Origin of the sequence: Paraburkholderia terricola, from assembly GCF_900142195.1 — a bacterium.
In the GTDB taxonomy this organism is placed as follows: domain Bacteria; phylum Pseudomonadota; class Gammaproteobacteria; order Burkholderiales; family Burkholderiaceae; genus Paraburkholderia; species Paraburkholderia terricola.
Genome location: NZ_FRAB01000035.1, coordinates 1 through 57,411, shown reverse-complemented (window position 1 = coordinate 57,411; position 57,411 = coordinate 1). Strand labels below are relative to the sequence as shown.

At 64.2% G+C, this 57,411-nt stretch carries 50 protein-coding genes and 1 pseudogene (1 of these 51 only partly in view); 18 read left to right on the top strand and 33 right to left on the bottom strand.

Annotated features, from left to right (window positions below; all coding sequences use genetic code 11):
- On the bottom strand, positions 1–3,643 hold the 5' portion of the coding sequence (locus BUE39_RS24680) for a DUF748 domain-containing protein (protein ID WP_073431338.1). Its footprint begins 170 nt before the window's first position; 3,643 of the gene's 3,813 nt are visible here — the first part of the coding sequence; it begins with the start codon at positions 3,641–3,643; the stop codon falls past the left edge of the window.
- A 250-nt stretch (positions 3,644–3,893) separates the two neighbouring features.
- Complete coding sequence (locus BUE39_RS24675; protein ID WP_073431337.1) at positions 3,894–5,312, bottom strand: DUF1254 domain-containing protein; 1,419 nt, start codon at positions 5,310–5,312, stop codon at positions 3,894–3,896.
- A gap of 361 nt (positions 5,313–5,673) precedes the next feature.
- Here BUE39_RS24675 and BUE39_RS24670 point away from each other — a divergent pair, with 361 nt between their 5' ends.
- Both BUE39_RS24670 and BUE39_RS24665 read left to right on the top strand, forming a co-directional pair.
- Entirely contained in the window at positions 5,674–8,271 is a 2,598-nt protein-coding gene (locus BUE39_RS24670; protein WP_073431336.1) for a heavy metal translocating P-type ATPase, read from the top strand.
- A gap of 163 nt (positions 8,272–8,434) precedes the next feature.
- Complete coding sequence (locus BUE39_RS24665) at positions 8,435–10,408, top strand: methyl-accepting chemotaxis protein (RefSeq protein ID WP_073431335.1); 1,974 nt, start codon at positions 8,435–8,437, stop codon at positions 10,406–10,408.
- A gap of 71 nt (positions 10,409–10,479) precedes the next feature.
- On the opposite strand, the gene BUE39_RS24660 is transcribed toward BUE39_RS24665, so the two are convergent.
- Complete coding sequence (locus BUE39_RS24660) at positions 10,480–11,133, bottom strand: glutathione S-transferase family protein (protein WP_073431334.1); 654 nt, start codon at positions 11,131–11,133, stop codon at positions 10,480–10,482.
- A 215-nt stretch (positions 11,134–11,348) separates the two neighbouring features.
- On the opposite strand from BUE39_RS24660, the gene BUE39_RS24655 reads away from it, so the two are divergent.
- Positions 11,349–12,815, top strand: a complete 1,467-nt coding sequence (locus BUE39_RS24655) for a polyhydroxyalkanoate depolymerase (protein WP_073431333.1) — start codon at positions 11,349–11,351, stop codon at positions 12,813–12,815.
- 89 nt (positions 12,816–12,904) lie between these two features.
- Here the strand turns inward: BUE39_RS24655 and BUE39_RS24650 are convergent, their stop codons facing one another.
- The 4 genes from BUE39_RS24650 to BUE39_RS24635 form a co-directional block, all read right to left on the bottom strand.
- Positions 12,905–13,339, bottom strand: coding sequence for a cupin domain-containing protein (locus tag BUE39_RS24650; RefSeq protein WP_073431332.1), 435 nt, complete (start codon positions 13,337–13,339; stop codon positions 12,905–12,907).
- A gap of 161 nt (positions 13,340–13,500) precedes the next feature.
- A complete protein-coding gene (locus BUE39_RS24645) occupies positions 13,501–14,112 on the bottom strand; it encodes a flavin reductase family protein (RefSeq protein ID WP_073431331.1) in 612 nt (203 codons plus the stop codon).
- 112 nt (positions 14,113–14,224) lie between these two features.
- Positions 14,225–15,964, bottom strand: a complete 1,740-nt coding sequence (locus BUE39_RS24640) for an ATP-binding protein (protein WP_073431330.1) — start codon at positions 15,962–15,964, stop codon at positions 14,225–14,227.
- A gap of 30 nt (positions 15,965–15,994) precedes the next feature.
- Entirely contained in the window at positions 15,995–17,113 is a 1,119-nt protein-coding gene (locus tag BUE39_RS24635; RefSeq protein WP_083081800.1) for a substrate-binding domain-containing protein, read from the bottom strand.
- Between the two features lie 332 nt (positions 17,114–17,445).
- On the opposite strand from BUE39_RS24635, the gene BUE39_RS24630 reads away from it, so the two are divergent.
- From BUE39_RS24630 to BUE39_RS24615, 4 genes are read left to right on the top strand one after another with little or no spacing between them, the layout of a single operon-like run.
- On the top strand, positions 17,446–18,870 hold the full coding sequence (locus BUE39_RS24630) for an ATP-binding protein (RefSeq protein WP_073431329.1): 1,425 nt from the start codon (positions 17,446–17,448) through the stop codon (positions 18,868–18,870).
- Between the two features lie 8 nt (positions 18,871–18,878).
- A complete protein-coding gene (locus BUE39_RS24625; RefSeq protein ID WP_073431328.1) occupies positions 18,879–19,247 on the top strand; it encodes a response regulator in 369 nt (122 codons plus the stop codon).
- Positions 19,240–19,842 carry a chemotaxis protein CheC gene (locus BUE39_RS24620; protein WP_073431327.1) on the top strand — a complete coding sequence of 201 codons (603 nt, stop codon included), beginning with the start codon at positions 19,240–19,242 and terminating at the stop codon, positions 19,840–19,842. Before BUE39_RS24625 ends, BUE39_RS24620 begins: the two co-directional genes overlap by 8 nt.
- A gap of 33 nt (positions 19,843–19,875) precedes the next feature.
- A complete protein-coding gene (locus BUE39_RS24615; protein WP_073431326.1) occupies positions 19,876–21,270 on the top strand; it encodes an HD domain-containing phosphohydrolase in 1,395 nt (464 codons plus the stop codon).
- A gap of 52 nt (positions 21,271–21,322) precedes the next feature.
- Here the strand turns inward: BUE39_RS24615 and BUE39_RS24610 are convergent, their stop codons facing one another.
- The gene (locus tag BUE39_RS24610) at positions 21,323–22,333 is read right to left on the bottom strand and encodes a substrate-binding domain-containing protein (RefSeq protein ID WP_073431325.1); all 1,011 of its coding nucleotides are present in this window, start codon (positions 22,331–22,333) and stop codon (positions 21,323–21,325) included.
- 455 nt (positions 22,334–22,788) lie between these two features.
- On the opposite strand from BUE39_RS24610, the gene BUE39_RS24605 reads away from it, so the two are divergent.
- From BUE39_RS24605 to BUE39_RS24595, 3 genes are all read left to right on the top strand, one after another.
- Positions 22,789–24,378 (top strand): glycoside hydrolase family 68 protein, encoded by a 1,590-nt coding sequence (locus BUE39_RS24605; protein WP_084561474.1) that lies wholly within the window; start codon positions 22,789–22,791, stop codon positions 24,376–24,378.
- 85 nt (positions 24,379–24,463) lie between these two features.
- Positions 24,464–24,715, top strand: a complete 252-nt coding sequence (locus BUE39_RS24600) for a GntR family transcriptional regulator (protein ID WP_073431324.1) — start codon at positions 24,464–24,466, stop codon at positions 24,713–24,715.
- Between the two features lie 95 nt (positions 24,716–24,810).
- Positions 24,811–26,442: a glycoside hydrolase family 32 protein gene (locus tag BUE39_RS24595; protein WP_073431323.1), complete on the top strand. Its 1,632-nt coding sequence runs from the start codon at positions 24,811–24,813 to the stop codon at positions 26,440–26,442.
- Positions 26,443–26,464: 22 nt separating this feature from the next.
- On the opposite strand, the gene BUE39_RS24590 is transcribed toward BUE39_RS24595, so the two are convergent.
- Positions 26,465–26,911 (bottom strand): hypothetical protein, encoded by a 447-nt coding sequence (locus BUE39_RS24590; RefSeq protein ID WP_073431322.1) that lies wholly within the window; start codon positions 26,909–26,911, stop codon positions 26,465–26,467.
- 121 nt (positions 26,912–27,032) lie between these two features.
- Between BUE39_RS24590 and BUE39_RS24585 the strand changes: the two genes are divergently transcribed.
- A complete protein-coding gene (locus BUE39_RS24585; RefSeq protein WP_073431321.1) occupies positions 27,033–27,905 on the top strand; it encodes an endonuclease/exonuclease/phosphatase family protein in 873 nt (290 codons plus the stop codon).
- Positions 27,906–27,915: 10 nt separating this feature from the next.
- On the opposite strand, the gene BUE39_RS24580 is transcribed toward BUE39_RS24585, so the two are convergent.
- A complete protein-coding gene (locus tag BUE39_RS24580; RefSeq protein ID WP_073431320.1) occupies positions 27,916–29,157 on the bottom strand; it encodes an NAD(P)/FAD-dependent oxidoreductase in 1,242 nt (413 codons plus the stop codon).
- A 30-nt stretch (positions 29,158–29,187) separates the two neighbouring features.
- Complete coding sequence (locus tag BUE39_RS24575) at positions 29,188–29,967, bottom strand: ABC transporter substrate-binding protein (protein WP_073431319.1); 780 nt, start codon at positions 29,965–29,967, stop codon at positions 29,188–29,190.
- A gap of 230 nt (positions 29,968–30,197) precedes the next feature.
- Here BUE39_RS24575 and BUE39_RS24570 point away from each other — a divergent pair, with 230 nt between their 5' ends.
- Positions 30,198–31,166, top strand: a complete 969-nt coding sequence (locus BUE39_RS24570; protein WP_073431318.1) for an ornithine cyclodeaminase family protein — start codon at positions 30,198–30,200, stop codon at positions 31,164–31,166.
- A 174-nt stretch (positions 31,167–31,340) separates the two neighbouring features.
- On the top strand, positions 31,341–31,985 hold the full coding sequence (locus BUE39_RS24565) for a helix-turn-helix transcriptional regulator (protein WP_073431317.1): 645 nt from the start codon (positions 31,341–31,343) through the stop codon (positions 31,983–31,985).
- 116 nt (positions 31,986–32,101) lie between these two features.
- Here BUE39_RS24565 and BUE39_RS24560 read toward each other — a convergent pair whose 3' ends face one another.
- From BUE39_RS24560 to BUE39_RS24545, 5 genes are all read right to left on the bottom strand, one after another.
- The gene (locus BUE39_RS24560) at positions 32,102–32,416 is read right to left on the bottom strand and encodes a hypothetical protein (protein WP_073431316.1); all 315 of its coding nucleotides are present in this window, start codon (positions 32,414–32,416) and stop codon (positions 32,102–32,104) included.
- 429 nt (positions 32,417–32,845) lie between these two features.
- Positions 32,846–33,004 carry a hypothetical protein gene (locus BUE39_RS35235; protein WP_167363282.1) on the bottom strand — a complete coding sequence of 53 codons (159 nt, stop codon included), beginning with the start codon at positions 33,002–33,004 and terminating at the stop codon, positions 32,846–32,848.
- A 145-nt stretch (positions 33,005–33,149) separates the two neighbouring features.
- Positions 33,150–33,503, bottom strand: coding sequence for a hypothetical protein (locus BUE39_RS24555; protein ID WP_176035775.1), 354 nt, complete (start codon positions 33,501–33,503; stop codon positions 33,150–33,152).
- A gap of 219 nt (positions 33,504–33,722) precedes the next feature.
- A complete protein-coding gene (locus tag BUE39_RS24550) occupies positions 33,723–35,060 on the bottom strand; it encodes a hypothetical protein (RefSeq protein WP_073431352.1) in 1,338 nt (445 codons plus the stop codon).
- A 131-nt stretch (positions 35,061–35,191) separates the two neighbouring features.
- Entirely contained in the window at positions 35,192–35,878 is a 687-nt protein-coding gene (locus BUE39_RS24545; RefSeq protein WP_073431315.1) for an MgtC/SapB family protein, read from the bottom strand.
- A 158-nt stretch (positions 35,879–36,036) separates the two neighbouring features.
- Between BUE39_RS24545 and BUE39_RS24540 the strand changes: the two genes are divergently transcribed.
- The gene (locus BUE39_RS24540) at positions 36,037–37,152 is read left to right on the top strand and encodes an AGE family epimerase/isomerase (protein WP_073431314.1); all 1,116 of its coding nucleotides are present in this window, start codon (positions 36,037–36,039) and stop codon (positions 37,150–37,152) included.
- A 53-nt stretch (positions 37,153–37,205) separates the two neighbouring features.
- Here BUE39_RS24540 and BUE39_RS24535 read toward each other — a convergent pair whose 3' ends face one another.
- Positions 37,206–37,481, bottom strand: coding sequence for a hypothetical protein (locus BUE39_RS24535; RefSeq protein WP_073431313.1), 276 nt, complete (start codon positions 37,479–37,481; stop codon positions 37,206–37,208).
- A 218-nt stretch (positions 37,482–37,699) separates the two neighbouring features.
- On the opposite strand from BUE39_RS24535, the gene BUE39_RS24530 reads away from it, so the two are divergent.
- A complete protein-coding gene (locus tag BUE39_RS24530; protein ID WP_007178724.1) occupies positions 37,700–37,903 on the top strand; it encodes a cold-shock protein in 204 nt (67 codons plus the stop codon).
- A gap of 112 nt (positions 37,904–38,015) precedes the next feature.
- Here BUE39_RS24530 and BUE39_RS24525 read toward each other — a convergent pair whose 3' ends face one another.
- Entirely contained in the window at positions 38,016–39,638 is a 1,623-nt protein-coding gene (locus tag BUE39_RS24525; RefSeq protein WP_073431351.1) for a methyl-accepting chemotaxis protein, read from the bottom strand.
- 274 nt (positions 39,639–39,912) lie between these two features.
- Here BUE39_RS24525 and BUE39_RS24520 point away from each other — a divergent pair, with 274 nt between their 5' ends.
- Positions 39,913–40,347 (top strand): PaaI family thioesterase, encoded by a 435-nt coding sequence (locus BUE39_RS24520; RefSeq protein WP_073431312.1) that lies wholly within the window; start codon positions 39,913–39,915, stop codon positions 40,345–40,347.
- Positions 40,348–40,372: 25 nt separating this feature from the next.
- Here the strand turns inward: BUE39_RS24520 and BUE39_RS24515 are convergent, their stop codons facing one another.
- The 9 genes from BUE39_RS24515 to BUE39_RS24475 all read right to left on the bottom strand — a co-directional run bounded on the left by BUE39_RS24515 (position 40,373) and on the right by BUE39_RS24475 (position 49,358).
- Complete coding sequence (locus BUE39_RS24515; protein ID WP_073431311.1) at positions 40,373–41,221, bottom strand: ureidoglycolate lyase; 849 nt, start codon at positions 41,219–41,221, stop codon at positions 40,373–40,375.
- Positions 41,222–41,280: 59 nt separating this feature from the next.
- Positions 41,281–42,024, bottom strand: a complete 744-nt coding sequence (locus BUE39_RS24510) for an SDR family oxidoreductase (RefSeq protein ID WP_073431310.1) — start codon at positions 42,022–42,024, stop codon at positions 41,281–41,283.
- Between the two features lie 41 nt (positions 42,025–42,065).
- Positions 42,066–42,896 (bottom strand): amidohydrolase family protein, encoded by an 831-nt coding sequence (locus BUE39_RS24505; RefSeq protein WP_073431309.1) that lies wholly within the window; start codon positions 42,894–42,896, stop codon positions 42,066–42,068.
- Between the two features lie 7 nt (positions 42,897–42,903).
- Complete coding sequence (locus tag BUE39_RS24500) at positions 42,904–43,944, bottom strand: aldo/keto reductase (protein WP_073431308.1); 1,041 nt, start codon at positions 43,942–43,944, stop codon at positions 42,904–42,906.
- 97 nt (positions 43,945–44,041) lie between these two features.
- Complete coding sequence (locus BUE39_RS24495; protein WP_073431307.1) at positions 44,042–45,355, bottom strand: UxaA family hydrolase; 1,314 nt, start codon at positions 45,353–45,355, stop codon at positions 44,042–44,044.
- A 42-nt stretch (positions 45,356–45,397) separates the two neighbouring features.
- Complete coding sequence (locus BUE39_RS24490; RefSeq protein WP_073431306.1) at positions 45,398–45,724, bottom strand: UxaA family hydrolase; 327 nt, start codon at positions 45,722–45,724, stop codon at positions 45,398–45,400.
- Between the two features lie 31 nt (positions 45,725–45,755).
- Positions 45,756–46,805: an ABC transporter permease gene (locus BUE39_RS24485; RefSeq protein WP_073431305.1), complete on the bottom strand. Its 1,050-nt coding sequence runs from the start codon at positions 46,803–46,805 to the stop codon at positions 45,756–45,758.
- Positions 46,795–48,315 (bottom strand): sugar ABC transporter ATP-binding protein, encoded by a 1,521-nt coding sequence (locus BUE39_RS24480; protein ID WP_073431304.1) that lies wholly within the window; start codon positions 48,313–48,315, stop codon positions 46,795–46,797. Before BUE39_RS24480 ends, BUE39_RS24485 begins: the two co-directional genes overlap by 11 nt.
- A complete protein-coding gene (locus BUE39_RS24475; RefSeq protein WP_073431303.1) occupies positions 48,312–49,358 on the bottom strand; it encodes a sugar ABC transporter substrate-binding protein in 1,047 nt (348 codons plus the stop codon). Before BUE39_RS24475 ends, BUE39_RS24480 begins: the two co-directional genes overlap by 4 nt.
- Before the next feature lie 266 nt (positions 49,359–49,624).
- Here BUE39_RS24475 and BUE39_RS24470 point away from each other — a divergent pair, with 266 nt between their 5' ends.
- Together BUE39_RS24470 and BUE39_RS24465 are read left to right on the top strand one after the other, a co-directional pair.
- Positions 49,625–50,419: an IclR family transcriptional regulator gene (locus tag BUE39_RS24470; protein ID WP_073431302.1), complete on the top strand. Its 795-nt coding sequence runs from the start codon at positions 49,625–49,627 to the stop codon at positions 50,417–50,419.
- Between the two features lie 126 nt (positions 50,420–50,545).
- Complete coding sequence (locus BUE39_RS24465) at positions 50,546–51,091, top strand: hypothetical protein (protein ID WP_073431301.1); 546 nt, start codon at positions 50,546–50,548, stop codon at positions 51,089–51,091.
- A 119-nt stretch (positions 51,092–51,210) separates the two neighbouring features.
- Here BUE39_RS24465 and BUE39_RS24460 read toward each other — a convergent pair whose 3' ends face one another.
- The 6 genes and pseudogenes from BUE39_RS24460 to BUE39_RS24440 form a co-directional block, all read right to left on the bottom strand.
- Complete coding sequence (locus BUE39_RS24460; RefSeq protein WP_073431300.1) at positions 51,211–53,589, bottom strand: GNAT family N-acetyltransferase; 2,379 nt, start codon at positions 53,587–53,589, stop codon at positions 51,211–51,213.
- Between the two features lie 232 nt (positions 53,590–53,821).
- Positions 53,822–55,423, bottom strand: coding sequence for a peptide chain release factor 3 (locus BUE39_RS24455; RefSeq protein ID WP_073431299.1), 1,602 nt, complete (start codon positions 55,421–55,423; stop codon positions 53,822–53,824).
- 112 nt (positions 55,424–55,535) lie between these two features.
- Positions 55,536–55,808, bottom strand: a complete 273-nt coding sequence (locus tag BUE39_RS34430; protein ID WP_143031931.1) for a hypothetical protein — start codon at positions 55,806–55,808, stop codon at positions 55,536–55,538.
- 397 nt (positions 55,809–56,205) lie between these two features.
- A complete protein-coding gene (locus BUE39_RS24450; protein WP_073431298.1) occupies positions 56,206–56,496 on the bottom strand; it encodes an H-NS histone family protein in 291 nt (96 codons plus the stop codon).
- A 129-nt stretch (positions 56,497–56,625) separates the two neighbouring features.
- A pseudogene (locus BUE39_RS24445) lies at positions 56,626–56,919 on the bottom strand (serine hydrolase); the annotation flags it as partial.
- A 297-nt stretch (positions 56,920–57,216) separates the two neighbouring features.
- Positions 57,217–57,411 (bottom strand): transposase (locus BUE39_RS24440; protein ID WP_200799524.1); only part of this gene is annotated, 195 nt, incomplete at its 5' end.

The following is a 57,411-nucleotide window of genomic DNA, read 5'->3' as shown; positions in this document are numbered from 1 at the left end:
TCGGTGCGTTGGCGGCGAGCGCGTTCTTCATGTCGTCGTCCGGCAGGCTCCTGGTCAGGCCGACAAAGTTGCGCGGCTTCTTGAAGTCCGCCGACTTGTAGGCTTTGGTCAGATACTTGTCGTATTCCTGCGGATCGACGGTCATGGTCGAGACATCGACACTCTCGCCGTTGCCCACCACATCCTTGATCTTCTGCTGCCTGACGAGGCGATCGACATAGCGCATCCGCAAGGCGGGCTCGTCGATGGCCGGGTCGACCCGGCCGATCACGTCCATCCGGATCGACGACTTGTCGGCGAGCACCTTCACGATCGTGTCCAGCTTCTTGCTGTCGGCGTCCGAGAGCTTCGCCGAGCCCGGCTCGAACTCGACGTAACCCAATTCCTCGCCGTTGCCGCCGAAGGCATTGGCGATCAGCGAGAACGGCGACGTTACCGCCTTCTGCAACAGGTTGAGCACCGCGTGCCAGATCAGGCCGCCAATGCTGAACTCGGGATTCGACAACGAACCGGACACGGGAAGATTCACGTCGATTTCGCCGCGCGAGTTTTTCAGCAGCGAGATGGCGAGACGCACCGGCAGTTTGGTCGCCGTATCGTTTTCGACGTGATCGCCGAACGTTAGCTGATCGATGAACAGGTGATTGTTCGCGTTCAACTGGTCGTTCTCGAGCGTGTAATGCAGGTCGACGTTCAGCTTGCCCTTGGTGATCGGATAACCGGCGTATTTCGCCGAATACGGCGTGAGGTTGGTCAGCTCGATATCGTGCGCGCTGGCGGTCAGGTCGAGCGACGGCTTTGCAACCAGCGGATTGACCGTGCCGCGAATCGACAGCGGACCGTTGGCCGCCAGTTTCGCGGCGATGTCCACCGGCGCGGGCGTGGTCGATTGCGTGCCGAACGCGCCCACCGTGCCCTGAATGCCGACCAGGTTGGCCGTGAAATTCGGCTTGACGAAGTTGTCCGTGTACGTCACGCGGCCCTGCTGCAACACCAGTTGGCCGAAGTGCAGCTTCACCGGGCTTTGCGGCGGCGCGGCGGCCGTGACGGTCGCCGTCGCCACCGGCACGATCGCGGGCGTGGCCGCCGAAGCCGGGCCCGGCGCGGACGCCGCCGCCACGGCCGACGCCGCTTGCGGCGTCAACGGCACCGGATCGGCGCCGCTGCCGTCGCGCGTGAGCGATTGGGCGGCGCCCCTTTCATGCGCGACCACCTGATTGAGGTTGAGCTTGCCTTGCGCGTCGAGCAGCACGCGCCCGTAGAACCTGGTGAACGTGACACGGCCCGCGTCCACCACGGTGCCGCGCTCGTCGTAGTCGGCTTTCAGATTGGACAGCGCGAGCGAGCCCCAGCCGGCGAACCGGTCGGAAGTCGCCTTGTCGAGCATTCGCACGTCGACCAGCGCCATGTCGCCGTGGTAGCTCGCCTTCAACGTCTTCGCCTGAGTCACCGCGAGTTCGCCGTTTGCATTGAGCAGCGCGCTCGCGATCACCGCATTCAACTGACTGCCGAAATACGGTTCGAAGGCCGCCGCGTCGAGCCGGTTCGCGTTCACCTTGACGGCCAGCTTGAGCGGCGTCGCCGTGACGTTGCCCGTCAAGCCGAGCGTGCCTTTCTTGTTCAGTGTTGCCTGGAGCTCGATCGGCAGCGCACGGCTGAGGTCGTCGCTGATCTGCCGCACCTTGAGTTGCAGCGGCGCGATGTTCAGCTTGACCGGCTGCGGCGTGGTGTTGTCGGTGAAATTGGCCGTGGCGTCCTTCAGGCTCAACTCGCCGATCTTGTAACGCCATACGGGCGCTTCCGCCTGCGCTTTCGTGACCGCGTGCGTCGCCGTGCGCCGCTGCTCCGTTTCATGCGGACCAGCGAGCGAAGCCAGGTCGATGCTGCCGTCTTTCAGCCGCGCCGCGTTGACCACGAGGCCGGTCGTGTCGACGCCCGTGATGTCGGCCGTGCGTGCCGCCACGTCCACCTGCTTGACCGTCACGCGGCCTTGCGCGAGCGAGATGACCGGCTCCTTGCTGCCGCGCGCCGCCAGCTTCAGCGATTGCAGGTCCAGTTGCGTATCCGCGACCATCACGGCCACCGGCGATCTGGACCAGTTCGCGCCCACATTCGCGCTGGCGGAGAGCGCGCCGTCCAGCACTTGCGCCGCGGTTGCGGTGTCGAGATACGGTTGCAGCAGCGGCAACTTCAATGACTTCAGGTCGAGCTTGGCGCTGGCCGTTTGAGCGACAAGGCCGAACGCGCCCGCCGCGCCGAGCGAGCCGCCATCGCCCTTGAAGTCCGTGTTCAGCGTGTAATGCGCGGGCGCGGTGGCGAGCGTCGAAAAATCGGTCAGCGTGACGGCCAGCTTTTGCAGGCCGAGGTCGACAGGCCGCGAGCCGGCTTCGTCGTGGACGTTCACTACGCCGTCGTTGAGCGCGAAGCGTTTGATCGACAGATCCAGCGGCGGGGCGGCCTTTGCACCGACCGTTGGCGTGGCGCTGGCGCCTGATGCCGCGGCCGCCGCGCTTGCGGCGGGCTTCGCCGCAGTCGCGTCGGATGCGGATGCAGCCGCGCTTTCCGAAGCCGCCGGCGTCGGCGCGAACATCCGCTCCACACTCAGCACACCGTTTTTGTCGCGCGCCAGATTGGCGCTCGGCGCGTCGATACGAATATCGTCGAAGTGGTAAAGGCTCTTGAGCGGCTCGAGCGTCGAGGCGGCCACATGCACCGTGCGCGCGGCGAAGAACGGCGCCTTGCCTGGGTCCCGCACATCCAAGTCGTTCATATCGACGGTGCCCGCCACGCGCAACGAAGGCGCGTCGTGGGACATCACGAAGTTGAGCCTGAGGTCGGTGGAGAGCTTGCCGGATTGCACGATCACCGGCAGCCTGGCCGGCGCGTACGACATGAGCCGCGGCACATCGAGCCCGTCGAAACGCAGCGACACTTCCGACTCGCGCGACGCCGCGAACGGCTTGGTCTTGCCGTCGATGGCAAGCGGACTGCCGTCGATGCGCGCGCGCAGCAGCGGCTCGACGAAGATATCGGTTTTCGAAGGCAGCGTGGCGATGAACGGAATGCCGAGCTTCCACTGATCGATCACGTGGGTCGCGCCGAGCAGCTTGTCGTCGAACGTGATCTGGCCGTTTTCCAGACGAATGTTCGACACCGAGAAAAGCGTCGGCTTGCTATCGGGCGCGCTCGGCTGACTCGCGAACTTCTCGATCAGGTCGGTGAAGTTGAAGCGTTGCGCGTCGTAGCGCGCGATATGAAAGCGCGGCGAATCCAATTGCACTTCATCGACGATCGGCGCGGCGCGAAACAGCGAACTCCACGACGCCCGCACGATGAGCCGCGCGATATCCACGAAATCGCCCGCGCCGCCGCGCTCGCCGATATGCACGCGGTCGGCTTCGAGCGTGAGCGTGTAGGGATTGAGCGCGATGCGGCCGATGCTGGCCGGCCGGTCGAGTTGTTTGCTGATCTGTTGTTCGGCGATATGGCGAATCAGCGGCGGCGCCGCGAAAAAACCCAACAGGCCGAACACTACGAGGAAAATCAGCAGACCCGTGATAACGCGCCGAGTGCGGCGTGACTGCGCGACCTCGCGCACGGTCTGAATGGAAGATGCCAGTGATGCTTTATTGAGGCTTGCCATGCTCGGTCTTGGGTAATGCGGCGGCAAGCCCGCCGCGAAACGAAAATCCCGCAAGCGGCAGTATAAGTCTGGAACCTCGCACGAGACAGCAATGTAAAGCGTGCTTACACAATGCTCCACGCGACAGCGCCGCATGTGCGTAGCGCCAAGACGCCGGACATGCGGCGCTTCATACCTCGCTCATGCGTTGCTGTCACATCGCTGCCGCATGGCAGCGATGCATGCCGCTGAAGGAGTCGACTGAAGCGGTCTACTGACGCACGACGGCCGGCGGTTGCCAACTGCCGTCGGTGGCTTCCGGCCTGGGTGCGTACAGACGCAGCACCAGTTGCAGATCCGCGCGCGGCGCGGGCAGCCAGTTGCCGCTCTTGCCGCGCGTGGACGACACGATCACGTCGAGCGAACCGTCGCGATTGCGGCGCGCGCCATTGCGGTCGCCGACCGCGAGACGCGCCGGCGCGCTTTCGCCCAACGCGCCGTCCTTCGTATAGGCGGTGATCGACCAGAAGCCGCGCACCGGCGGCAACTGGTTCGGCGCGAAGTGAATCACGTAGCGGTTCGCGCCGTTAAGCGCATGGCCGTCGCTGTCCTGGGTGACGACCGCGCGCACTTCGTCGTCCTTCGTGCCGATGCCCGGTTGCGTGGCGGCGGCATAAGCGCGCAGCGCGTAATCGGGACCGTAGTTGCCCACGCCGTCGCCGAACCAGTTCCAGCCGTTGCCGGTCAGCAGATTGGACGGCTGCGTGACGACGCGCTCGTGACCATCGGCGAGACCGGCCGCGACGGCCTCGGGCGCATTCGGCAACTTCACGGGCTCGCCTGGCGTCACGCCCAGGTCCGAAAGGAATTTCAGTGCATGCGGGTCGGCCGGCGTCGGCGGATTGTCCGGCAAGGCCTGCGCGAGCCGGTTGAAGAAGCCGTTGGCGTCGAGGGCGGCGACCTGCGCAGCCGGCGTGCCGGAGGCGCCCACCGCGGCATCGGCGGCGCTCACGCGTGGCGCAGCGATCGACGCCGAGCGCGTGTCGCCTGCATAGACGCTCAGCGGCGCGACGCGAATGGCGCGCTGCAGCTTGCGCACCGCCGTCAGGTCGCGCGTGCCGTTCGACTGAATGCGCACGCTCACCCACGCGTTGCGGGTCGGCACGTCGACGCGCTTCACGCCCTTGGGCAAGTCGCCCTGCCAGCCGGGGCTCACGAACGCAATCGTTTGCGCCTTGATGCCCGCGGCGCGGGTGGCGAACTGCGAACTGGTCGACCAGACGACGTTGGTCCACATGTCGAGCACGCGGGCGTCGACGTAACGGCCGCGTGAGTCGGGCAATGACACGATCACCGGCTCGCTGCCCACGTCCAGCCAACCGGTCGAATCCAGCGTATCGAGGCTCGGCTGCAACGGATACGCCGCGCCGATCGGCGGCAATGCCTGGGCGTGGCGCAACGTGTTGAGCGGCGCCTGGCCCGGATCGGCGCCGACCGCCGCGTCGCGTGCGACGCCCATCAGCACCAGCGGATAGCCGAACACATAAGAATCGGCGACTTCGTCCTTGATCCAGCCAGTATTTTTTTGCGTCGCGGACGGGGTGGACGCGCACCCCGCCAGAAGTGCGAGGCCCGCGAGCGATGCGCAGGTCCAGTGAAGCGTAAACAGTTCTCGGCGATTTTTTATCATTCGTTCAGGTGGCGGAGCGTGCTGCCCTAAGGGAGACGTCGGTACGCAGCGAATCTGTCCGCGTGGTCTCGCAAGACCCAGCGCAGCCAGTCCGCGGTGGCGATGCCGACAACATCGGGGTTGTATCGTATCCTTGTCCGCCAGGCAAGCGCAAAGGTCGCAATAGCGGTTGTAACGAGCGAACAACGTGCATTTGCGGTGCGGTTGACGATTTTTGTCAGCCCGCCCGGCGCGCGCCGCCGAGATTCTTTTTCGTTCACCGCTGCCTCGGTCCACCCATGATTCCTCCTTGACCTTGCCATCATAGGAAGGTTAATACTGGGTTCAGAACGCGGCCTCATGCCGCCACGAGCCTTCCACCATGACTGAACTTGCCAACCCACAGCGCTCCGCCGAGGCTGCCGCCACGCCCGCCCGCACCGCCGAACTCGACATCGGCGGCATGACCTGCGCCTCGTGTGCGATGCGCGTCGAAAAGGCGCTGGCCAAAGTGCCGGGTGTCGTGCGCGCGTCGGTGAATCTCGCCACTGAAAGAGCCCGCATCGACAGCGACGCCACCGTCGAACTCGAAACGCTCGCGAACGCCGTGCGCAAGGCGGGCTACGAAGCCACGCCGTCAGCACGCGCCGACGACGCGGCGTCCGTCCAAACGCCGCAAACCGCGGAGCTGACGATCGGCGGCATGACCTGCGCGTCGTGCGCGATGCGCGTCGAAAAAGCGTTGGCGAAGGTGCCGGGCGTCGCTAGCGCGTCGGTGAATCTCGCGACCGAAACCGCAACCGTCAATCTGAGCGACGCGGCCACCGAAGCGGAGGCGCTGATCGCCGCCGTCAAGAAAGCGGGCTACGAAGCGTCCTTGATCGCGCCGCCGGACACAACGCCGGCCGGCGACAACGCCGGCAACGCCCTCCCCGCCGACCGCAAACGCGACCAGACTCGCCGCGAACTCGCGGCCGTGCTCGCGTCCGCCGTGCTGACGCTGCCGCTCGCCGCGCCGATGATCGGCGAATGGTTCGGCGTTCACGTCATGCTTGCGCCGTGGCTGCAATTCGGCCTCGCCTCGATCGTGCAGTTCGTGTTCGGCGCGCGCTTCTATCGCGCGGCCTATCGCGCCGTGCGGGCCGGCGCCGGCAACATGGATTTGCTGGTGGCGCTCGGCACGTCGGCGGCTTATGGCATCAGCGTCTACGAACTGGCGACCCATCCGGGCGACATGATGCATCTGTACTTCGAGGCTTCGGCGGTGGTCATCACGCTGGTGCGCTTCGGCAAGTGGCTCGAGGCGCGCGCCAAGCGCCAGACCACCGACGCCATCCGCGCGCTCAACGCGCTGCGCCCGGATCGCGCGCGCATTCGCGTCGGCGCGGACGAACGCGACGTGCCGCTCGCGCTGGTGCGCGTCGGCACGGTGGTGATCGTGCGGCCCGGCGAGCGCGTGCCGGTCGACGGCGCGGTGCTCGAAGGCCGCACCCACATCGACGAATCGCTGATCACGGGCGAAAGCCTGCCGGTGCCGAAGCAGGCGGACGATCCGGTCACGGCCGGCTCGATCAACGGCGAAGGCGCGATTGCCGTGACGACCACCGCGATCGGCGCGGAAACGACGCTCGCGCGAATCATCCGGCTGGTGGAAAGCGCACAGGCCGACAAGGCGCCGATCCAGCGGCTGGTCGACCGGGTCAGCGAAATCTTCGTGCCGGCGATTCTGGCGATCGCGGCATTCACGCTGGCGGGCTGGCTGATCGCCGGCGCGGGCGGCGAAACCGCGATCCTGAACGCGGTTGCCGTGCTGGTGATCGCCTGCCCGTGCGCGCTAGGGCTCGCGACGCCGGCCGCGATCATGGCCGGCACCGGCGTGGCGGCGAAGCACGGCGTGCTGATCAAGGACGCCGAGGCGCTGGAAACCGCGCATCGCGTGAACATCGTCGCGTTCGACAAGACCGGCACGTTGACGCTCGGCCAACCGTCCGTGACGGCGTTCGAACCGATCGGCGGCATGGGCCGCGACGAGGCGCTCTCGCTCGCCGCCGCGGTGCAACGGCACAGCGATCATCCGTTGGCGCGGGCCGTGGTGAAGGCGTATGAAGCGGCGATGTCGGCGTCGGCTGAGGAGCCGTCGACGAGCGACGAGGCTGCCGCCTCCGACTCCGCCGCCGTCGCGGCACCCGCGTTGGCTATGGCGCTCGCCGCCAGCGCCGCACGCGCGGTCCCGGGCCGCGGCGTCGAGGCGGACATCGACGGCCACACGCTGGCGCTTGGCAGCACACGCTGGCTCAACGAACTGGGCATCGCGTTGCAGCCGGAACTCGCCGCACGCGCCAAACAACTCGAAGCCGACGGCAACACCGTCTCCTGGCTGATGCGGCGCGATTCGCAAGCGCCCGCCGCGCTCGCGCTGATCGCTTTCGGCGACACCGTCAAACCGACCGCGCGCGCCGCCGTCGAACGTCTCGCGCGGATGGGCATCAGGAGCGTGCTCGTCACCGGCGACAACCACGGCAGCGCGGCAAGCGTCGCGAGAGCGCTCGGCATCGAGGAGTTCCACGCCGAGGTATTGCCCGACGACAAAGCCCGCGTGATTCGCGACCTGAAAATCAACAGCGCCGGCATCGTCGCGATGGCCGGCGACGGCATCAACGACGCGCCCGCGCTCGCCGCCGCCGACATCGGCATTGCGATGGCGACCGGCACCGACGTCGCGATGCACGCGGCCGGCATCACGCTGATGCGCGGCGACCCGGCGCTGGTGGCCGACGCCATCGACATCTCGCGCAAGACCTGGCGCAAGATCCAGCAGAACCTGTTCTGGGCTTTCGTCTACAACCTGATCGGCATTCCGCTCGCCGCCTTCGGTTTGTTGAACCCGATGCTGGCGGGCGCGGCAATGGCGTTTTCGAGCGTGAGCGTGGTCACCAACGCGCTGCTGCTGCGCGGCTGGCGCGGCGCACCGGGCCGCTGAAGCGAGCAAGCGCGGAACATCTCGTAAGCGATGTTCCGCAATGACCCGACGCTTTCGATTAGCTAAAGAAAACGGGCGGTGCGGTCGTAAACAAGACACCGATGCCGGATATGCCTACGCATGGTCCGCGCAGCGCTTCTCTTCCCTTACTCCGCAACCGCCCATGGAACTTCTCTCATTGCGCCGCGCCAGCGTCGGCGCCCGGCTCGCCGTGCTCTCCTGCGTGCTGGTGGCGTTGATTTTCGCCGCCTTCGCGCTGGCGCTCACGCGCACCGCCGGCAAGCAGGTCAGCGATCAGGTGCTCGAACGCATTGCCGATAAGGACCGCTCCATCGCGGCGATGATCACGCTGTTCGACAAGGCGCTATCGACCGAAGTCGATCGCTCGACGTCGCTGTTCGCGAGCTTCCTGCCTCCCACCTATACGCTCGACGAAACGCAGAAGATCGACGTCAACGGCGTCGCCGCTCCCACCATGAAGGCCGGCGACAAAGTTCTGAACATGGACTTCACGATCCCCGACCAGTTTCTGGAACGCAGCGGCGCGATCGCCACCGTGTTCGCACGCAGCGGCGACGACTTCGTGCGCGTGACCACATCGCTGAAGAAACAGGACGGCTCACGCGCGATCGGCACGCTGCTCGACCGCAAGGGACCGGCGTATGCGCTGGTCGTCGCGAACAAGTCCTATACGGGACTCGCCGCGCTCTTCGGCAAACGCTACATCACGCAATATCGCCCCGTCACCGATGCAAGCGGCCGCGTGATCGGCGCGCTGTTCGTCGGCGTGGAGGTGGACAAGGAAATCCAGTCGGTCGAGGAAGGCATTCGCAAGCTGAAGATCGGCGACAGCGGTTATTACTTCGTGCTCAACGCGTCGAAAGGCGCGGACCGCGGCAAGCTGATCGTTCATCCGGCCGCCGCCGGCCAGAACGCGGACAACGCGAACGCGCCGTATCAGCAGATGCTCGACATGAAGGAAGGCCGGCTCGAATACAGCTCGGCCGACGCGACGCTCGGCGAGAGCGGCGCGCGCGACAAGTTCGTGTCGTTCGTCACCGTGCCGGAATGGCAATGGCTGGTGGGCGGCGTCGCGCCGCGCGACGAGGTGATGGCCGACGTCACCGCCACCCGCAATCAGTTCCTGCTGATCGGCTTCGCGCTGGTCGGCGTGTTCGCCGTGGTGTTCCTGTTCGCGGTGCGCCGCCTCGTGAGCCGTCCGCTCGATGAAGCCGCCAAGGCGTCCGAGCGTTTCGCGGCGGGCGATCTGAGCGTGCGCGTGGCGCAAGCCGGCAACGCGCGCGCCGATGAGATCGGCCGCCTGATGCAGTCGATCGACGGCATCGGCGAAGGTCTTGCGCGCATCGTCTCGCAGGTGCGCAACGCGTCGGCCGACATGTCGCACGGCACCGAAAAGATCGCCACCGGCAGCGGCAACATCGCCGCGCGCATCGCCACGCAGGCAAGCAGCCTGGAGGAAACGGCGGCCAGCATGGAGCAGATCACGTCGACGGTGCAGCAGAACGCCGACCACGCCGTGCAAGCCAACACGCTCGTCACGCGCGCCGCCGATGCCGCGCTCGAAGGCGGCCGCGCCGTCGAACGCGTGGTCTCGACGATGGGTGAAATCAGCCGCTCGTCGCAGAAGATATCGGAGATCACCAGCGTGATCGAAGGCATCGCGTTCCAGACCAATATCCTCGCCTTGAACGCCGCGGTGGAAGCGGCGCGCGCCGGCGAACACGGCAGGGGCTTCGCGGTGGTGGCCTCGGAAGTGCGCGCGCTCGCGCAGCGCAGCGCGGCTTCGGTGAAGGAGATCGAGAGTTTGATCGCGGCCTCCACGGCGACCGTCGACAGCGGTTTTCGCATCGCCGAGGAAGCCAGCGCCACGATGCAAGGCATCGTTCAACAGGTCGGCCAGGTGCGCGCGATCATGGGCGAGATCAGCGTGGCGTCGCGCGAGCAATCGGGCGGCATCGAACAGGTCAATCTCGCCGTCACGCAGATCGGCGAGGCGACCCAGCAGAATGCGACGATCGTCGGCGAAGCGGAACTCGCCGCGGCCGAGTTGCGCGAGCAGGCCGCGCGTCTCGCGCAGGTGGTGAGCGTGTTCAAGCTGGGAAGCGGGCGCGATTGAACCCTGCCGAAGCGACGGCGCGTTGCTTCTCACGCGCCGTTATCGTCGCCCGTTTTCGCTGTCGCCGTGCCTCAGAACTCGACGTCCAGTTCGTCGATCTCTTCCGCTTCCTGCTGCGCGTCGGCAATCCACTGCCGCATTTCGGGCAGCGCCATGATGCGTTGCCCGTATTCGACGATCTCAGGGTCGAGCTTCACGTCGTAGGTGACGAAGCGCGTCACCACCGGCGCGTACATCGCATCCGCCGCGGTGCGCTCGCCGAACAGAAACGGACCGCCGTACTCCTTCAGGCACTCGCCCCAGATCGCCACGATCCGGTCGATATCCGATTGCGCGCGCGCCCATACCTTGAAGCCCGGAAAATGCGCCTTGAGGTTCATCGGCAACGCCGAGCGCAACGAAGCGAAACCCGAGTGCATCTCGCCGCAGATCGAGCGGCAATGCGCTCGCGCGCGAATGTCTTTCGGCAACAGCGCCGCTTCGGGTTTCAGTTCGTTCAGATATTCGGCGATCGCCAGCGTGTCCCAGACCTTGATGCCGTCGTGCACGAGACACGGCACGAGGATCGACGGCGACAGCAGCAGCAGTTCGGCGCGTGCCACAGGGTCGTCGATCGGCGTCACGATCTCTTCGAACGGCAAGCCACTGAATTTCGTCAGCAACCAGCCGCGCAGCGACCATGACGAATAGTTCTTGCTGCTGATGGTGAGCGTCGTTTTCGTCATACGTTTCTCCTCCGATGAGGCGTTCGTCGACGCCGGGCGATGCCATGCACGCTGCCGTGCGCGGGCGCACCAAAGCGCGGCAATCCGGGCGCGCTCGTTTAAGGCGCGCAAATGCTATGCCAACGCGGGGCACCGCCGCCCGTGCGCGCCTATCATTGGCACATGACTTGCCTATATTCGTGCTCTTTTTCCTCTTACGCATTCGTGCGAAGGTTATGAACCTGTTCGCATACCCTACTTACCAGGCTTTCGCCGACATGATGCTGCCGATTCGGCACGGCGCGGCACTGGTGAATCATTCGCTCAACGCGTGGCCCGCGTTCGGCGAAACCTCGCGTGGCCGCTCCCTCGGCGCGGCCTGCGATCTGTTGACGCTGGCGGGCCTTACGCCCGTGCGGCCGCCCTTCGGCATCGACAGCGTGGTGGCGGAAGGCAAGCCCGTTGCGATCGTCGAGGAGATCGCGGCGCACACGCCGTTCTGCTCGCTGCTGCATTTCCGCAAGGACACTACGCTCTCCTCACCCCAACCGCGCGTGCTGGTGATTGCGCCGATGTCAGGCCACTTTGCCACGCTGTTGCGTGGCACTGTGCGCACCATGCTGGCCGAGCACGATGTGTACGTCACCGATTGGCACAACCCGCGCGACGTGCCGTTGAGTCAGGGGCGCTTCGGCTTCGACGAATTCGTGCAGCACGTGATCGACTTCACCGAAACGATCGGCCCCGGCGCGCACCTTTTGGCGGTGTGCCAGCCGACGGTCGCCGCATTGGCCGCGGTCGCGCTGATGGCCGACGACGATCACCCCGCGCAGCCCGCCAGCATGACGCTGATGGCCGGCCCGATCGATACCCGCATCAACCCGACGCGCGTCAACGATCTGGCCAAAAGCAAACCGATCGAATGGTTCGAGCAGAACCTGATCAGCGCGGTGCCGTTCGGTTTCGCGGGCGCTCACCGGCGCGTGTACCCGGGCTTCGTGCAACTGAGCGCGTTCATGTCGATGAATCTCGGCCGCCACCTCGAGTCGTTCGAAACCATGCACTACGAGCGCGCCAAGGGCGATCCCGGGAAAGCCGACACTATCCGCACGTTCTATGAAGAATACTTCGCGACGATGGACCTGACCGCCGATTTCTATCTGGAAACCGTCGATACCGTTTTTCAGCGGCACGCCCTGCCGTTGAATGAACTCGAAGTGCAAGGGCGCCTGGTCGATCCCTCAAGGATTCGCCGCACGGCATTGCTCACCGTGGAGGGCGAAAAGGACGACATTTGCGCGGTCGGCCAAACGCTCGCCGCGCAGGACATGTGCGATAAATTGCGGCCGTATCTGAAGACGCATCATGTGCAAACCGGCGTGGGGCACTACGGTGTATTCAACGGACGCCGCTGGGAGCGGCAGATTTATCCGCGCGTGCGGGCCGTGATTTACGACAACGAGCCGCGCGCGGTACTCGTGAGTTCGCGGGCGCGCACGATCGCGCCGGTGCATATCACCGCTGCCGCCGAGGTCAATCGAGCAGCGCCGGCCGCGACGGCGGTGGTCGAGGTCGAAGTGGAAGGCGCGCTGGGTTCGGCGCCGAACGGCGCGGACAACGGCGCCGGCTCCCGTGCCGCCGCGAAGCCCAAGGCGTCGCAGGCATCGCGCCCGATACGCAGACGGCCTCCCGCCACGCCATGAGTGTTTAACGGGCGGCGGCTCGCTTCACGCTCGCATCAGGTGATGCGGAGCCGCGCTCGATCCGCGCCTCGTTTTGCCCCGGTTTCCGCTCATGCCTCGACGCTTTTCCACGGCGTCACCGCCGGCACGTCGCACGGACCTTCCACTTCGAGCGACTTGAAATCGGCCGGCGAAACGATCTCGAGGTACTCCATATCCTCTGAGTAATCGAACAGATAATGGACGATGCCCGGCGCCTGATGCACGCAGTCGCCAGCGGCGACGAGCGTCTCCTTGTCGCCGTACATGAAGCGCGCCCAGCCCTTCAACATGATCACGATGTGGAAATCGGCCTCATGCCGGTGCCAGCCGGTGCCTTGCTCTGGTGCGTGATTCGCCTTCACGAGTTGCGCGAGCACCTTGCCGTCGGTCGCTTGCGCGATGCCCAAGTCGCGGTAAAGAAAAAAATCGCGTAAGCCCTGATCCACGTAGGACGTATCTTGCGGACGGACATGACTGAATTGCGTGGCGAATTCGGTGGACATGATCGCGCTCCTGGACAGTGAGCCGGCGGTTGAAAACGACGCGTTGGAGCGTCGGTGGCAAGCATCAAGCGGGCCAGTCGTTGCGCTTCGATCTTGCGCGAGACGTGCGATGGGTGTCGCGCCGCATTGCGCGGCACGATGCGCTTGCAACGCGGCAGTGTCTATGCGCTCGGGCGGAACATCTGGAACATGTCGCCGATGGCCGCGTAGTCGGCGCGGTAACCCGCGCGCATGATCGGCTGCGCGGCGTGGGTATCGAACAGGCCGTCTTTCAGATACGCCTCGTCGATGTGCACGCCGACCACCTGGCCGAGCGACAGGTAGTTGTCCATCGGCTTACCGTCGAGGGTATGCAGGCGCACCACTTGCAGCAGCTTGCATTCGAGCGCGGCCGGCGCTTCGGCGACGTGCGGCACGCCGACGTTGCAGCCCGCGGCGGGCGTCAGCCCCGCGAGTGCGAATTCGTCGACATGCGGCGGCACGGGCGCTGAAGAGCGGTTCATCTGTTCAGCGAGCGGCCTGCTGGCGAGATTCCAGACGAACTCGCCGGTTGCCTCGATGTTGGCGATGCTGTCCTTGCGACCTTCGCTGCAAAAACCGATGATCGGCGGAGAACTGGCGAACGCGCCGAAGAAACTGTAGGGCGCGAGATTCAGCGTGCCATCCGTGTCGCGCGAGGAAATCCAGCCGATCAGGCGCGGGGCGACGATCGCCTTGAACGGATCGTGCGGGAGGCCGTGACCGGCAGCGGGGTCGTAGAAGTAATGGGACATGGGTTGGCGTTGGAGTGCGTTTTTGTTGGCGGACGGGCGAGCGGTCTTTATACCGCAGACTCGCTCCAACTGCCGGCGCGCGCGATTCGTCGCCGCGGCTAATCAAGTCCGATCACACCAGCGCTTCCTGCACGTGCCTCGGCAACACCACTCTGAATGACGAGCCTTTGCCGATTTCCGTTTGCACGTCGATCCGGCCGCCCTGCTTTTTGACAACGCCGTATGAGATCGACAGACCCAGCCCGGTTCCGCCGCCAACGGGCTTGGTCGTAAAGAAGGGATCGAAGATCCTGCCGCGGTGCTCGGGCTTGATGCCGCTTCCGGTATCTTCCACTTCCACCCACACGTGCTGTTCATCGTGACCTGTTCGCACGGTGATGCACCCATGCCCCTCGATCGCCTGGGCCGCGTTGACGAGCAGATTCATGAACACCTGGCCCAGTTGCGACGGAATACATTCCACTTGCGGAATGGCGCCGTACTCCTTCTTCACTTCCGCCTTGTGCTTGAGTTCGTTCCAGACGATATCGAGCGTCGTATCGAGGGTGCTTTCGAGGCAGGCCCACCGCCGCTCCGTCGCCTCCTGCTGCGAGAAATCCCTGAGACCCTGCACGATGCGCTTGACTCGCTGCATGCCGTCGACGGATTCGGTCAGCAGTGTCGCGATGTCGGTTCGCAAGTAGTCGAGATCGAGCTCGCGTTTCAATTCGTGGATCGCCGCGCGCGACGCGGGCGTCATTTCCGATTCGACTTTCTCGTAAGCGGAGAGCGCGGCGAACAGATCGGCCACATACCGTTTGAACGTACCCAGATTTGCGTTGACGAAGCCGACCGGATTGTTGATTTCATGCGCGACGCCTGCTGCAAGCTGCCCGATCGACGCCAGCTTTTCCGATTGCAGCAACTGACCGTGAGCGTGCGCGAGTTCGTGGATCAGTTCTTCCTGGCGCGCCCTCTCCTCTTGAAGTGCGACGTTGGCCAGTGCAAGCTGCCGGCGGTCCCGCTGAAACTGTTCGACCGCTCGCGCCATCTCGCCGATCTCGTCGCGGCCCTGAACGGGAACCGGCACGTGTTCGCGGCCAACATCGTCAAGCCGCAGGTTGCTGCTGACCAGTTCCAGCCGCGAAAGCACATGCTTGCCGAGAAATGCGTGCGCGACGAGCCATGCGAACGCAAGACAGCTCGCGATCATCGCCGTGATCCAGCGCTGATTGCGAGCCGACGTATCGGCCAACCGCTGCACCGCCTCCTGAAAGTCGCGCGTGTAACGGTCCGATTGAAGCTCGGCGGATTCCACCATGACGGCTGCCTGCCGGCGCAGCGCTTCGCTGAACCGGTCGTCGATCTTTTTAGCGCCGGCCTCTGACCCGGCGACTCCCGGCCCGTGATGCGAAGCAGCCGGAATGCGCGCGTCATCCGAACCCAGTTGGCTCTCCCGCAATTGCGCGACGATATTCACGGTATTGCGGAACAACTGGCTCGACTGATGCAGGTCGAGCACGCTGACGTCGTTGTTGGCGGCGGCAAGGCGGCCCGACAGATGATCGAACGCTTCCAGTTGCTTGAGGATATCGGCGTAGCTGGCTCGCGTCGTCTCGACCGACCCGGCCGTTTCCAGTTGCGAGGATTCGCGCTCGATCAGCAGCGTTTGCTGAACCAGTTCGTGCGCGACGTCCATGAGAACGAGCTGATCGTTGGCCAGCAGCCGGGTCGCGCTGGTCGACGCCCGCAGCGCGTACACCGCGGTAATCCCGCAGGTCGCGATGAGCACGGCCAGTACCACCGCGGCCCAGATGAATTGCGAGCGCAGTGATCGTGGCAGCATTGCGGCGCGGACGTCCCGCAAATTCATAGTCGGTTCCTGTGCATTCGCCGCCGGAGGCTATCGCTTCCAGATGCCGCGGTAGATGGTCCGGTAACCGTTGTCCGGGTCATATTGGCCAAGCAATCCGCCGTCGAATTCGATATTGCGCGCCGTCACCAGATGAACCGGCGACACATAGCCGGTGACCTGCTGATGCGCGAGCAGACGGTTTAACTCGTCGACGAGTTGCCAGCCCTGGAGATTGAGCGGCTCGGCGACCGTGCCGGTCTGAAACGTGCCGGCCTGAATGCGCAGGAACGCGGCGGCGCTGCCGTCGCCGGCCGACAGCATGCTGAGGCTTCGGCTCGCGCGCCCGGCGCGCGTGAGTTCGGCAGCCGCATAGTCGAAGTAGATATCGTTGATGGCGAGCGCATACGTCCAGTTCTTTCCGTGTCGAGCGAGCAGCCGGTCCGTGACGGCCGGCATCAGTCCGGCGCTTTTCGAAATGGCGAGATCCTGCACGGCCAATAGCGTGCAATCCTCGCATGCGCGGATTACCTCCAGCATCGCATCTGTCTTGGCCTTGGCGATCTGGAAATTGCTGTCGGTGAAGACCACGATCCCGCCGTGCCCCGCCGATTGCGTGACCGCCGCCATGGCCGTGATGCGCGCCACGTCCAGAGGATTCGTGGAGACGTTCACCGCAACGGGACTGTCCGGCATCACGCCGGCGCGAGAACCGACGTGCCAGCCGACCATCGGAATCTTTTGCGCCGCGAACGGCAAGAGCTGCGGCTTCATCTCACCGGCGTCCACGCCGACGAGTATCACGCCGTCGGGCCGCAGCGCGAGCGCGGCGGCGACCGCGTTGCGCCGGCCCTCCGACGTGCCGCTCGCGTCGTAGACGCGCGTTTTCCAACCGATGACGTCCGCGGCTTCCTTGATGCCTTTCGCCACGCCGAGGATGCCGCCGTTGCGCAAATCCTCGCTGACGATGGCAATGGTCGCGCCGGACACCGCCGCCGGTCCCGACGCCGGTCCGCTCCAGCGCGAACTGCGCTCGGACGCCTTGTCGACCGCATGCTGCATCTGAGCCATGCTCATTGCGGCGCGCGGTTCATTGCCTTCCGGGTTTGGCGACGCGGCCAGCGTGTAGACGGGCTGGATCGAACACCAGCAAAGTGCTAACGCCCCCATTGTTCGTTTGCAACTCGAGAGCATGCTTCCCCCAGATTACGAGGCACGAGGTCGACGTGAAGCGAATACGCGAACACGCCGGGAGTGACTTGTTAACGGCGCGAAGGCTATGCCAGTTGATAGCGGAATCGATAGCGGAAACCCTTACCGATCTTCAACGCGCTTCGGAGCCGGCCCTGACAGGCCGGTTTTTTTATGCCTTATCGCCCAGGGGTGACCCCGATACGGGAAGCGTTCGTGAGGCCGTTATTCCAAGAGAGCGGCAACATGAATCCATTGCTTACTACCGCGGGAAACAGCATTCCGCACCCTGCAAATATAAGGGGCGTTTCGTGACGACCAATCTGTCGGAATCCATCGTCGAACTCGTGAATTGCGGGGTCTTCGCTCTGGACCGCGATCTGCGCATCCTCGCCTGGAACCGCTTCATGCAATCTCATAGCGGCCGTTCCGCCGAGGAGGTGATTGGCCTGGAGCTTCTCGACGTGTTCCCCGAATTGCCGAGAGAGTGGCTGAAGAGAAAAGTCGAGGGCGTTTTCGTGCTGGGCACGCCCGCTTATTCGTCGTGGGAGCATCGCCCGTTTCTGTTTCACTTCGAGCACTCGCGCCCCATTACCGGGCCAATCGACGCGATGCGGCAGAACTGCAGCTTCATTCCGATCGAGAACGCCGAGCGCGAGGTGACGGCGGTGGCGGTCACCATCGTCGATGCGACGGATGTTTGCATTGCATACGGCGAATTGCAGAAGCGCGAACAGACCGTGGCGAATGCATTGGCCGAATTGACCGTGCGCAATAGCCAGCTCACCGAGCTCAATGACGAATTGGCGCATGCGCACCAGCAACTGCTGCAATCGGAAAAACTCGCCGCGATCGGTCAACTCGCGGCAGGCGTTGCCCATGAGATCAACAACCCTGTCGGCTTCGTGCTTTCAAACCTGAACACCCTCGAGGGCTACATCAAGACACTGATCCGCTATGCAGAAGATATGAATCAGCTCGTCGCGCGAACCGCGCCGTCCATCGAGCCCGACTTGCGCGCATTGACCGCAAGCGCCGACCTGGACTATCTGCTGGACGATGCGCCCGCGCTCGTGCAGGAATCCCGGGAAGGTCTCGCCAGAGTTCGCACCATCGTGGTCGATCTGAGGGACTTCTCCCGCATCGACAGCACGCACGTCTGGGAATGGTGCGATCTGCACCGCTGTATCGAGTCGACGCTGAACATCGTGCATAACGAGGTGAAGTATCGCGCCGATCTGGTTCGCGATTACGCCGAGATACCGCTCGTGCGGTGCATCCCCTCGCAGATCAGCCAGGTGGCGTTGAATCTCGTCGTGAACGCGGCGCAGGCGTATGCCGGGAAACAGGATCAGCACAGCGCGGCGCAGGGCAAGATCACGATCCGCACCGGCATCGACGACGCCGATCCGTCACGCATCTGGTTCGAGGTGGCGGACGCGGGGTGCGGCATACCCGCCGAGCACCTGAGCCGCATCTTCGATCCGTTCTTCACCACCAAGCCGGTGGGCCAGGGAACCGGCCTCGGGCTATCGGTCAGCTACGGCATCGTCAATGCGCATCACGGGCAGATTTCCGTGACCAGCACGGTCGGCGCCGGCACGACATTCCGCGTCACGCTACCGGTGGACGCAGCGGAAGAGTCGCCCCAACCCGGCAAGACGGAGCCGGTCGTCGCGCATGCGAGCGCGCCGGATGCCCGAACCCAATCCACGCTGGCTTCAACCGGCAGATAGAGGACCCTATGGCTCTGCCAATACTCGTTGCCGACGATTCGGCGCTCGCCAGGAAATTGCTCATTAAATCCTTGCCCGATGACTGGGAGGTGGACATCACGCAGGCGTCGGACGGCGCCGCGGCACTCGAATCCTATCGGGCCGGCAAAGGCGCCGTGATCTTTCTCGATCTGACGATGCCGCACATGACCGGATTCGAAGTACTCGAGGCAATCCAGCACGAAGGACTCGATGCCTTTGTCATTGTCGTATCGGCTGACATTCAGTCGGGTGCGGTCGAGCGTGCGAAAGCGCTCGGCGCGATCGGCTTTGTCTGCAAACCCGTTTCGCCCGAAGCGATCGGGGCAATCCTGAGGGAGTATGGTCTCCATGAATGAACAGGGTCTTAACGAAGACCAGCGCGATGCTCTGCAGGAGATCTGCAATGTCGGAATGGGAAAGGCAGCCGCCGCGCTGGCAACGCTACTCGGCGCATTCGTCACGTTATCGGTGCCGGGCATCAGGCTGGTGAGCACCGCCCAGTTGCCTGAAGCATTGCGAGGGCATGGCGTCAGTCAGTTGCCGCCTGTGCGCCAGGCTTTCCAGTCGGATATTTCGGGGGAAACCATCGTGCTGTTCGGCGCGGACGGTCAACGCGAACTCCGGCAATTGCTGGACTACGACCTCGAAAACAGCGACGCCGGCAACGAAGCGCTGTGCGACATCGCCAACCTGCTGGTGGGCGCTTGTGTTCAAAGCGTCTTCGAACAACTCGGCAGGCGCATCAGCTTTTCGAGCCCGACGCTACTGCCGGTCACGGAAGGGTCCAACCTTGGCCACTTCGAGAACGGCCGCTGGGGCCTCGCGCTGCTGCTGGAAATTCACTTCACGCTCGAAAAAGGCGGCTTCGGCGCACGCATGGTGATGTTGCTGCCCGACGAAGCCATCCGCGGAATGAAGCATGCGCTCGACCAGTTTCTCAGCTCGATCTAGTGCAATGCCGGCGAACAATCACCAAGGAAATCCATGTCCGAACTTCAGGTAACCGACCAGATGCCCGGCGCGAGCGAATCGCCGGCGGCATCGCAAGAACCCCTCGAAGCGCCGGTCCCCACGCTGTTGCTGGTGGATGACGAGCCAGGGGTCGTCTCATCGCTCAAGCGGCTGTTCCGGCCGCTCAAGTACGAGGTGCTCTCGGCGTACAGCGGCGCCGACGCGCTTCAGTTACTCGAAACGGCGCGCGTGGATGTGATCATCTCCGACATGCGCATGCCGAACATGGACGGCGCCGAATTCCTGTCCCGCTCACGCTCGATCGCGCCCGACGCGATCAGGATTCTGCTGACCGGATATTCGGAGGTGGAGGCCGTGGTGCGCGCGGTGAACGAAGGGCACGTCTATCACTACCTGCACAAGCCGTGGGACGACCAGGACCTGCTGCTGACCATCCAGCGCGCGCTCGAACAACTGCGGCTGCAACGCGAAACCGTGCGCCTGACTGAATTGCTGCAACGGCAGAACGAAAGGCTGGCGAGCTTCAACACGGAACTCGAGCGCGACGTTCATGCGCGGACGGAGGAAATCCGCCAAACGGTCATGTTTCTCGAAGGCGCCCAGCAAGATCTGAAAAGCAATTTTCTAACGATGGTGAAGGTCTGCGCGAACATGGTCGAGATGCGCTGCGGTCTTCCCGGTCATTCCGCGAGAATCGGCGAACTGGCGAAACAACTCGGCGCGTCGATTGGAATGAGCGACTACGCGTGTGGCGAATTGTTGATGGCGGGCCTGTTGCACGGCATCGGCAAGCTCTTTCTTCCCGACGCGTTGCTGAAGACGCCCATCGCGAAGATGCAGCCGCAGGAAGCCAAGCTTTATCACCTGCATCCGCTGCATGGACAAATGGCGCTGAGCCCCGTGTCGCAACTCGCCAATGTGCAGGCGATGATTCGCCATCAATATGAGCGCTTCGACGGACGCGGCGCGCCCGATGGCCTCGCCGGCAGTTCCATTCCGATCGGCGCTCGCATTCTCGCGCTGGCCCGCGACGTGGAAGATTTGCGCATCGGCGCGATTGCGCCGCAAAAGATGACCGACGCGCAAATCGTGTCCACCGTGCGTTCGCAGTCGGGCATTCGCTATGACCCGGCCATCGCCGACAAATACATCGAGCTGGTCACGAGCCACGCCGAACTGTCGCCGGAAGGCGTGCCCGACACGGTCGACGCGTCGCATCTGAAAGAGGGAATGAAGCTCGCGGAAGACCTCCGCACTTCACGCGGCACGCTGCTGATGACGAAAGGCAAGGTGCTTTCCGCGGATCAGATCGCACAGATCCGGCGCTTCGAGATTCATGAGGAAGAGCGCTTCGTCATCCTTGTGGAGCGAAGCCTGGTGGCTACCGCCGCGACGCGGGCGGCGTGACGTGCTGTCCGCTTTCGGCGGGAAACGCGTGTTTGGGCGAGGCCACCGGCCGTCAACGCGGTGGCCCGTCCGTATCGCCCGGCTCGATACGCGGCTGCGCGAGCCGCGGCTCGGGCTCCTTGCCGGCTATCGTCGCCAGAATCAGTTCGGCGATGACCCTGCCGGACGACTCCCCGGTCGGCTGCACGACGGATGTCACCGTGTGTGACGAAGCGACGTCCGGCGGCACGCCGTCATAGACGATCAGCGAGATTTCCGTACCCAGTTGCTTGCCGCTCTCGACGATCGCGCGACACGCGCCGGCGCCCGCGAGGTTGTTGTCCACCACCAATGCCGTCGGCGGCTCGGCAAGTTCGAGCAGCGCTCGCGCCGCTTCATACCCGCCCGTCCGGTTGAACGCACATTCGATCATGAGCGACGCCTCCGGCTGAATGCCGGCCTCTTGCAGCGCGCTGACGAAACCCGCGCGCCGTTGAGCGGCAAAGCTCATCGTCAGCGGCGCACTGAGCAAGCCGATTCGTCGGTGCCCGAATGCGATCAGACGTTGCGCGGCGGCCCGCGCTCCCGCCTCGTTGTCGAAGTCGAACCAGCCATAAGGCGTGGGGCTGTTGGTCCGCCCATAAGCGACGAAGGGAAACTGACGCGCCTGAAGAAACCGGATGCGCGGATCGTCGACGAGCGTGCGCGCCACGATCAGACCGTCGACCAGTTTGCCTTCGACCAGCCGACGGTACGTCTCGAGTTCCGCGTTTGGCCGTGCGGAAACAATGATCAGATCGAGGTCGCTTTCGCCGAGGCGCTCGGTCATGCCGGCCACGACCTCACCCAGACGCGGATCGCCGAGGTCGCCCGTACCGAACGGATAGACCATGCCCACCGCTTCGGCGCGGCCGGTGGCGAGCCGCCGCGCGGTTGGGTCAGGGTGGTAGCCGAGTTCGCGCGCCGCCTCGATTACTCGCAGGCGGGTTGCTTCATTCACGTCGTCATAGCCGTTGAGCGCCCGGCTAACGGTCGTGCGGGAAAGTCCGAGCGAGTCGGACAGCGTCTTTAGATTCACCTTCACGTTTCCACCTTGGCGTTGCTCGGTTTTCCCCTGGGGCGGCCTTGCGTGGCGGGGATTTGGCGCCGGTTGGGCAAGCGTCATGGTACCTCAAAACTTACCAATCCTTTGACAATCCAAACCGGTTTGGACTATGATCCAAACCGGTTTGGGTATGTCGTATCTCCGACGTATTGGAGTCACGGCTGTTCCTTGGGGCCCGCGAGAGACCATTCGTAGTTCCTAAAACAGACGTCCGGCAGGTCCTTGCCCGATGAGCAACACGGGCAAGGTCGGCCGACAAACGTCGTTTCCTATTGCTGTTTCCGGCAATGAGCTTTCCGCAATCCGGCGCCAGCGTCACAGGCGTCTCCGGCATCACCAGGTTCTAAGCAGATATTTCGTACCAACAAGTCAAACGGCAACGCTCCGGCGGTTTCCCACGGCCCTCGTTGCGCACTCTTCCAGGATGTGAACCGATGAACAGACTTCGATCCCCGCAATTCCCGTCAACTCGCGCCCGCCTGCGCTCGACCGCGGTGTGCGGCACGCTGCTCGCCGCCGCGGCGGCTCCCGCGCTGGCCCAATCGTCCGCGCCGGGCTTCCCCGCGCCGACGCCGCATACGCAGCAGGCCTACGACCCCGAGAGCAGTTTCACGATGCGCTGGACGCGCGCCGATGTCCGGCAGATCAAGGCGCAATCGCACACGGCGACCGCCGCCGACAAGAACTCGCTGCCCGCGGCGCTGACCATGCCGGACATTCCGGCGGACTTCCCGCTGATCAACTCGAACGTGTGGGTGTGGGACACATGGCCGCTGTCGGATGTCAAAGCGGACAACCTGAGCTACAAGGGCTGGGAAGTCATTTTCTCGCTGACCGCCGATCCGCACGCGGGCTATTCGTTCGACGATCGCCACGTGCACGCTCGCATCGGCTTCTTCTATCGCCGGGCGGGGATTCCGGCGTCACAGCGCCCGGCGAACGGCGGGTGGACCTACGGCGGACATCTGTTCCCGGACGGCACGAGCGCGAAGGTCTTCGGCACCGCGCCGATGACGCAGAACGCGGAATGGTCGGGCTCCGCGCGGCTGACGAACGGCAACAACCTCAGCCTCTACTACACCGCGCTGTCCTTCAACCGCTCGGCCGAGGGCGGCCAGGACATCACGCCGCCGATCGCGATCATCACGCGCACCGACGGGCACATTCACGCGGACGACACGCACGTCTGGTTCGACGGATTCGACAAGCACGACGCGCTGCTCGAACCGGACGGCAAGCTGTACCAGTCGCGCGAGCAGAACACGTACTACTCGTTCCGCGATCCGTTCGTGTTCACCGATCCGGCGCATCCGGGCAAGACCTTCATGGTGTTCGAAGGCAACACGGGCGGCCCGCGCGGCGCGCGCACCTGCACCGAGGCCGATCTGGGTTATGCGCCCAACGATCCGTACAAGGAGGATCTCAATGCGGTGATGAACTCCGGCGCGACCTACCAGAAGGCGAACGTCGGTCTCGCGGTGGCGACGAACAAGCAGCTCACGGAGTGGAAGTTTCTTCCGCCGCTGCTGTCGGCCAACTGCGTCAACGATCAGACCGAGCGGCCGCAAATCTATATCAAGGACGGCAAGTACTACCTGTTCACGATCAGCCACCGGCCGACCTACGCGGCGGGCGTCGACGGTCCTGACGGCGTGTACGGTTTCGTCGGCAACGGTATCCGCAGCGACTTCCTGCCGTTGAACAAGGGTAGCGGCCTCGTGCTCGGCAACCCGACCGATTTCGACCAGCCGGTCGGTGCGCCGTACGCGCTGGACCCGAACCAGAATCCCCGGGCATTCCAGTCGTACTCGCATTACGTGATGCCGGGCGGCCTCGTCGAATCGTTCATCGACGCCGTCGGCCCGCGTCGCGGCGGCACCCTGGCGCCGACCGTGAAGCTGAACATTCACGGCGATTCGACCGACATCGACCGGACTTACGGCAAGGGTGGTCTGGGCGGTTACGGCGACATTTCCGCCACTCGCGCGGCTCCCGGCCAGGGCGGCGCGAACAACGGTCAGTAAGCCGGACGGTTGGATGCAGTGCGAGCGGAAGCTTTCCGCTCGCACTCGACCCGGCGACATTCGAAGCGGGCGAAGAACGGCAGCCATGAAATCCTGGATTCCCGACTTGTCCTCGTACCGGGGCCCGGTCTATCTCGCCGTGGTCGACGAAATCGAAACGGCGATCGGGACCGGCCGTCTCCAACCCGGCGACACCTTGCCTTCGCAACGGATGCTGGCCGACTTCCTCGGCTTGCACGTGAACACGGTCAATCGCGCACTGCGCGAGACCGCGCGCCGCGGCCTGACGATCGGCAGCAGGCGCAAGGGGACCATCATTCTCAGGCTTTCCGCCTGATCGTCGGCCAAGCCGATGAATACTCATTGACTGCACTCGCGGACGTGACGGCATTCGCCGTTCGTTCGCGTGCGTAGATAGGGCAAAGCCATTCCATGTACGACCCGCAACGTCCCTTCGCTTCAAAAATAAGCGCACTGGCGACGTGTCTGCTTGCATCGCTAAACGTTTCGTTCAGCGCGTTCGCGGCGCCGCCCGCCTCGCCGCACACCGCCGATGCCGGCACGCCGCAATGGCGCTCCGCGTTTCACTACACGCCGCAACGAAACTGGATGAACGATCCCAACGGACTCGTCTTCCACAACGGTCTTTATCACCTGTTCTATCAATACAATCCGAACGGGAATTCGTGGGGCAATATGTCATGGGGACATGCCACGAGTTCCGATCTCCTTCATTGGAGCGAGCAACCGGTTGCGATGCACGTCAATGCAACCGAGGAGATCTTTTCCGGTTCCATCGTGGTGGATACACACAACACGTCCGGCTTGGGCCCGGCGAATTCCTCGCCGCTGATCGCGCTTTATACCAGCGTGTATAAGGCCGGCTCGGGACATCGACCAGGCACGCAGGCGCAATCGCTCGCCTACAGTACCGACGACGGCAAGACGTGGCGCAAATACGCGGGCAATCCGGTGCTGACGCTCGATCCCGAATCGCAAAACTTTCGTGACCCGAAGGTGTCGTGGTACGCGCCGGGGGGTTACTGGCTCATGACCACCGTGGTCGCGGACGCGCACGTCGTCAAGATGTACCGCTCGAATAATCTGATCGACTGGGATTTTCTCAGCGACTTCACTCTCCCCGACATTCCTCATCGAGGGGCGCTCTGGGAGATGCCCGATCTGTTCCCCTTGCCCCTCGACGGCGACAGTCGCAAGCAGAAGTGGGTGATGATCGTGAACGTCAACCCGTGGTCGATCGCGGGCGGGTCCGGCGCGATGTATTTCGTCGGCAGCTTCGACGGCAGAACGTTCACGCCGGAAAACGTGGCGCCGGCCGGTTCCGATCCTTCGCGCTTCCAGTGGCTCGATCACGGCGCCGATTACTATGCAGCCGGAACATTCGCGAATGCGCCGGGCGGCGAGGCGGTCACGATCGGCTGGATGAGCAACTGGGACTACGCCGAACGCATACCGACCACGCCGTGGAAAGGCGCAACCGCGCTGCCTCGCGTACTCGCGCTGAAAACGGTCGACGGCGTGCCGCGATTGATATCCGGACCAGTCGAGCAATACACGCGGTTCGTCAGCACAGGTTCGACCACGCGCATTAACGAACTCAGCGTTTCCTCGCGTGTGGAAGAACTCGCGCCCTCCACACGTGGTGTGGTGCAAAACATCGACGTGACGATCAGTCCGCAGTCCGCGCGGCGTGCGGGCCTGGTCGTCAGAGGCTCGGCGAACGGCGAGGTGGGCACGCGGATTGTCTACGACACCGAGCGTCGGACACTGACGCTCGATCGCTCGAAGTCCGGCGAGAGCGGGTTCTCGAATGCGTTCAGCAAAGCGCACATCGTCGACTTGCCGTTAGTGGACGGGAAGCTGCATCTCACCGTGGTGGTCGACAGGGATTCCGTGGAAGTATTCGCGGATCATGGCCGCACTGTCATCACGGATCTCGTCTTTCCGGGCGAGGACGACAACCGCGTTTCGGTTTTCGCCGAAGGCGGCAACGCAACGTTCAGCGATTTGGCGATTACCGACCTCTCCGCCCCCAAGCGCTAACGCGGACAGCGGCGGACAGCGCTTATGCCTTCGCGGGCCGCCCCGTCTTTACCGCTTCCACCGACGACACCGCGGCGAGAAGCCGTTTCGGCGCGGCGGACTCGAGCATCAGCAGCCCGGCGCGCAACAGCTCGCTCTTCTTGACCGAAACGCCGGCATCCAGACACTTCTTTTTCAGCGCCGCGATTTTGTCGTAATCGGATTTCGGCATGGTGAAACTGTCTCGCACGACCTTGTCTTTCCTGGCCCGCTTTGCTCGTGGTTCCGCAGGGGCGACGGCCGGCGCGGACGCCACATCGGCAACGAGCTGCTGTTTCGGTTTCGCGGTTTTCTTCGTGGTGACAGGCTTGTCTACAACCGGTTGCTCGGATTGAACGACGATGTTGCCGTCGCCTGCTGCGACGCCGTTCGAATTTTCAGTGGAGCGAGATGCTTTCTTGCCGGCTTTCCGGACGACGGGTGCGTTCATGTAGGCCTCCAGGTTTGTAATGGTATAAACAGTATATACCGTTTATTGAGGCGGCTGTTTGCATGGAAGGTGGGACGTCGCAGCAGTAAACTGCAAGCACGGCTTTTGACGGGAGAACGTCATGCGTCTCGTTGACTGGAACATTCAGTGGGGACGCGGTGTGGATGGCCGCGTCGACCTCGCTCGCATCGTGCGCGAAGCAAAAGCACTGTGCGATTTCGACATTCTTTGCCTTCAGGAAGTGACGCGCGGTTTTCACGAGGGTCCGGCCGCGGGTGGACTGGCAGGCGGCCCCTCTGCCGATCAGTTCGCCGAGCTTGCCGCGTTGCTGCCGCACGCGAAGGTGATCGAGGCGATCGGCTCCGATCTTCCTCCGGTCGGAGCGGCGCGACAGCGGCGTCAGTTCGGCAATGCGATCGTGACCCCTCTGCCTGTCCGACAGGTGCTGCGTCATTCGCTGCCCTGGCCGGCCGACCCTGCCAAGCCGTCGATGCTGCGTGTCGCGCTCGAAGCGGTGATCGAAACGGACATCGGCCCGCTGCGCGTCATCAGCACGCATCTCGAGTTCTATTCGGAAGCGCAACGGCTGGCACAGGTGGCAAGGCTGCGCGAATTGCACAAGGAGGCATGCGACCATGCACGCCGTCCGGCGAAAGCGGAAAAACCGGACAGTCCGTTCGCCGATACGGCACGCCCGCTGAGCGCCATTGTCTGCGGTGATTTCAACAGCGCGTTTGAAGGCTCTGCTTATTGCAGGATGCTCGAACCGATTCCGGACGCGCCCGCGTTCGCCGACGCCTGGGCTTGCGCGAACCCGAATGCGCCGCGCGCCGCCACCGTCGGTCTATACGATCACGAACAATGGGAAGACGGACCGTTCGCATGCGACTTCGTTTTCGTCACTGAAGATTTGAAGCCGCGCATTGCGAGTTGCGGCGTGGATCAGAATAGCCGCTCGTCCGATCATCAGCCGATGTGGCTCGAGTTGCGCTAACGCTTCGCAACTATCCGAATCGCTCCGGGCGGAATGGATAGGCAGGGGTGAAAGGCGTTGCGCCCGTCATCATTTCCGCCAGCAGACGGCCCGTTACCGGGCCGAGCGTCAATCCATGATGGTTATGTCCGAACGCGAACCAGAGCCCGCGATGCCGGGGCGCCTGGCCGATGACCGGGCGCATATCCGGCGTACAGGGACGCAAGCCAAGCCACGGTGCGGGGTCGAGCCGCTTGCCCAAACCGAATGTGGACCTGGCGACGGCCTCCGCCCGCTCCAGTTGAACACCCGTTGGCGCCGCGTCGCGCCGCGCGATTTCAACGCCCGTGGTCAACCGAAGCCGGCCTTCCATCGGCGCGATCACGTACCCCTCCTGAGCGTCCACGAATGGCACCGAGAGCATCGGCTTCGTGGGCTGATAATGCATGTGATACCCGCGTTTCGCCCGTAGCGGGATGCGATACCCCAGCGGCGCAAACACCTGATCCGACCACGGTCCGAGCGCTATCACGACCTCGCTCGCACTGAGCCTGCCCGACGCTGTCTGCACCGTCCATGCCCCCGCTTCCGCCCGCAAGGTGGTCGCCTCGCCGATCAGCAGCGTGCCGCCGCCTTCCTCGAACAAACGCGCGTAACCCTTCGTCAACGCACCGGGATTGACGATGCTCCTCGGGTCCTGCCAATGCAACGCGCCACAAAATCCCGCTTCGAGACCGGGCTCGCGCGCGACGAGCGCCGCCGAATCGAGCGGCGCCACATGCAGGCCATGCGTGCGTGCGATGACCTCGGCAGCGGCGACGTGCTTCGCGAATTCCGCAGGCGTGCGGAACGCTTCCATCCAGCCCTTGTTGCTGACGAGATGCGCGAGGCGCGCCCGCTCGATCAGCGCATCGTGCTCGGCCACGCTTTGCCGAATCAAAGGCAGCATGTCGCGCGCCGCCGCCGCGAGCCGTTCGGGAGACGACTCCCACCAGAAGCGTGCCAGCCATGTCGCAAACGACGGCAGCGCCCTGTAGTCCCAGTAAAGATCGGTCGACTGATTGCGCAGGTAGCGCAACAACGTGCCGAGTTCGCGCGGGAACGCATAAGGCACCACAGACGAACACTCGATCAAGCCGGCGTTGCCGAAACTCGTTTCCTCACCCGGACCGCGCCGGTCGACGAGCGCCACGCGGCGTCCGCGATCCTGCAAGTGCAGCGCGGACGACACGCCGACAATGCCGGCGCCGAGCACGATCACATCGAAGTCCATAAACTCGCTCTGCTTTCGCTATCCGTGCCGTTACTTGGCAATGATGTCGCGCTTGAAGTACTTCTGCGAGAGATTGCTCAGCGTGCCGTCCTTCTTCAGCGCGGCGAGCGCGGTGTCGATCTTTTTGGCCAGCGCCTTATCGCTCTTGCGCAAACCGAAACCCGTACCTTCACCGAGCGTTGCGGGATCGGAAAGCGGCTCGCCGACGATCGCATAGTCGTGGCCTTCGGGCTTGTTCAGAAAACCGTCCTGAACGGTCTGCGCTTCCTGAACAGCCGCATCCAGGCGACCCGCGGTGAGATCGGCGTAGACCTGGTCCTGGTCCGCATAAGAGACGACCGACACGCCGGCATTCGCCCAATGGCGCTTGAGGAAATCTTCCTGCGACGATCCCTGCAGAACACCTACGCGCTTGCCCTGAAGGCTCTTCACATCAGGCAGCAAGGGGGCGCCGCGCTTCGCCACCATCACGATCGGCACGACGTAGATGGGCCGTGTGAAATCAATGCTCTGCTTACGCTTTTCGGTGATGTTCATCGCGGAATTGATTACGTCGAATTTGCGTGCCTGCAACGCGGGAATCAATCCGTCGAACGAATTCTCGACCCACACACATTTCATTTCCAGCTTGGCGCAGACCGCGTTGCCGACATCGATGTCGAATCCGTGCAACTGCCCCGAGGGCGTCTTGCTTTCGAACGGCGGATACGCTGCCTCGACGCCGAAGCGCAAAGTGGATTGCGCCTGGGCGCTGGCAGCGCCGGCCAGGGCAACGGCAAGGAAAACTGAGAGCGGAAACTTCAGACGCATGGTGGTCACCTGATGGGTTGGATAGCAAATCCGGGTCGCCGCGGTCGCTGATTGACAGACAACTTCGAGGCAACTTCGCTGCGAGGTCGAGACTGGAAACGGCTCGCCCTGGACCCACAGTCTATTCTGGACACTCCCAAATGCAAGCGATTTCAAAATACTTGTCCAGACTGGACATTTTGAACATAGAATCGCAGCAACGCCCGAAGGCGATCTGGGACAGCAGGCCAATGAGCAACGCACACAAGACAAGCCCGTTGATAGTCCACGAGGACGCGGTACGCGAGGCGCTACCCCACCTGGATGTGCGACGTGCGCTGACGCGGATGTTTCACTCGCTGGGCAACGACACGGCCGTCCAACCACCTCAAACGCTGACTCCGTTTCCCCAGGGTCAGGGAGACTTCATCACCTACCTCGGCGCAATGGCGCACGCCAAGGTGTTCGGAGCGAAGTTGTCGCCGTACATCGTGACCGAATCGAAGCCGGTCATCACGGCGTGGACGGCATTGATGTCGATGGAAACCGGACAGCCTCTGATGTGGTGCGACTCCGCGCTGCTCACCGTCGAGCGAACCGCCGGCACGACTGCGTTGGCCGTCGAGCACCTGGCGGCATCGAACGCGCGCCGGCTTGCCATCGTCGGCGCGGGTGCGGTCGCTCAAGCGCATGTGCGTCATCTCGCACCGCTGCGGGCGTGGGACTCGATCCGCGTGTTTTCCCCGGCGCTCGATAAGGACGAGGCGAAGCGCGCAACGGTTGCGGCGCTCGACGAGCGCGTGACGATTTGCACGAAGATGGAAGATTGCCTGAGCGATGCCGATGTCGTGGCCTTGTGCACATCCTCGGCTACGCCTGTCTTGTCGGAAAGCATGCTGACAAAACCGGCGCTCATCACGTCGATCAGCACGAACGCCGCCAACGCGCATGAGATTCCGCCTGCCTGGATTCCGCACGTGGACGTCTATTGCGATTACCGGCAAACCACGCCGGCGAGCGCGGGCGAATTGAAGTTGGCCGCGCAGCAGCACGGCTGGTCTGCGCAAAGCGTGCTCGGCGATCTGCCCGAACTTGTCTCCGGCGTGGCTTTAAAGCCGTCTTACGAGAAGCACGCTTTTTTTCGTTCGATCGGACTCGGGCTCGAAGATGTTGCAATCGCCTTCGAGTTGTTCCGGCACCTTCGCCGCCCGTCAACGTGACAAAGACGCTGTCTCAGTTCGAGCGTTTTGTTCGGTTCGGGATGAATGCGGCAAAAGCGTGTGGCTAATGGCGGCGTGATTTCGCGTGGCAAAATAATCGTGGAACGCAAAGCTCGCGGCACGTGGCGCAACACGTTGCCAGAGTTTCCGAAAACTGGAATTCGACCCATCCCCATGCGAAAGACCAAGACAACGGCCGCACGCCGGCTTCTTCTGGATCGATACGGCCGTGTCGCCGACGGTATCGCGCTGCTCTTTTTCCCTTACGTCGAGATCGTCATTCACGACTTGCAAAGCCAGACGATCGCCTACATCGCGAACAATCTGTCCAAGCGCGAACTCGGCGACGAATCGGCACTCGAGGAAATCGACCATTCAGCCGAGTCGGGCACGATTGGTCCATACGAAAAGATCAACTGGGATGGCAGGCGGATGCGCTGTGTCAGCACGGTGCTCTTCGACGACGCCGGAAGCGCCGTCGGCGTGATGTGCGTCAACTACAACATAGCGGTCTTCGAGGACATGAAACATGTGATCGACCGCGTGATTTCCGGTGCCGGCGTGATCAGGCAGCCCGAGGAGCTGTTCAAGGACGACTGGCAGGAACGCATCAACACCTTTCTTCACGCGTGGCTTCAGGAACGCCAGTTGGCATTGAACTCGCTGACGCGCGATCACCGCCGCGAACTGGTCGAAGCGTTATGGGCCGAAGGGGCGTTCAAGGGCAAGAGCGCGGCAAACTATGTCGCCAACGTGCTGGGGATGGGGCGCGCGACCGTGTATCAACACATCAGAGATTTGCGGGGCGCGGCAGCTTGAGAATGGAGGCGTTGATCACGCCTCTTCCAATCCAAGCGTGACAAAGCCGGTCTTGCGCGAGGCGAGACCGGCTTTGCGGACTTCGCGCCGCTTCGAGCGGCGTCGTTACGCGCGCATTAATAGCGCGGCGGCGGGCGATGATCGTTGTGATCGTCGCGGCCGTGGTGGCGCGGATCGTAGTCGCGCGGATGATGGCGCATCCACTCGTCGTGATCCCAGTAGCGACGGCCGTCGTAGTAACGATCGCCGTGCCAGCCGATGTCGATCGACACGCCTACCGGCATCATGTGCGGCTGACCATAAACCACAGGTGCCGGGCCATTCCCGATGACCACGCGTTCCTGCGCGAACGCGCTGCCGGCCGCGAGCAATGCGCCGCCCGCGAGCAGGGTCGCAATAATCGAACGCGATGTCTTGTTGAAGGTTTTCATAGTGAGCTCCCGTCAAGGTTTCGTATCAAGCCGGCGTTGGGGTTCGGTCGACCTTTAACCGCCATGTCGAGCCCAAATCGGACGCCGTGCGCTTGAGACCAACTTTAACGGGACGAACCGCGTGAATACGTGAGCACGTGTAAGCGCACATTTCAAAGGCGGTGACCGAGGGTAGCGCTCGTTTTCAGGTTCAATACCCCGCTGCAACGCCGTGCGCGGTGAAACGTCCGCGCCGCGCGGCGGCCCTGTAGAAAGCCCCGCGACGTTCCGCCGTTACATTCATTTCCGCAGGGAAATATTCGCAGCCGAGTCCGCCGCATAAACAAAAGCCACGGCCCGCGTTTCGCGGGCCGTGGCTTCAGTGATGCGAGCGCACTCGGGTGCGCGACCCATGCGCGGCGCTCCGCGCTCGGGCTTTAAGCTTGGCTCTTAGTCGCTCAGCTTGATGCCGAACAACGTAGCTTGTGCCTTGCGAACACGCTCGGCTTCGCGGCTACGCGCTGCGTACGAATAGTCCGAATCGAGCGGCAGATGGGGCGACGCAAAGAGGTCGCTGACCTTTTGGAACAGTGCAAAAATGAAGCTCATGGCGACTCCCGGTTAGTTACTGCATTTGCTAGGGGTTTTCCCTTAAGAATAATTATAGGGTTTTCCCTAGGCAAAAGCTAGTGCGATGCAACAATCTTCGGGGCGCGGCGCGCTGCCACGGGCTTCTAAGCAATGATGCGTTGCATCATGACAACGTCCCTGTTTTCCTAATCCGGGGCGAAAAGGATGGCCTACTGAAGCGTCCTTGCCGGCTGCCTTTTGGCGCGAACCGGTTTTGCGCTCTCCACGCTCTTGCGGGATTGACCACCGCGGCGTCGACGGCGCCCGCCGCCGCGCTTGCCGCTGGTATCAGCGTGGCGCTATTCATCGACACGATCAGTCCCGGCAGCGTCCGCGCGGGGTTGTCTTGCGGCTTGACCGTGGCGCCGGTCGCGGAAAATTCCACGTTCAAGGCCCAAAACCCTTCGTGGATGCCCTTGTCGCGGATGAGCGCGGTCAACAGTTCCTCAATGGAAAATTTGTGTTCGCTAGTCGGCATGGTGGCTCCCGTCAGAAGAGGCGCTGGCGTATCCGGTCCGGCTTCGCAACAGCACTAGGAGTGTAAACGCGGGGATTTGCAGGAGCGATGCGCCGGCGGCGGGCGGCGCCTTACGGCGCCTATCCGGCGACGAACGCGTTAAGCGGCAGAACCTGCGATCAGACGGGGCGTTGAAATGGGCGGCCGCGGCCGGCTTGTCGCCGGCGCGGCGTCCCATTTTCAGTGGGAGATGGCTGCTTTCGGCTTATGCGCGTGCGCTCGCGCGGCACGCTTCGCCTGAGCCGGCGTGGCCGCAGCCTGCTGAGTCGCGGCGGGCGCTGCCGCGACTGCGGCGGCCGATGCGGCTTCGCTTGCCGCTGCCCTGGCCATTGCCATGTGTGTGTCGAGCAGGCTGGTCATGGCCGCCTGCTGGTTCTGCATCAACGCTTCGATGCGATGCTGCTGGGCGGTGGTCTCGCGCGTCAGACGCATCAGGAGCGCGGTCTGCGTAATGCCAATGGCGACCGTGACGAGCAACGCGCCCACCACGATCGACAACATCCATTTCATACGACGCGAGTGGTCGGTCGCGGCGCGACGCCGATCGGCGATCACGCCATACAGGGCGTCGACGGTATCGGCGAAGGCGGTCGCCCGCGCGCGGTCGAGTTCGGGCGCGGCGCGCTGTGCGGCTGCCGATGCTTCGGCGCGTTGGGCTTCCCACAAGGGTGCGGCATAGGCTGAGTTGGCGCTGGCGCTGGCATTCATGCGTGCGGAGGCGAATGCGTTGACCGACGGCTTGCGCTCCGCAGCCACCGCGCCTGATTCCGGCGAAGTACGGTCGGCAGGCGCGCTCGCAACTTCGGCATCGGACGTTTCCAGCGAGGCGGCCGCCACTTTGGTCGCAGCCGCAGCCGCCGCGGACCGCGGCTGCGGTTGACCGCCGCGCGTGACCGATTCACGCACATGATCCGCCGCCGTCGCGCCCGGCTCGGCCGCCTGGCGCAGCGCGGTCACGCTGCGCGCCACAGTCGCTGCCGCCATGGCTGGCGTGAGCGGCGCCGCGTCGCGCGCCGCCGCCGATGTCGCTGATCTTTCTTCAGCGGTCAAGCCCGCGATCGGCGTCACATCAGCAACGGTCAGCCCGTCAGCCGACGAACCCGTCACTGGCAACGGCTCCGTTTCCAGTCCGCTCAATTGCGCATTCACCGGCACCGGTTCATCGGACTTCGCGGCGCGAGGCGCGCGGCGCGCCGCCTTCGCGTCCAGCGGCGCGCCGTCGCCGGCTTCAATTGCGCCGACCGCCGCCAACACCACGTCGGGCAATTCGAAACCATGCAGCGTGCCTTGGCGGATGTCGATGTTCATCGCTTCCAGCGTGGCGCGGGTGGGGTCGTCGGGGAACAGGTCGAGCGTGCTGTCGTCGCGGGTGGCGTCGCTCAGTTGCGCGAGGCGTTGTGCCGAACGCGCGGCGCGTGCCAGCTTGTTTTCGGTTTCGGTCGAGACGGTGGCCTGACGCCGCTTCCTGGAAGCGGCGCGCGGAGGCCGGGACTGCGTGGATGCTGCGGAATCTGCCATAAAGAAAAAAGCGGTCGTCGCCGGAAAGCGGGCGCCGGGCACCGCTCGTGAATGCCATTGGAATTTTTCGAGCCCGCATTGTCGCATGGCCGCCCGCACGTCCTGAAGCCATTCGCCGACGATTTTGCGCTTCAGGACGACGCGTCGTCCTGCCTGAAGTGCTTGACGCCACGCAATTGCCGCAAGCGTGAGCAGATCGCCTCGTATTCGGCGTTCGATACGCGGTGCAAGGTGATGATCACCTCGTCGCACTCGGGTTCGTCGTCGCTTTGCTGCATCACGAACTGCTTGACACGCGGACTCACGGCGCCGAGTTCGTCGTGCAGCGAATGGAACGTCATGGCGCCGCGCTCGACGATCATCGTCAATTGACGCCGCTGCTTGACGGTGATGAAGCGGCGCTCGAGCGGCTTGATGCCGGCGAGGATGATCAGAATGATGATGGTCGCCGCGATCGATGCCGTGTACAGTCCGCCGCCCACCGCGAGGCCGATTGCCGCGACCGACCAGAGGCTCGCCGCCGTGGTCAGTCCGCGCACGATCTCGCCGCGCAGCAGGATCGAGCCCGCGCCGAGAAAGCCGATGCCGGACACGACCTGGGCGGCCATCCGCGACGGATCCAGCACGACGTGTTCGTTGTTCAGCACGTCGGCAAAGCCGTACGCCGAGACGATCATGATGAGCGCCGAACCGACGCACACCAGCACGTGCGTGCGCAAGCCGGCGGCCCACGAAAGCCGCTCGCGCTCGAAGCCGATCACGCTGCCGAGCGCCGCGGCCAACACCAGACGGGAGAGGAGTTCGAGGTTCGGCAACATTGTTCTGTCCTCCTTGCCTGAAATTATTCGAAGCGTTTGTGCCCCCATGACGGAGTGTCAGTGGAACCCGTTTGCTTTATCCTAGGCCGCACGTCGCAACGACCGCGACCGCCCACGTCCGTGGGCGCTTTGAAACACCGCGTTTGATCCACCTGACCATGCCGAGCACGAAAACTTCCGCCACCGCCACCTCCACGACCGCTCTTGCAGGTGCGCTGCGCGATCACTTTACGAACGTCGTGCTGCCGCTGTGGCGCGGACCGGGTTTCAACGCCGGGTTGAAGCTGCCCTACGAAGCCGTCAGCGCCGACGACCACCGGCCGCTGCCCGCCGAACGCTATCGGGCAATGGCATGCGCGCGACAATTGTTCGTGTTCTCGCAAGCAGGCGATGCGGCCCATGCGCAGGTGTTGTTCGACTCGCTGATGCACACCTTTCAGGACACACGCCAGGGCGGATGGTTCTATAGCGTCGACGCGCAAGGCGCGCCGCTCGACACTACCAAAGACCTTTACACGCATGCGTTCATCGTATTCGCGTGCGCGCAATACGGCCGGCGCTCCGGCAATCGCGACGCGCTGGAAGCCGTGCATCGCACGTCAGCGCTGATTCAGTCGAACTTCCTCGCCGAAGACGATCTGTTCAACGCCGCGCTCACCGCGGACTTCGCCGGGGTGAGCGGCACGCCGATCCAGAATCCCTTGATGCATCTGACCGAAGCCTGGCTGGCCGCACGCGAGGCCACGCGCGACAACGCGTTCGACGCCGCGCTGCATCGCCTGGCCGGCGCCGTCGCGCGTCATTTCGTGCATGCGCCCACGGGTTGCATCGCCGAATTGCCGATCGGCGCCGACGATAACCGGTTGGAGCCGGGTCATCAGTTCGAGTGGTACTGGCTGGTCAAGCAGGCGCCCGACCTGTTCGAAGCTTCAGGGCTTGACGAAGCACTCGCGCGCGCCTTCGCCTTCGCGCAGCAATGTGGCGTGGACCCGCAAACGGGGGGCGTGTACGCATCGCTCGACGAAACCGGCACGATCAAGGACGCGACCCAGCGCATCTGGGCTCAAACGGAATACTTGCGCGCGCTGGCAAGTCATGACAACCCAGCCTCGCTCGCCGCGCTGCCGCGGCAAATCGAGTTGTTCCAGCAACGCTTCCTGCGTTCGCAGGGCTGGTTCGAGTGCAAGACGCCGGCCGGGGAAGTGGCGCGCGCCGACATGCCGTCGACCACGCCGTATCACCTCGCAACCGCCTACGAGGCGTTACCGGACTGAGCAAAGTCGATCAGACCAGGCGGCGGGTACTCGCGCCGCCGCCCGCCAGTCCGTCAGTACTCTTCGCGCTGCCAGGGTCCCCAGCTCGCGTCGGCGGATTTAAAACGCATATAAGTCGCGCTGTGTCCGGTGGGGGTATCCGACGTGTCGCCGTGCGGCTTCCGGTCGGTGGTGTGAAGGGCAAAAGCCTGACGTTCCTCGCTGTCGACGGTGATGCGGCCGACCGGGTCCGGTGCGCCCTCTTGAGGTGATTTGGACTCCAATATCGCCAGATAGGGGGTCAAACGACTCCAGAACGAGGTGAGTTCTTCCTGCAGATAATGTGTCAATGTTTTTCCTGGAAGAGTAAGGCGACCAGTTTACCCTACCAGCCGAAGCGCTCCTGAAAACGCTTTCAGGGCTCCCAAAAGGCACGAACCTGGGAATACCCGAATACTGGTTGATTGGCATCCGTCATAAAGACGTGATACAACTCGTACTTCGCGCTCGATCTCGTGTTGAGAAATAGCGGTCGCGAATGCAATACACAACATTTACTGGATTAAAAATGGCAACAGGTACTGTGAAGTGGTTTAACGATGCAAAGGGCTTTGGCTTCATCACGCCGGACGACGGCGGCGAAGACCTGTTCGCGCACTTTTCGGAAGTTCAAGGCAGCGGCTTCAAGTCCCTGCAGGAAAACCAGAAGGTGACGTTCGAAGTTAAGCAAGGCCCGAAGGGCAAGCAGGCTGCGAACATCCAGCCGGCCTAAGTACCGTCAGGTACTTTGAGGCACCCTTAGGCGCTTGCGTCTGATGCAAAATGGCCCGCGAACGCGGGCCATTTTCTTTGGTTCATTGCCTTCTTTTTGAGCGCCTGCGCGGTTAAATTGCGCACATTCCGGCCAACTCGAACCCCGCCGTCTGTCCGCGCGGTCCCTCGATTTGTTGCGTGCGCAACACAGATTCAGAAATTTCGAACACGGCAACCGCCTTTTTCAATTCCTGCGTCTGCTGATGCAGCGAAGCTGCCGCTGCTGCCGCCTCTTCGACGAGCGCCGCGTTCTGCTGCGTCATCTCATCCATCTGCACCACCGCCTGGTTCACCTGCTCGATGCCCGTGCTTTGCTCGAGCGACGACGCGCTGATTTCCGCCATCATCTGCGTGACACGGGAGATGGATGCCGACACGTTGCTCATCGCTTCGCCGGCATGCTCGACGAGCGCCGAGCCGCCCTGAATCTCGGCGACCGATTCGCTGATCAGCGTCTTGATCTCCTTCGCCGACTGCGCGCTGCGCTGGGCCAGCCCGCGCACCTCGCCGGCCACCACGGCGAAGCCGCGCCCCTGCTCACCGGCGCGCGCCGCTTCCACCGCCGCGTTCAACGCAAGAATATTGGTCTGGAACGCAATGCCGTCGATCACCGAAATGATCTCGGCGATCTTGTCGGAGCTTTGCGCGATGCCGCGCATCTTGTCGACCACCTCGTTGACCACTTCGCTGCCGCGCGAGGTCGCCTGGAGCGCGGTCGAGGCGAGCGCATTGGCCTCGCGGGCGTGCTCCGCGTTCTGGCGCACGGTGGCGGTCAACTCTTCCATGCTCGACGCGGTTTCCTCGAGCGACGCCGCCTGGTTTTCGGTGCGCGCGGACAGATCCGCGTTGCCGGTCGCGATTTCGTCGGCGCCCAGGTGAATCGAGTCGGCGGATTCGCGCACGGTTTGCACGGTGCGCGCGACGCTCGCCTGCATTCTCGCGAGGCCCGAGAACAGACGGCCGATTTCATTGGTGCCACGCGCGGCGATCGGCTGGTCGAGTCGTCCTTGCGCGATGCGCTCGAAGTGACGGCCGGCTTCCTCCAGCGGCGCCACCACGCCGCGCCGCAGCGCCGCGTACACCGCAGCCGTGCCGACCACCAGCAGCAGCAGGATAACGAGGCTCACGCCGCGGAACATCTCCATGCGTGCGTCGATCGAATCGAGCGACGCACGACTCGCCGCGTCGCCGAATTGCACGAAGTTGCGCAGTTCGACGAGATACGCGTCCTGGAACGACTGGGTCGGCTGATCGAGGAAAGCCTGAATATTGTTCGCATCGAGAAACTGCACGAGTTCGGCCAGCGCGTCATGCAGCTTTTTATAGCGATCGGCGAGCGCGGTGGCGCGAGTGCTGTTTTCACCGCTGGTCTTGCGCGCGTTCATGAACGCACCGAACGACTGATCGGCGGCCGCGAGCTGTTCGCGGGCATGCTGGACGATGTCGGTCGGCTCGGCGCCGCCGCGCACCATGCGCGTACCGGCGCGCGAGAGGTTGATCCGCGCGTCCATCAAATGCTGGGTCGTTTCATTGACCGCGTCCACCTGCTTCAACGCGATGTTCGACAGGTCGCCGACGTCGTCATGGGAGCGGGTAAGCGACCAGAAACCCAAACCCACGGTAACAAGCTGGAATACGCAGAACGCGGCCAGAACACACAACAGGCCGGAGGCGACCTTGATCTTGCTGAACATCGAGAACACCTGAAAGCAGAGAATAACGGGAGCTACGTCAGGGTTAACGGCACAGCAACGCCTTGCTTAAGGCCAATGTCGTCAAAAATCGCCTTACATCCTCCTTACCTCGGCTAACTTCGAAATTCGCGTCACTTGGCACACGCGTGTCGAGCACATATTTCCGATTCAGCTTGACGCGGTGCGTCGGCGCTTCCTAGAGTGGGTAGGGAACTGCATGACGCAGGCCACTGCAAGTACCGCCACCACCGCGGGGTTCACCGAAGGAATCACGATGACCGACCTACTCGACCGGGCGCGCGGCGCACTGCATGCCCAGCCGTTCAGCATGCTGCTGGGCGCTGACCTGATGCACACGGGCACCAGCGAACTGACGTTGTGCCTGCCGATCCGCGACGACTTGCGGCAGCAGCATGGCTTCGTGCATGGCGGCGTCATCAGCTACCTCGCCGATAACGCGCTGACGTTCGCCGGGGCGTTGTCGCTAGGGCCGAAGGTGGTGACCGGCGAATTCAAGATCAACTATTTGCGGCCGGCAATGAACGGCACGCTGATCGCGCGGGCGAAGGTGGTCTACGCAGGCCGCTATCAGGCGACCTGCCAGTGCAACGTCTATGTGATGGAAGGCGACCGTGAAAAGTTGATCGCCGTGGCGCAAGGCACGGTCAACCGGATCAGCGACAGCGGCGAGCACGAGCCGGCGGGTTGAAAAAATCCACGCGCCGGCTGCCGGCTTACTCCGCCGCGTAAGTGCGCTGCGTCTGCTCGCCCAATCCTTCGATACCCAGGCGCACTGTCTGCCCCGGCTTCAGATACACCGCATCCGGCTTCACGCCCATGCCGACGCCCGGCGGCGTGCCGGTCGAAATCACGTCGCCCGGTTGCAGGCTCATGCACTGCGACACATACGACACGAGCTTGGCGACGCCGAACACCATCGTCCTGGTGTTGCCGTTCTGATAGCGGTGGCCGTCCACTTCGAGCCACAGGCTCAGGTTCTGCGGATCGGCGACTTCGTCGCGCGTGACCATCCACGGGCCGATCGGGCCGAAGGTGTCGAAGCCCTTGCCCTTGTCCCACGTGCCGCCGCGCTCGATCTGCCATTCGCGTTCCGACACGTCGTTGATCACGCAGTAACCCGCCACGTAATCGAGCGCGTTGGCTTCGTCGACGTATTTCGCCGGCTTGCCGATCACCACGCCCAGTTCCACTTCCCAATCGGTTTTCTTCGAGCCGCGCGGAATTTCGATGTCGTCGTTCGGGCCGGAAATCGCGCTCGTCCACTTGTTGAAAATCACCGGTTCGGGCGGCACCGGCAGATTCGATTCGGCGGCATGGTCCGCGTAGTTCAAGCCGATGCAGATGAACTTGCCGATCTTGCCGACACACGGGCCCATGCGCGGATTGCCCTCCACCAGCGGCAACGAAGCCGGATCGAGCGCGCGCAGCTTGGCGAGGCCCGCGTCGGTCAGCGCGGCGCCGTCGATATCGGCGACCACGTTCGACAGATCGCGGAGCTTGCCTTGCGCGTCGAGCAAGCCCGGCTTTTCCTGGCCCTTCGGCCCATAACGAAGCAGTTTCATCGGTGCACTTCCCTTTATACGTTCAGTGATAGTCGTTCGAATCTCGGTGCCGGTGCGGGTCAGTTCGACCAGCCGCCGTCGATCACATGCGCGTGACCCGTGGTGAACGACGATTCGTCGGACGCGAGATACAGCGCCAGCGCGGCGATCTCCTCGGGCTTGCCGATTCGGCCCATCGGCTGGCGCGCGACAAAGGCGGCTTGCACCGCCTCGATCGTCGCGCCCTGCGCCGCGGCCTGCTCGGCGATCCGCTGTTCGAGCGACGGCGAAGCCACCGTGCCGGGGCAGATCGCGTTACAGCGTACACCACGCGTGATGAAATCCGCCGCGACGGACTTCGTCAAGCCGAGCACGGCCGCTTTCGACGCGCTGTACACGAAGCGGTTCGGCACGCCCTTCACGCTCGACGCCGCCGACGACATATTGATGATCGAGCCGCCGCCCTTTTCCAGCATCGCCGGCAGGAACGCGCGGATCATGCGGTACATCGCCTTCGCATTCAGATCGAAGGCGAAATCCCAGTCTTCGTCCGTGCATTCGAGAATCGTGCCGGCGTGCACGAAGCCCGCGCAGTTGAACAGCACGTCGATCGCGCCGACTTCCGCGGCCAGCGCCTTGATCGCCGCGTCGTCGCGCACGTCGAGCTTGCGCGCTTCGACCGGCTTGCCGGCGAGTCCGTCGATGCGGATATCGGTGGCGATCACGCGCGCGCCTTCGCGCGCGAACAGTTCCGCGGTGGCGAGACCGATGCCTTGTCCCGCTGCGGTAATCAGGGCCGTCTTGCCGGCCAGTCTTTGTGTCATCTACGACTCCAGTTGAATGGGCTTCTTGTGTCTTCGTATGCTCAAAGCCGATAAAACGCGGCGGCGTTGCCGCCGAAAACCGCTTCACGCTCGGCGTCGCTCAAGGACGCGAGCAAGGTATTCGCCACCGAGTGCCACAGCAGATAGTCGCCGTTCAGATCGAGCACGGGCCAGTCGCTGCCCCACATCAAACGCGCCGGACCGAACGCGGCGAGCAGATGCTCGACATATGGTTGCAGCGTTTCCTCGGTCCAGCCGGGCGAGGCTTCGGTGGCGAGGCCCGACAGCTTGCAATGCACCTGCGGCAGCCTTGCGAGCCGCGTGATCGCGTCGGCCCATGCTTGCCAAGCGGCGCGGCCGTAGCGGATCGGCGGCTTGGCGCCGTGATCGACCACGATGCGCAGCGCCGGAAAGCGCGCCGCGAAGGCTTCGATCGGCTCGACGTGGCGCGCGTAAATCAGCGCGTCGAATGCGAGGTCGTGCGCGATCAGCGCTTCGATCGCCGGCGCGAGGTCGGGATTGGCGATCCACGTGTCGTCCGGCAAGTCCTGCAGCATCGGCCGCACGCCCTTGAACTTCGGCTCATGCGCGAAGGCGTCGATGACGGCCGGCGCGGTCGGCAAGAGCAACGGCACCCAGCCCACCACGCCGGCGATCGACGGTTCGTTGCGCGCCATGTCCAGCAGATAACGCGTCTCGTCGATGGTCGGCGCCGCCTGCACGACCACCGTTCGCTCGATGCCCACCCTTTCGCGCAATGGTTTGAGATCCGTTGGGCCGAACGTCCGGTAAAGAATCTGCAGTTCCGGCGTGAGCCACTCGTAGTCGCCGCGGGCGGGGTCCCAGTAGTGCTGGTGGGCATCGATATGCATCGTCGGATCAATCCTCTGGCGCGGGCGCGCGGTGGTCGAGCAAGCCCTGGTCGCGCAACGCGGACCACAATTCCGCGGGGATCGGCTGCTCGAACGACGCGGCGTTCTCGCGCAATTCGTCGGCACTGCGCGCGCCGGTCAGCACGGTGGCGACCGCCGGATGCGCATACGGAAACTGCAAGGCGGCGGCGGCGAGCGGCACGCCGTGTTCGCGGCACACCGCTTGCAGCCGTGCGACGCGCTCGATCACCTCGCGCGGCGCATCGCCGTAGTTGAATTTCAGATCGCCCTCGACGCCGCGCGCCAGAATGCCCGAGTTGAACGCGCCGCCTAACAGGATGCTGACGCCGCGCTTCTCGCAGGCCGGCAAGAGATCGTCGAGCGTGGTCTGCTCGAGGAGCGTATACCGGCCTGCAAGCAACGCGCAATCGATATCGAACTCGGCCATCGCTTCCAGAATTACCGCGCCTTCATTCACGCCGAGACCGACGGCCTTGATCGCGCCCGCCGAGCGCAGCTCGTCCAATGCGCGGAAGCCGCCGCCTTCGGTCAGTTGCCGCCAGTAATGGGGGTTCTCGTCGCCGTGCGTGGCCCGGCCGATATCGTGCACCAGCAGAATGTCGATATCGACGATGCCGAGGCGCTGCTGGCTGTCCTCGAACGAACGCAGAATGCCGTCGTGCGTGTAGTCGTAGATCGCCTCGAAGGGTAGCGGGTTTTGCCAGCCTTCCTTGCCCTCGTAAGGCGTGGTGCGCGGCACGAAGCGGCGGCCCACCTTGGTGGACAGCACATAGTCGCCGCGCGGATAGCGGCGCAACGCGTCGCCCAGCCGATGCTCGGCCTTGGTGTTGCCGTAATGCGGCGCGGTATCGAAGTAACGCACGCCGGCGTCCCACGCGGCGGCGACGGTCGCGTGCGCTTCCTCGTCGGACAGGTCGCGATAGAGGCCGCCCAGGGGCGCCGTGCCGAGTCCCAATCCTGTCACTTGCAAGGCGGTGCGGGCAACGCCGCGCCGCCGCCCGACCTTCGAACCGATCGCTGCCGTCATTGAAGCTGTCTCCTGTTTCACCGTGTTTTAGCACGCGCGAGCCAAATATGCCCGCCGCGCGTGCGAACCGCCTGCGGAGGGACCGCGGTCCGGCCGCTCAATGCGGCTCGATCGCAACCACGCGATGCGGCGCCGCGGCGCTCGACGGCAGGCACGCCGGCCCGACCGGTTCAAAAGTCTTGTACGTCAGGATGAATTCCTGATGACCAAGCGTTTCCGATTTCGACGCCGCGCCGAGCGACACCGCCACCGTTTGCTCGAACACCTCGCGGCCAACCTCGTCGAGCGTGCCGCGGCCTTCGAGAATACGGCCCGCGTCGACGTCCATGTCGCCGGCGAGGTTGCGGTACGTCGCCGGATTCGCGCACACCTTGATGACCGGCGAAATCGCCGAGCCGACCACCGAGCCGCGTCCGGTCGTGAACAGAATGACATGCGCGCCGCAGGCGATCAGTTCGCCGATCTCCGCGTTGTCGCTGATGTTCGGAAAGCCGAAGCGCGGCTCGCCGTCGGGCACTACGTCGAGCAGATAGAGGCCGCCGGTCGGCGGAATATCGCCGGGTTTGATGATGCCGACAATCGGCGACGCGCCGCTCTTCGCATACGCGCCCAACGACTTTTCTTCCTGGGTGGTGAGGCCGCCGTCCGCATTGCCGACCGCGAAACTGCCGTGCCCGAGAATCGAGTAGTAGCGCGCGGCCTTCGCGACGCACGCAACGATGGCGTCACCAAGGTCGGGCCGTGCCGCGCGCGTTTTCATATGAAACTCGCAGCCCACCAGCTCGCCGGTTTCCTCGAAGAGGCAGGTCGCGCCCGCGTCGATCAGATGATCGAACGCCCGGCCCACCGCCGGGTTCGCCGTGATGCCGCTGGTGCCGTCCGAGCCGCCGCAGATGGTGCCGACCACCAGTTCGGAGAGCGCCATCGGCACTTTTCGTTGCGCGGCGAGTTGCTTGCGCGCGTCACGAATCCAGTCGACGCCGTATTGAATCGTGCTGCGCGTGCCGCCCTTTTCCTGGATCGTCAGCACCTCGACGGGACGGCCGCTCGCGCGCACCACGTCCACGAGGTAATGCTTGTTCATGCTCTCGCAACCGAGCGACACGAACAACACCGCGCCCACGTTCGGATGCGTGGCAAGCCGCTCCAGCATCTTTTCGGCGTAGCTGTTCGGATAGCAGCCGGGAAAGCCGATCAGATGCACCGGCGGTTCGCGCTCGGCCGAAGCGTCGTCGAATGCGTCGAACGGCTCGCGAAACTGCGTGACGATCTCGCGCGCGACGTGGTGCGCGCACTCCACCAGATACGCCACCGCGACCACATTGCGGATGCCCTTGCGGCCGTCCCGGCGCGGATAGCCTTGCAGCATGGGCTGCTGTGCGGCGACAGATGCTACGGAAGTGTCAGTCATGATCGTTCCAGCGCGGCGCAAGGCCGCGTCATTGAGCGCAAGTCAGTGATGTACGAACTCGTGTCCCGCGTCGTGCGTGTAAGTCGGCAGGTAATCGCTTTCGAGGTTGTGCGTATGCAGATGCGCGCCGGGCGCGACCGCTTCGGTCACGTGGCCGATGACCGCGCCGTAGCGCAGCACCTTGTCGTCTTTCGCGAGCTCGCGGCGCGCCACCTTGTGACCGAGCTCGATGGTTTTCGCGAGCGTTACGAGCGCGCCTTCGATCTCCACTTGCGTGCCCGCATCGAGACGCGCCGCCGCGATCAGGCAGTTATCGGCGGGACTGAGCAGGATCAGGCGTGGATCGGTTTGCAATGGGCGGCTGGTCAAGTGAGTTCTCCGTCAGGCATCGTCTTTCGAATTAGTTCTGGCCTTCGCCGCTGGCAAGCCGCGCCACCATCAGCGAGCCGAGGATGATCGCGCCGTAAATCGCCTGAATCCAGAACGACGGCACCTGGGCGAGCGTCAGCAGGTTCTGCACGACGCCGAGCAGCAGCACGCCGGAAAGCGCGCCGAGCATCGAGCCCTTGCCGCCGTCGAGCGAAATACCGCCGATCACCGCCGCCGCGAACACCGTGAAAATCATGCCGTTGCCCTGGTTCGCGTTGATCGCGCCGACATAGCCGGTCACGATCAAACCGCCCACCGCCGCGAGCATGCTGCCGAGCACGAACACGCCCCACGTGATGCGCTCGACGCGAATGCCCGCCGCGCGCGCCGCTTCCGGATTGCCGCCGATCGCGTACAACGCGCGGCCGAGGCGGTGATAGCGCAACATGAACGCCGCGATCGCGAACGCCACCGCCGCGAGCCATACCGACAGAGGCAGGCCGAGCACGATCGTGGTGGCGAGCGAGAAGAACGACGGCGGCATGTCGAACAGCGTGCCGCCCTTGGTCGCGCCCACCAGCATGCCGCGCAGCACGATCAGCATGGCCAGCGTGACGATGAACGCATTCAGCCGCAAACGCACCACCAGAAAGCCGTTGATGAAGCCGATCACGGCGCCGACAGCGAGGATCGCGAGCAGGCCGGCCGCCGCGGGCCATTGCGTGCCGAATCCCGCGGACATTGCCGGCATCACCAGCATCGCGCCGACAGCGGGCGCGATGCCGACGGTCGATTCGAGCGACAAATCGAACTTGCCGGTCAGCACGATCAGCGATTCGGCGAGCACGACCAGCGCGAGAGCCGCCGAGGCGCCCAGCACGCTGATCAGATTCGCCCTGGTCAAAAAACTCGGACTGACGAACGCGCCGATCACGATCAGCAAGGCAAGCGCGGGCAGCAACGCCAGCTCGCGCAAGCGCGCCAATTCGCTGCGGGCGCGCTTGCCGCGCGTCGCTTTCATGGCCGGCTGCGTTTGGCCGGGAGCCGCGGCGAACGCGGGACTGGGCACACTATTCTTCATGGAGACTGACTCCTTCAACGGATGCGATCAGATCGTGGTCCTGCCAACCGGCGGGAAATTCGGCCGCGACACGGCCACGGAACATGACCAGCACACGGTCACAGGTGCGCAGATCGTCGAGTTCGCCGGATACGACCAGCACGGCCTTGCCTTCCTCGCGCACGCGGTCCACGACGGAGAGCAACGCTTCTTTCGATTTCACGTCGACGCCCGCGGTGGGGTCGATCAGCACGAGCACGTTCGGGTCGGTGGCTAGCGCGCGCGCCATCACCACCTTCTGCTGATTGCCGCCCGACAGCCCGGATACGACATGCTCGGGGCCTTGCGCGACGATGCCGAGCGCGTCGATCATCTTCTGGCCGAAGGCGTTCTTCTTCGCGGGCGGCGCGATGCCGAATTTGCCGAGCATGCGCGCGATCGTCATGGACGCGTTTTCCGCCACCGATTGCGTCAGCACCAGGCCTTCGTGATGACGGTCCTTCGGCACGCAGCCGATGCCGCGCGCCAATGCCGCAGGCACGTCGCCGGGCGGCAGGCTTGCGCCGTCCACGCTGATCGTGCCGCGCTTCGCGGCGCGCAAACCGGCAATCGCTTCGGCCACGCTCGTGCGGCCGCTGCTCGTTGCGCCGGTCAGGCCGACCACTTCGCCGCGCTTGACCGTGAACGACACGTCTTCGTAGTCGGAACCGGCCAACTCCTTCACTTCCAGCGCGACGGCCGTATCGGCGGGCAACGCGTCGCGCGCCGCCGCGTCGGCGACCGCGAGGCCGCCGCGTTCGCCGGTCATCGCTTCGATCAACTGCTCACGCGGCAACGCGGAAACCGGCGCGCTGACGATATGCCGCGCGTCGCGCAGCACCGTCACCGCCTGGCAAATCTCATAGACCTCTTGCAGATGGTGCGAGATGAACAGGAAGGTCACGCCTTCGCGCTGCAACTCGCTGATGCGCCGGAACAGGCGCTTGATCTCGTCGCCGTCGAGCTGCGCGGTGGGTTCGTCGAGAATGATGAAGCGCGCGCCGTACGACAGCGCCCGCGCGATTTCCACGAGTTGCCGCGCTTCCACCGTCAGATCGCCGGCGCGCGCGTCCTCGCGCACGTCGATCTTCCAGTGGTCGAGCAGCTTGCGCGCGTCGCGGCGCATCGCTTGCCAGTCGATCACGCCGCCGCGCGACGGCTGCCGGTTGATGAACAGGTTTTCCGCGACGCTCAGATCGCGGATGATCGTCGAATGCTGATAAACGCAGGCGACGCGCTCGCGCCACGCGTCGCGATCCGCGATCGACGGCGCGGCCGCGCCGCTGAAACGCACCTCGCCGGTATCGGGCTTGCGCAGGCCGGTGAGGATCGACACCAGCGTCGATTTGCCGGCCCCGTTGCGCCCGACGAGCGCATGCGACTCGCCGGGCATCACGCGGATGCTCACGTCTTTCAGCGCGGGCGTGGAGCCGAAGCGTTTGGTGACTTCGAACGCTTCGACGACCGGCACGGAGGGCGTCGGCGCGTTCATTTGACCGTGTTGCCCCACAACGCCTTGTCGTCGACATTCGACTTCGTGACGAGCGGCGCGGGCAATTGATCTTCGAGAATGCCCGGCGCCAGCTGGATGATGTTGCTGCCGTGATCGGTCGGGCCCGGCTTGAAGGTTTGTCCGGCCAACGCGGCCTTGATGTAGAAGAGGCCGTATTTCGCATACGAATCGGCCGGCTGCGAAACCGTTGCGTCGATGTCGCCGCGGCGAATCGCGTCGAACTCCTGGGGAATGCCGTCGTTGCTGACGATCACGACGTGCTTCGCGTCGCCGGCGGGAAATAGCATCTGCTTGCGCCGCAGCGTTTGCAGGGTGGGCGACAGATAAACGCCGCCCGCCTGCATGTAGATGCCCTTCACGTCGGGATTGGCGGTAAGCAGACTGTCGAGCGCGGTGGCCGCGACGTCGCCCTTCCAGCTCGCCGGAATTTCCAGCAGCGTCAAGCCGGGATAGCCTTTCACACAGGAGCGGAATGCTTCCGAGCGGTCACGCCCGTTCACCGATGCGAGGTCGCCCATGATCTGCACGACCTTGCCCGACTTCACGTGTTCGCCGATGTACTTGCACGCTTTCTCGCCGTACGCGCGATTGTCCGCGCGCACCACCATCGCGACCTTGCCTTGCGTCGGCGCGACGTCCACGGCGACGACGGGCACATTCCTGGCCGCGGCGGAATCGAGCGCGCGGCTGATCGCCGCCGAATCCAGCGGGCCGACCACGATGCCCTTCGAACCGAGGTTCAACAGGTTGTTCATGTCGGTGATCTGCTGCACGGGATCGCCGTTCGAATTGACGGGCGCGAGGATGTCGAGCCCCATGTCTTTCGCGTACTTGGGCAAATAGGTGTTGTACGACTGCCAGAACGGCGAGGTCAGCAGCGGCAGATCGAGACCGATTTTGCCGGTCTCGGCGGCTTGCGCAGCGCCGGTGAAGCCGAAGCTGGCGACGCAGGCCGCCGCCACGGTGAAGAGCGAACTCCTGAATGAACGACGGGCCGCGAGCGGCCTTTTCACAAACGACATGGTTGTCTCCTGTCCTATATGCGTTGTTGAACTGCGTGATCCGGCCGAGGATGGCCGGCACTGCGTCCTGCGCTTTTATGAAGTATTGGCGTGCGCTCATTCACCAATGAACGTATTATTCATATACGAACTTTCCCAAGTCAAGCGAAGTGCACTGCACCAATCGTCCGTATTTTCCCTGGACAAGCGCTGCATCGCACAAGATTCAGTACGCACCGACCCTCTCGCGCCAGATAATGCGAAAACGACACGAGAACTCGCTCACGATGGACGTAGAAGACAAAGACGACGCCGACCGTTATCGCGCCCCCGCGCTCGATAAGGGTCTCGACATCCTCGAACTGCTCGCCGAGCAGAAAGAGGGGCTCACGCGCGCCGAGATCACCAAGCTGCTCGGACGCAACGCGAGCGAGATGTATCGGATGCTCGAACGGCTGGTCGCGCGGCAGTATGTCGTGCGCTCGGCGGCGGGCGACCGCTATTCGCTCAGCCTGAAGCTGTACGCGCTCGCGCATCGTCATCCGCCGATGAACCGGCTCATCTCCGAAGCGCTGCCGCTGATGCTGCGCTTTGCCGATGCCGCCGAGCAGTCATGTCATCTCGTCGTGTACGACCGCGGCAATCTGCTGGTGATCGCGCAAGTGGATGGACCGGGCACGTGGGGCATGTCGGTGCGGCTCGGTTCGCGGGTCGGCCTGATCGACACCGGCTCGGGCCGTGTGATGCTCGCGTTTCAAAGCATCGAGCAACGCGAACAGATGCTCGCCGAACACACCAAGGTGAAGGGCGAGGTCACGATCGACCGTGAGGCGTTGGAAGAGGCGTGCGAGCGGATTCGCGCGGCGGGTTTTTCGCAGAAGGACAGCCAGCAGATCTTCGGCGTGACCGATCTCACGTTTCCGATCCAGGGACCGTCCGGCCAGGCGATCGCGGCGCTGACCTGCCCGTATCTGCGGCGCATCGACGAATACGTCGCGCCGACGCTCGAAGTCGCGACCGCGCTGCTGCGCGAGACGGTGCAGGCGCTGTCGATGTTTCGGGAGAGTGTCCGTCTGGCGTGATGCTCGCGCACGCGGCATACGCACGGCAGGCCGTTGAACATCGCGTGCAGTCGCGCATGGTTTAGAATGGCGACCCCTCAAAAATCACGCCGCATGGGGTCCCTCATGCGCGCTCATCGATAAGCAATGGCGAAACTTCTGACCGATTCCGAATTCCAGCGTTTTTCCGAACTCCAGCAGAAGCAGTCGAGCTTCACGATCACGCCTGAAGAAGCCGACGAACTGCGCGACATCGTCGCTCATGCGCAAAAGCGCCGCGACGACCGCGCGGCGGCGATGCAAAGCATCGAAACCTTCATTCAGCAATTCGACATCAGCCCGGACGAGCTGTTTTCAGCCGAGCAGATCGGCGACGCCGCGCGCACTTACGGCCTGATTCCGGCGGCCAGGAAAGAGCGCGTGCTGCCGCCGTCGTTCACGTTCAACGGCAAGCCGTACCAGTGGACGACGCGTGCGCTGCCGGACGAGATTCGCGTGCCGCTGTTCGATGCGTTCAAGGCGGGTGAATCGGTGAAGTCGTTCATCGCGACGCCGAAGGACGCAAACCGTTGCGCGGCGACGATCGCGCGCCTGGAACGCGAGACCGGCGCTGTGTATGCGGATGCGTGGCTGGAAGAGTTGTCGGTGACGCGCACGCAGGTTGAGGAAGCGGCGGGGAAGCTCGCCGCGTAAATTCAGGCGTTCACGCGTACCAGTCCGAGATTCGTCGCGGACGGTCGTATCGGCGTCATCGCCGTGTTCCAGAAGCGGCACGGCGCTGAGCATCTCTCAAGAGCGCGCCGCGCCGCCGGTTACCGCTGCGAACCGGGCTCATCCAACGCCATCCTGAAGCCCACCACACCCGGATCCTCCGTCGGCGTCACGGTGAAACCACTGGCTTTCGCCAACGCGATCATCGGCGTGTTCTCCCGCAGCGCCTCGCCCACCAGCCAATGGATGCCACGCACCCTTGCGTAGTTGACGATGCGGTCCATCAGCAATTGTCCAAGGCGCCGGCCTTTCTGGTCCGAGCGCACTGCAACCGCGAACTCCGCGGTTTCGTTATCGGGATCGGCAACCGCGCGCACCACGCCCAACGTCCGCGCGAAACCCTCGTCGGTTTGCACGGTGGCGATGAGCGCCATTTCGCGGTCGTAGTCGATCTGCGTCATGCGCGCGAGTTGCGAATGATCGAAGCTGCCCACCGCGCCGAAAAAACGCAGCCTCAAATCCTCGGGCGTCATCGCCTCGACGAAATCGTGATGCGCGGCCTCGTCTTCCGGGCGGATCGGGCGCACCGTCATGCGCACGCCCTGCCACTCCAACGTCTCCTCGAAGCGGCGCGGGTACGGCACGATGGCGAGACGGCTGCGCGTCGACGCGATGCTGAGCGTCGGGGCAAGCACCGTCACGTGGTCGCGGAATACGCGCAGCGTCAGCGCAAGGCCGACGATTTCCTTGACGTCGCACACCGCCTGCGACAGCGCGGTGAGCGCGGCCAATACCGGCTCGGGCGCAACCAGCCGCGCATAAGGCGAGCGCGTGACGATGTCCCGCGCGAGTGTCGGATTGAGCGGCGGCAAACCGTACACGCGCAGCGGCTCGGACACGCCGTCGGCCGACGGCGCCGTAAAACGGAACACCGGGCCGAAGTTGTCGTCGTCGTGAAGTTCGACGGTGATGTCGACAATGGAATTCGGCGCGGCTGCTGCCGCGCTTTCCGCCGCTTCCACGCGCAGCCCGAAGCGTTCGAGCAACTGCGCCGCCGCCTCGCCGGCGAGTCGATCCGCACCCGCGGCAAGCGCCGCGCGCGCCTGCGCCTGAGCGGCGTCGATCGCCTCGGGAATCCGCGCCGGCAGTCCCTCCGGCGTCTGCATCAGCAACTCGCGGCCCATCCGGTAGTCGACCAGACGGGCGAAGGCGCGCGCGAGCCGCTGTGGCGTCGTATGAACCGGAATGCCCTGCGCATGCAGCGCGTCGCGCGTCGCCGCGTCCACGCCGCCGAAGAAACACGCCAGCAAGCCGCGATACGCAAAGCGCTGATTCGCGATCAACGCCTGCGCGACCTCGCCGACCGGCGCGCCATGTGTCGACGCATGAACGACGAACGCCGTGCCCGCGCCGCGGTGGTCCGCGAGTATCTTCAGCGCGGTGCCGAAATGCTCGGGCCGCGCGTCGTCGCCGAGTCGCAACGGATTGCCTGTCACCGCGTACGGCAGCGCTTCGGCGAATGCCGCGTCGGCGGCGGCGGGCCATGCGGCGAGCGTGTCGCCGGCGGCGGCGAAGGCGTCGCAAGCGAGCGTCGCAAGGCCGCGGTCGCTCGTGATCAGCGTCGCCGTGGCGCCGGCCGCGACGCGGCCCACGCCGAGCGTCTCGATCTCGTCGAGCAGATCGTCGAGCGCGTCGACGCGCACCATGCCCGCGCGACGGAATGCGGCGGTGTAGAGGCCGTCGGCGGGATCGGCGCGGCCCGAGCGCAACGCCAGCACCGGCTTGTTGCGCGCCGCCGCGCGCGCCGCCGACATGAACTTGCGCGCCGCGCGCACCGTATCCAGTTCGAGCAGAATCGCGCGCGTGCCGGGGTCGCTCGCCAGATAGTCGAGCACGTCGCCAGCGTCCACATCGGCCTCGCCGCCGAGCGCCACCGCATGCGAAAAACCGAGCCCGCGCGCGTGCGCCCAGCCGAGCACGGCATTGGTCAGCGCGTTCGATTGCGACACCCACGCGACGCCGCCCGCCTTGACCGTGCACGAAGGCGCGCCGAAATACGCGCGCAGCGCCGGCGACACCACGCCGAGGCTGCCCGGCCCGACGATGCGCAGCAGATTCGGCCGCGCCGCCGAAAGCGCGTGCCGCAGATGCAGCCGGTCGGCATCGCAACGCGCCTCGCCGACGATGATCGCCGCGCGCGTGCCGAGCCCGCCGAGCTTGTGGATGATGCCGGGCCACGTATCGGGCGGCGTGCAGATCAGCGCGACGGTGGGCGCTTGCGGCAGATCGCCGGTGTCGCCGAAAACCGGGTGGCCGCCGAGCGTTTCGTACTTCGGGTTGACCGGCCAGAGCGGGCCGCCAAAGCCGCCTTCCAGCACGCGCGACCACACCATCGCGCCGGTGCTGCCCGGCCGCTCGGACGCGCCGATCACGGCGACGGATTTGGGTCGGAACAAGGCATCGAGATTGCGAACGGTCACGGGCGCTCCGCGAATGGAGAGTGGCGCGCCGGAGGCAGGCGCATGTCTTCGTCAGGATAGGCGAAGTCGGCGGCTTGCGCGGGGGCTTCTCGAACCGCGGCTCATGCGAGATGCCAACGTCGTTGCCCGAAAGCGCTGGCGACAAACTCAGCGCGTAAAAAAACCGCGTCGATCGACGCGGTTCTCTGTTTCACCCGATGCCGTTCGCCGATAAGCGCACGGCCAGCGCGACCTACATCGCCTTCTTGAACGGCGCGCCCGAATGCTCGCGCAATTCGTTGAAGACGATTTTCGGCCACGCCTTCTGCGCGACTTCGATCTCCGACACGTGCGACGCGAGATAAGTCGGTGCATCGGACGCATCGAGCGCGATCCGCGCCGCGTATGAATCGGTGAAACGGCGCAGTTCGGCCGGGTCGTCGGAGGTCACCCAGCGCGACATCCGGTAACGCGCCGGCGCCATGCGCACGTCGACCTTGTATTCCGTCGACAGACGATGCGACACCACCTCGAACTGCAACTGACCCACCGCGCCGAGAATCATCAAGCCGCCCACTTCGGGACGAAACACCTGAATCGCGCCTTCCTCGCCGAGTTGCTTGAGCGCTTCGCCGAGCTGCTTCGCGCGCATCGGGTCGACCACTTCGACGGTCTGAAAAATTTCCGGCGCGAAGAACGGCAAGCCGACGAATTGCAACTGCTCGCCTTCGGTCAGCGTATCGCCGAGACTCAGCGTGCCGTGATTCGGGATACCGATGATGTCGCCCGGATACGCCTCGCTCACCGTCTCGCGGCGCTGCGACAGGAACGTCACCACGTTGTTGGCGCGGAACGTCTTGTTCGAACGCGTCACCTTGACGGCCATGCCGCGCTCGAAACGCCCCGAGCACACGCGGATGAACGCCACGCGGTCGCGGTGCGCCAGATCCATGTTCGCCTGCACCTTGAACACCACGCCGGTGAACTTCGGCTCGTCCGGCATCACCGGACGCTGCACGGTCATGCGCATCGAAGGCGGCGGCGCGAGGTCGACCAGCGCGTCTAGAATTTCCTTCACGCCGAAGTTGTTGATCGCCGAGCCGAACAGCACCGGCGACTGCTGGCCGGCGAGGAACTGCTCGCGATCGAAGTCGGGCGTGGCGCCCGTGATCAGATCGATCTCGTCCTTCGCCTTGATCCAGCTATGCCCGAAGCGGCGTTCGCCTTCCTCGTCGCTCAACGCTTGCAGCGTTTCGACCGCGCCGCCGGCGGTATCCTGGCCGGCGCGGAATACGCGCACCTGGTCGCGCTGAATGTCGTAGACGCCCTGGAATTCCTTGCCCATGCCGATCGGCCAGGTGAAAGGCACGGCGGCCACGCCCAGATGCTGCTCGATTTCGTCGAGCAGTTCGAGCGGCTCGCGCACTTCGCGGTCGAGCTTGTTGATGAAGGTGACGATCGGCGTCTTGCGGCTGCGGCACACTTCCAGCAGTTTCAGCGTCTGCGCTTCCACGCCGTTCGCGCCGTCGATCACCATCACGGCGGCGTCGACCGCCGTGAGCACGCGGTACGTGTCTTCGGAGAAGTCTTCGTGGCCCGGCGTATCGAGCAGGTTGATCACGGCGTCGCCGTACTCGAACTGCATCACCGAACTGGCGACGGAAATGCCGCGCTGCTTTTCGATCTCCATCCAGTCGGACGTCGCGTAGCGGTTGCTCTTGCGGCCCTTCACGGTGCCGGCGATCTGGATCGCGCCCGAGAACAGCAGCAGCTTTTCAGTGAGCGTGGTTTTGCCCGCGTCCGGGTGGGAAATAACCGCGAACGTGCGGCGGCGTTTGAGTTCGGAGACTGACATCGGGCTGGCGGTCACGGATAGGGGTTCGGGCGGTCAACGGCTGCTGGTGCGGCCGCTCTGCCTCGCGTTGCGCGGTGGCGCCGAACTGCGGGAGCCGGGTTGGAGACCCGCGTCACATGGCAACCCGGCTGCGTCGGAACAAGGTCACGAACGAGCGTTCGACAATACGGGAATCACCGGCGCAGAACAGCGCAGGGAACGAATGATACACGTCATGGGGAGAGGCGTTGGGAAATGCTGGCGCGCACGCGACCAGCACGAGCATACCGGTCAACGATACGGTTTGACCTGAGCACAGGGTTCGGCGCGCTCGGGCAAAGGCAAAGGTGAGAGTTTTCGGGACTTGCGGCGGCGCACCTCGAATCGAGGCAAAAGATGAACGCATCGACGGTCCGCTCGCGCACCATCACCATGAAGTCCGGGAGTTGATCGAGCTTCGCGAAATCGCTGCGCACGTCATCGAACTATCGTCGATGCGATTTTTCGCGGAGCCTGGAAACGCCCGCTGGCAAAGGCTCGCGCGGGTTTCACCGGGCTTCGTGCCGTGGTGACGAGCGGCAGCATCCAACGAGTCACCAGCCGCATCGTTCGACAAAACCGGGATCGCGCGAAGCAAAGTAGCCCCGCGTCAGCCGCTCCGAAAAACGCGCGGCTCGCGAGGCGATTTCAAACCAAAGGTGAGCGTTTTCGGGACCCGGCTCGCGGTGCGGAAAAAACCGCTCGCGGCCTCACTTCAGAACAATGGGCGCCCTCAGAACGAAAGCGCCATGCAGTACCGCGCTTCAGGCGTCGATCAGAAAGCGCTCGCGATTCTTGCCGGCGAGCCAGGCCGGCGAGCGGCCGCGGCCGCTCCACGTCTCGCCGGTTTTCGGATTGCGGTACTTGGCGGCCAGAGCCGGTTTGCGCGCCGGCGCACGCTTGACCGTGAAACCCAGTTCCTCGGCCGTGAGGTCGTATTCAGCCACCTTCTGTTTGATCTCGGCAATCGCCTGCGCGATTTCCTTCTCGCGGGCTGCCGCTACCTCCTTGTGGAGCTTTTCGAGCTGGGTAGTCAACTGTTTGTACGAGGCCATGACAGATGCTCCAATCGGTTTGACGAACTGCATGCTGTGCGCACACTAGCAGACGAAAAACGTGCCGGATAGCGAACCGCGCATTGCCGCCGTTCGATACCTTGGCCCGGCCTGACGAACCCAATGCACTCAATCGTCAATTGCATCGTACACGCGGCGTTCGAAATCGACCGCCATTGGAAACGGTTCAACCGCGCGGCGCTGAATCAGCATCAAACCAATTAGCTCTTCCACAGGATCGGCGAACCAGCTCGTGCCGAACGCGCCCGGCCAGCCGAACGAGCCCATCGAACGATAGCCGTGCGGCAACTGCTGCGCAGGGTCGTCGACGATCGACAAGCCGAGCCCGAACCCCTGGCCGGTCCATAGCACATGACCGAAGGCCGGCACGCGGCGCTGCTCGCGCGTGAGAAAGTTCGAGCGCCTCGGCGGTAATGGCGTTCGTCAGCGCCGTCAGCCGAGCCGCTGAAAATCCCGCTCGTCGCATGATTGTCCTGAATCGTTTCCACCGAAACCGTCGTTCGCCCGGACGGTCTGCGCAGCGGCCCGCCGTGGCGAGCGCCTAGCAGGCTGCTGAAATACAGTCCGACAGAAGCAGCCTTTCTGCACTTACGCGGCTCTCGCCACAAGGTTTATCGCATTGTGCAATTTCAACGTGAATTCCACGCTTGTTCGGCAGTTTGAGGCCAATTTCTGGCTTCATTGCCGCGTTTTTCGCTGCTACAGACGGACTTGTGTCAGTGAGCGCATGCGCACGAGGTTGTAGGCAGCCATGTTCAACACGAACATCTGGTCCACTTTCTTCAACCCGCGCACCACCACCTGGCGCATGCGCCCCACGGTCTTGGCCCACCCGAAGCCTTGTTCGATCAACTTGCGCTTTTGCTGCGAAATGGCGTAGCCCACGCTCGAGGC

What these genes read in the sequence shown, in the direction of transcription:
- BUE39_RS24675 (WP_073431337.1), bottom strand. Translation starts at nt 5,312, where the DNA reads ATGATAAAAAATCGCCGAGAACTGTTTACGCTTCACTGGACCTGCGCA.
- BUE39_RS24670 (WP_073431336.1), top strand. Translation starts at nt 5,674, where the DNA reads ATGACTGAACTTGCCAACCCACAGCGCTCCGCCGAGGCTGCCGCCACG.
- BUE39_RS24665 (WP_073431335.1), top strand. Translation starts at nt 8,435, where the DNA reads ATGGAACTTCTCTCATTGCGCCGCGCCAGCGTCGGCGCCCGGCTCGCC.
- BUE39_RS24660 (WP_073431334.1), bottom strand. Translation starts at nt 11,133, where the DNA reads ATGACGAAAACGACGCTCACCATCAGCAGCAAGAACTATTCGTCATGG.
- BUE39_RS24655 (WP_073431333.1), top strand. Translation starts at nt 11,349, where the DNA reads ATGAACCTGTTCGCATACCCTACTTACCAGGCTTTCGCCGACATGATG.
- BUE39_RS24650 (WP_073431332.1), bottom strand. Translation starts at nt 13,339, where the DNA reads ATGTCCACCGAATTCGCCACGCAATTCAGTCATGTCCGTCCGCAAGAT.
- BUE39_RS24645 (WP_073431331.1), bottom strand. Translation starts at nt 14,112, where the DNA reads ATGTCCCATTACTTCTACGACCCCGCTGCCGGTCACGGCCTCCCGCAC.
- BUE39_RS24640 (WP_073431330.1), bottom strand. Translation starts at nt 15,964, where the DNA reads ATGAATTTGCGGGACGTCCGCGCCGCAATGCTGCCACGATCACTGCGC.
- BUE39_RS24635 (WP_083081800.1), bottom strand. Translation starts at nt 17,113, where the DNA reads ATGGGGGCGTTAGCACTTTGCTGGTGTTCGATCCAGCCCGTCTACACG.
- BUE39_RS24625 (WP_073431328.1), top strand. Translation starts at nt 18,879, where the DNA reads ATGGCTCTGCCAATACTCGTTGCCGACGATTCGGCGCTCGCCAGGAAA.
- BUE39_RS24620 (WP_073431327.1), top strand. Translation starts at nt 19,240, where the DNA reads ATGAATGAACAGGGTCTTAACGAAGACCAGCGCGATGCTCTGCAGGAG.
- BUE39_RS24615 (WP_073431326.1), top strand. Translation starts at nt 19,876, where the DNA reads ATGTCCGAACTTCAGGTAACCGACCAGATGCCCGGCGCGAGCGAATCG.
- BUE39_RS24605 (WP_084561474.1), top strand. Translation starts at nt 22,789, where the DNA reads ATGAACAGACTTCGATCCCCGCAATTCCCGTCAACTCGCGCCCGCCTG.
- BUE39_RS24600 (WP_073431324.1), top strand. Translation starts at nt 24,464, where the DNA reads ATGAAATCCTGGATTCCCGACTTGTCCTCGTACCGGGGCCCGGTCTAT.
- BUE39_RS24595 (WP_073431323.1), top strand. Translation starts at nt 24,811, where the DNA reads ATGTACGACCCGCAACGTCCCTTCGCTTCAAAAATAAGCGCACTGGCG.
- BUE39_RS24590 (WP_073431322.1), bottom strand. Translation starts at nt 26,911, where the DNA reads ATGAACGCACCCGTCGTCCGGAAAGCCGGCAAGAAAGCATCTCGCTCC.
- BUE39_RS24585 (WP_073431321.1), top strand. Translation starts at nt 27,033, where the DNA reads ATGCGTCTCGTTGACTGGAACATTCAGTGGGGACGCGGTGTGGATGGC.
- BUE39_RS24580 (WP_073431320.1), bottom strand. Translation starts at nt 29,157, where the DNA reads ATGGACTTCGATGTGATCGTGCTCGGCGCCGGCATTGTCGGCGTGTCG.
- BUE39_RS24575 (WP_073431319.1), bottom strand. Translation starts at nt 29,967, where the DNA reads ATGCGTCTGAAGTTTCCGCTCTCAGTTTTCCTTGCCGTTGCCCTGGCC.
- BUE39_RS24570 (WP_073431318.1), top strand. Translation starts at nt 30,198, where the DNA reads ATGAGCAACGCACACAAGACAAGCCCGTTGATAGTCCACGAGGACGCG.
- BUE39_RS24565 (WP_073431317.1), top strand. Translation starts at nt 31,341, where the DNA reads ATGCGAAAGACCAAGACAACGGCCGCACGCCGGCTTCTTCTGGATCGA.
- BUE39_RS24560 (WP_073431316.1), bottom strand. Translation starts at nt 32,416, where the DNA reads ATGAAAACCTTCAACAAGACATCGCGTTCGATTATTGCGACCCTGCTC.
- BUE39_RS35235 (WP_167363282.1), bottom strand. Translation starts at nt 33,004, where the DNA reads ATGAGCTTCATTTTTGCACTGTTCCAAAAGGTCAGCGACCTCTTTGCG.
- BUE39_RS24555 (WP_176035775.1), bottom strand. Translation starts at nt 33,503, where the DNA reads ATGCCGACTAGCGAACACAAATTTTCCATTGAGGAACTGTTGACCGCG.
- BUE39_RS24550 (WP_073431352.1), bottom strand. Translation starts at nt 35,060, where the DNA reads ATGGCAGATTCCGCAGCATCCACGCAGTCCCGGCCTCCGCGCGCCGCT.
- BUE39_RS24545 (WP_073431315.1), bottom strand. Translation starts at nt 35,878, where the DNA reads ATGTTGCCGAACCTCGAACTCCTCTCCCGTCTGGTGTTGGCCGCGGCG.
- BUE39_RS24540 (WP_073431314.1), top strand. Translation starts at nt 36,037, where the DNA reads ATGCCGAGCACGAAAACTTCCGCCACCGCCACCTCCACGACCGCTCTT.
- BUE39_RS24530 (WP_007178724.1), top strand. Translation starts at nt 37,700, where the DNA reads ATGGCAACAGGTACTGTGAAGTGGTTTAACGATGCAAAGGGCTTTGGC.
- BUE39_RS24525 (WP_073431351.1), bottom strand. Translation starts at nt 39,638, where the DNA reads ATGTTCAGCAAGATCAAGGTCGCCTCCGGCCTGTTGTGTGTTCTGGCC.
- BUE39_RS24520 (WP_073431312.1), top strand. Translation starts at nt 39,913, where the DNA reads ATGACCGACCTACTCGACCGGGCGCGCGGCGCACTGCATGCCCAGCCG.
- BUE39_RS24515 (WP_073431311.1), bottom strand. Translation starts at nt 41,221, where the DNA reads ATGAAACTGCTTCGTTATGGGCCGAAGGGCCAGGAAAAGCCGGGCTTG.
- BUE39_RS24510 (WP_073431310.1), bottom strand. Translation starts at nt 42,024, where the DNA reads ATGACACAAAGACTGGCCGGCAAGACGGCCCTGATTACCGCAGCGGGA.
- BUE39_RS24505 (WP_073431309.1), bottom strand. Translation starts at nt 42,896, where the DNA reads ATGCATATCGATGCCCACCAGCACTACTGGGACCCCGCCCGCGGCGAC.
- BUE39_RS24500 (WP_073431308.1), bottom strand. Translation starts at nt 43,944, where the DNA reads ATGACGGCAGCGATCGGTTCGAAGGTCGGGCGGCGGCGCGGCGTTGCC.
- BUE39_RS24495 (WP_073431307.1), bottom strand. Translation starts at nt 45,355, where the DNA reads ATGACTGACACTTCCGTAGCATCTGTCGCCGCACAGCAGCCCATGCTG.
- BUE39_RS24485 (WP_073431305.1), bottom strand. Translation starts at nt 46,805, where the DNA reads ATGAAGAATAGTGTGCCCAGTCCCGCGTTCGCCGCGGCTCCCGGCCAA.
- BUE39_RS24480 (WP_073431304.1), bottom strand. Translation starts at nt 48,315, where the DNA reads ATGAACGCGCCGACGCCCTCCGTGCCGGTCGTCGAAGCGTTCGAAGTC.
- BUE39_RS24475 (WP_073431303.1), bottom strand. Translation starts at nt 49,358, where the DNA reads ATGTCGTTTGTGAAAAGGCCGCTCGCGGCCCGTCGTTCATTCAGGAGT.
- BUE39_RS24470 (WP_073431302.1), top strand. Translation starts at nt 49,625, where the DNA reads ATGGACGTAGAAGACAAAGACGACGCCGACCGTTATCGCGCCCCCGCG.
- BUE39_RS24465 (WP_073431301.1), top strand. Translation starts at nt 50,546, where the DNA reads ATGGCGAAACTTCTGACCGATTCCGAATTCCAGCGTTTTTCCGAACTC.
- BUE39_RS24455 (WP_073431299.1), bottom strand. Translation starts at nt 55,423, where the DNA reads ATGTCAGTCTCCGAACTCAAACGCCGCCGCACGTTCGCGGTTATTTCC.
- BUE39_RS34430 (WP_143031931.1), bottom strand. Translation starts at nt 55,808, where the DNA reads ATGCGTTCATCTTTTGCCTCGATTCGAGGTGCGCCGCCGCAAGTCCCG.
- BUE39_RS24450 (WP_073431298.1), bottom strand. Translation starts at nt 56,496, where the DNA reads ATGGCCTCGTACAAACAGTTGACTACCCAGCTCGAAAAGCTCCACAAG.